Here is a 57,671-nt window from a genome sequence, read left to right as displayed (position 1 = left end):
ATCGTGACTCAGATGTTTTTTGATAACAGTAAATACTTCAAATTTGTAGAAGACGCCAAAAAAGCAGGTATTAATGTACCAATAATTCCGGGAATAAAACCAATTGCTACAATGCGACACCTGCAATTATTGCCCCAGGTATTCAGAATAGATCTTCCGGAAGAATTAATTTCAGAAGTTGAAAAGTGCAAAAATAACGCAGAAGTACGGCAGGTAGGAGTGGAATGGTGTATTAAACAATCTAAAGAGTTAATGGATGGGGGAGCGCCGGTTTTGCATTATTATTCTATGGGAAAAAGTTCTAACATTCAGAAAATTGCAGAAGCGGTTTTCTAGCTAAAAATAAGAGAGGTGCCAAAAATGGCAATTATCGCAAATGTATTAGATTTGCGGTGCCATGAATAAATTTGTCCTCTACCTGCTTTTATTTTGCTGCGGAATATCACATGCACAGGAAAAAACTCCGAAGTTTTATTCGGAAGATGCCAATTATTTCTATGGAACGATTTTGGAGCATAGTCCTGATATCTCCCATCTTATTACGGGTCATCCTACAGGGGTCATCCTAAGTTTTCAGCGTAAAACCTATGGATTTGAAAACTGGGAGCGGCGCTACAATTATCCTGATGTTGGATATTCTTTTACTTACCAGGATTTAAAGAATCAGCATCTTGGAGAGAATGTAGGGTTGTATGCGCATTTAAGCTTCTATTTTTTACAGCGGAATTTAATGTTTAGGGTAGGGCAGGGACTGGCTTATGCGTCCAATCCCTATCATCCGGACGATAATTACCGGAACAACGCTTACGGTTCCCAAATTTTGAGCTCCACTTACCTGATGGGAAATTTCCACAGGGAAAATATCTACAAAGGCTTTGGTCTGCAGGCGGGAATTTCGCTGCTTCACTATTCCAATGCCGATTTTAAATCGCCAAATAGCAGTACAAATACGTTGACTTTTAACCTTGGAGTGAATTATATGCTGGATCATGAAGATACTCCGGAATATATTCCAAAGAACCCGGAAGAAAACAGATACTCCGAGCCTGTTCATCTTAATTTTGCACTTCGCGGCGGAGTAAATACCATGGGTGTTATAGGATCTGCACGATATCCTTTTCTAACCGCTGCGGTCTTTGCAGATAAAGTGATAAACAGAAAAAGTACATTACAGGCAGGTGTAGAATTTTTCTATTCCAAAGCTTTGGAAGAATATATTTATTATCAGTCGGTCGCTTTTCCCAATGGGCATACCTCGGGCGACGAAGATGCAAATCGCGTTGGCTTGTTTGCGGGACATCAGCTAACATTCAATAAACTTTCTGTTGTTACGCAGTTGGGTTATTATATATACTATCCTTACACCGAATATGTGGACCAGCTCTATATACGAGCAGGATTGCGCGGGAAGGTTAGTGAACATTTTTGGGTTTCGGCTACTGTTAGGGCACATGGTGCAAATGCCGAAGCTGTCGAATTTTCTTTAGGTTACCGATTATAGATGAAGATGAGAAAGGTTTTCTACATATTGTTTATCGGAATTCTGTTTTCCGGATGCTCCCCAGACGAGGCTGCCACCTGCTTTAAAGGGGCGGGGGAAATTGTGCAAGACGAAGTTGAAGTAGAAACTTTTGATGAAATTATAGTTTATGAAAGGGTGAAATTATTCATTCAACAGGGACCAGAGCAGATAGTAATTGTCGAAACCGGAGAAAATTTAAAAGATGAGATTACGGTTGAAGTTGAAAATTCCAGGTTGAGTATAAAAAATGGCAATTCTTGTAACCTGTTCCGGGAGTATGAAGTCACTAAAGTTTATGTTACTGTTCCCGATCTTACGTGGCTGCAGAATAGTAGCGGCAGCACGATAGAAAGTATAGGTGTGCTGAAATTTGCCAATTTATGGCTGCGATCTTTTAATCAGGAGGATGATTCTACCATTCGTACTGTCGGGGATTTTAAACTGAATCTGGATGTGGAAAACCTTCGGATTACGAATGACCAGTATTCCAATTATTTTCTCTCCGGAAAAGTGGAAAATTTAAATATATTCTTTGCTGCCGGGGATGGGAGGCTGGAAGCCGGCGATCTGGTTGTTCAGCATAGTGAGATCTTCCATCGCGGAACAAATAAGATGATCCTGAATCCGCAGCAGTCCGTTACCGGGGAAATAAGAAGTAGTGGGGATGTAATTTGCATTATTAAACCGCCTGTTGTTGATGTAGAAGAATTCTATACAGGGAAACTTGTTTTTCCCCCAACCCCCGAAGGGGGCTTTTAAATATGAGGAGCGGAGTCGAGAGGTTCTTTTAAAGAGAGGAATTGTATGAATTCTCGACTACGCTCGAACTGACTAAAACCTGACGTGTCTCTACGATTCGAAAATTTAAATTTCTGATCCTTCTGATTTCTAAAGACCGATAATTGCCAAATTTGAAGCCTCACTTTTTTCACTATTAAAAGTTTCTTTGGTCACCTCGAGCGGAACCGGGGGGCAAGTTAGAAGTAGCATAAACAAATGAAAGACGTCAGTTCGAGTGTTTTTTGCTGTAGCGGTAGCGGAAGGAAAAAATGTATCGAGAACAGGTTGAAAGTTCCAAGTTCCCTCGGGTCCCGATTCAATTTCTTATCACCTATCTGATCAAGAAAACACTGGTAAATTCAGGGTCTCCACTTCGCTCGAACTGACAAAGTATTTAATAGCGTTTTCTACGAAGCTCCCCCTTCGGGGGTTGAGGGGCTTTTTGTAAGTTCGGCAAAAAGACTTTCAAGGTTTTTAGTTTTTCGGTTTAATTGAAGGGTTTTTAGTCCGTTATCATGTGCGAAATCAAAGACAGCAGGGCGCATATCTTTTTTAGCATCAAAACAAAGTTCGTAAGCAAAACCACCAATATTCCTTGCGCTGATTAAATGCGGAAGTTTTTTTAGGGCCACATCCTCGATACGATAATCAAATTCCACTACGATAATTTGCTCATTTTCGTCCCGAAGTTCTGCCATTTTCTTGTCGGCCACTACTTTTCCGTGATCGATGATAATCACCCTTTCACAAATAGCTTCCACTTCCTGCATGATATGGGTAGAAAGAAAAATGGTTTTATTTTTGCCAATATTCCGGATGAGATTCCTGATTTCCACAAGCTGGTTTGGATCCAGCCCGGTGGTAGGTTCATCCAGAATAAGAACTTCGGGATCATGAAGCAATGCTGAAGCCAGACCAACCCGCTGCCGGTAACCCTTGGAAAGTTGTTCAATTTTTTTATCTGCTTCAGGAGTAAGGCGGGTAAGTTCAATTACTTCTTCTATCCTTTCTTTACCTATGCCATAAACCTTTGCGTTAAAAGCAAGATATTCCCTTACATACATTTCCGTATACAAGGGATTATGTTCCGGCAGATATCCAATTCCCTTTTGGATTTGATGTATATCTTCTCCTAACAGGATTCCATTTACTTCAGCTTTCCCTTCAGAATGAGGTAAGTAGCCGGTAAGGATTTTCATTAAAGTAGATTTTCCAGCTCCGTTAGGGCCAAGAAAACCTACAATTTCACCCTTTTCAATAGAAAATGAAACGGCATCCAGGGCTTTTTGATTTCCGTAAAATTTAGAAATCCCTTCAACTGAAATGGACATAAATTTTCTTTTTTTCAAAAGTAAGGATTAATTATCATCCTTATGTGTTGAGGAAAAAAGTCTATTTATTTTTTCTTCCGTAGAAGAATAATTTTCCGTTTAAACTATTCGGAATAAAGACTTATTAAAAATGACAATTTTTAGTAATCCTTTTGTAAAAACAGAATTCCGAAATGAAATTAATAAAAAGTTAAAAAAAGAAGAAAAATTATTCTTGTTTTTGAAATTTAATGCTACTTTAGCCCTGTAACAGTGAAATAATGAACAACTTAATTACCTGGAACGCATTCTATTATTTTTATTTCTATACCAGAGATAGGATCGGGAATGCTTTGTAATTAACTGTACTAAATTATATAAGAGTCTCGATCTAAAAGTCGGGACTTTTTTTTTAGATCAAATTTTAAATGGATAAAAAAATAGCAATTCAGGGAATTCAGGGTTCCTTTCATCATTTGGTGGCACAACAGTATTACCATGAAGAGATTGAGGTGATGGAGTGTATGTCATTTCGTGAATTGGTTGCCGCACTGGTTTCCGGGGAAGCAGATGAGGCTGTGATGGCCATAGAGAATTCCATAGCAGGTTCTATTTTGCCCAATTATGCTATGATTGATGAAAATAACATAAAAGTTATTGGTGAACATTATATTCCGATAGATATGAACCTTATGGCTTTGCCGGGGCAGTCTATAGAGAAGATCAAGAAAGTATTTTCACATCCCATGGCATTGCTGCAGTGTAAGGATTTCTTCAAAAAGTACCCACATATCAAGCTAATTGAAGATGCAGATACGGCAGAGGTTGCAAAACGGATTAACGAAAAGGAATTAAAGCACGTTGGTGCGGTAGCAAGCAAAGCGGCAGCCCGGATTTTTAACCTAGAAATGCTTGCGCAAAGTATCCATACCAAAAAAAGTAATGCTACCCGATTCCTGATTTTGAGTATGAAAAAGAAGGAGCCAAACGGAGATATAATTAATAAGGCGTCCTTAAAATTTGAACTGGAAAGTAAAAGGGGTAGTCTTGTTTCCGTGTTGAATATTATTCGGGATTTTGACCTGGATATGACGAAGATCCAGAGTATGCCAATCATAGAAACACCGTGGAAATATTCATTTTTTGTGGATGTTACTTTTGAAGAATACGAAGGCTTTCAAAAGGCAATGGAAATACTTGAAGTAATGACAGAGCAACTAAAAGTTTTAGGTACATATAAAAATAGTTTGTAATGGTACAGGCAAAAAGATTAGATGAAGTAAAGGAATATTACTTCTCCGGTAAACTCAGGGAAGTGCGGGCATTGGAGGCTGCTGGGAAACCTATTATTAATTTAGGTATTGGTAGTCCAGATCTGCCACCACCGCCACAGGTAATTTCAAAATTAAATGAGGCGCTGATGAATCCCGGGGCACATCAATATCAGCCCTATAGGGGAACTGCCGATTTCCGGAATGCCATAAGGGATTTTTATAAAAACCATTATCATGTGAGCCTGGACCCGGAGACTGAAGTCATTCCGTTGATGGGAAGCAAGGAAGGAATTACACATATTTCCATGGCTTTTCTTAATAAAGGAGATCAGGTTTTGATTCCAAATCCAGGATATCCCACTTATTCTTCAGTCACGAAATTAGTAGAAGCAGAAGCTGTTTATTATGATCTTAATGCTAAAGGAAACTGGCTTCCAGATCTGGAGGAATTAGCTAAAAAAGATTTAAGCAAGGTGAAACTAATGTGGGTTAATTATCCTCATATGCCTACCGGTGCTGCGGCTAACGATGAGTTCTTTGCCGATTTAGTGGCGTTTGCCAAAAAACATCAAATATTGATCATAAATGATAATCCGTATAGCTTTATCCTTAATGACCATCCCGAAAGTATTCTCAAAACTGAAGACTCCAGGGATGTAGTACTTGAGCTGAATTCCCTGAGCAAAAGCTTTAACATGGCTGGCTGGCGTATTGGAATGCTCTGCGGAAGTGAAAAAAACATCAATACTGTCCTGAAGGTGAAAACCAATATGGATAGCGGGATGTTTTATCCTTTACAAGCCGGAGCGGCGGAAGCTTTGCGACTGGATAAAAAGTGGTTTACCACTCAGAATGAAATTTATAAGCAACGAAAGAAGAAAGTTCTGGAACTTGCTGAAGCTCTTAATTGCACTCCGGAAAAAGATCAGCAGGGAATGTTCGTCTGGGCCCGGGTGCCGGAAGGAGAAACTTCAGAAAGCTTTGTAGACGATCTTTTACACACTCATGATATTTTTACCGCTCCGGGATTTATTTTTGGCAGTCAGGGCGAAGGGTACATCAGGTTTTCCCTCTGTACCAACGAAGAAAATATTTCCGAAGCCATAAAACGAGTAAAGAAATGAAGGTTTATATCATAGGAATCGGACTTATTGGAGGTTCCTTTGCACTGGATGTAAAAGCAAATTTTCCGGATGCAAAGATTTTCGGAATAGATGCTAATGAAGCACATCTTGACAGGGCAAGGGAATTAAAGCTGATAGATGAGAAAGCTACAATGGGAGATTTTGAAGATGCCGATGTTGTATTTGTGGCCGTTCCCGTAGATGTTAGCCTGGGAGTTATTACGAAAACTCTGGATCAAATTGGCGGAAATACGCTGGTTATTGATGCAGGTTCCACAAAAGCGAAGCTTTGCCAGGCGGTTTCTGATCATGCAAACAGAAGAAATTTTCTTGCTGCCCATCCAATTTCGGGTACCGAATATTCCGGTCCCGAAGCTGCAATACCACAACTTTTCAAAGACAAAACCAATATTATTTGCGAGGTAGAAAAGACTGCTTTTAAGCTCCAGGAGCGTGCACTGGACATTTTTAATAAACTCGGAATGAGGATAAGGTACATGGATCCAGAATCACACGACCGGCACATCGCATACGTTTCCCATCTGTCACATATAAGTTCTTTTATGCTTGGCAAAACAGTATTGGAAAAGGAAAAGAACGAGCGGGATATTTTTGATCTTGCGGGTAGTGGATTTGCGTCTACCGTGCGTTTGGCAAAAAGTTCACCTGCTATGTGGACACCAATCTTTCAGCAGAACAAAGAAAACGTGCTGGAAACCTTAAATGGTTACATTAAAAATCTCACACAGTTTAAAAATCTTATCGAAAATGAGGATTTTGAAGAGGTCTTTAATGAAATGGAAAGAACAAATCATATAAAAACAATCTTAAACGGAATCAACTAATACTACTTAAATTATATTGAGAAATGGAAAACAAAAAAGAACTTAGAAACTGGCTGGATAATTTTGGACTGGATCATCCCCTAGTAATTGCCGGACCATGTAGCGCCGAAACCGAGGAGCAGGTTTTGAAAATTGCACACCAGCTAAAAGATACTGATGCAACAGTCTTGCGGGCAGGAATCTGGAAGCCAAGAACCAGACCTGGTAACTTTGAAGGTGTTGGTGCTCTTGGATTAAAATGGCTTAAAAAGGCGAAGGAAGAGACAGGAATGTTAACTACTACGGAAGTTGCAAATACTGCTCATGTTGACCTTGCCTTAGAAAATGATGTGGATATTCTCTGGATTGGTGCGCGTACTACAGTTTCTCCGTTTATTGTTCAGGAAATAGCAGATGCCTTAAAAGGAACTGATAAAACCGTTCTGGTAAAGAACCCTGTGAACCCAGATTTATCCCTGTGGTTAGGTGCTGTGGAGCGTTTTTATACTGCAGACATTAAAAATCTTGGAGTAATCCACAGAGGGTTTTCAGCTTACGAAAAAACGAAATACCGAAACAATCCGGAATGGCAGATCGCAATTGAACTTCAGAATAAATTTCCTGATCTTCCATTAATACTTGATCCTTCGCATATTGCCGGACGTCGTGATATAATTTTTGATCTTTGCCAGACGGCGCTGGATTTAAATTACGACGGAATTATGGTAGAAACTCATCACACTCCTGATGATGCATGGAGTGATGCAGCACAACAAATAACTCCAGCAACCCTTGTTCAGATTATGAAAGATTTGAAGATTAGAAAAGAAGTTTCTGAAAGTGAAGAATTTCAAAAAAAACTCAGCACTTTAAGAGCACAGATAGATGTAACCGATAATCAGTTAATCGAATTGCTCGCTAAAAGAATGAAAGTTTCTGATGAAATTGGAAAAGTGAAAAAGGCTCAGAACGTTTCGGTTCTTCAGACTAAAAGGTGGAATGAAATCCTTGGGAAGATGGTGTTGGAAGGAGAGCAACATGGACTTAGCGAGGAGTTTATTTTACGTCTGTTCAAAGCTGTTCACCAGGAATCTATTAACCACCAGGAGAAAGTAATGAAGGCGTAAAAACAGTTTTGTAGAAAGATTTTAAAACTGAAAATCTGTTTTTATAAAATAAGAAAGCCTCACTTTTGCAGTGAGGCTTTCTTATTTTACTCCACTTACTTTGTATATGCCAATCTTCTTGAAGCTTTACGCATAAGAGTATTGATCAAGCCATCTGTACTGCTGCCAAGGCTGCCAACCACTCTCTTGTTGTAATTCCAGAGAAGTTCTCCATCCACTGCGTTATTTACGCTCATATTAATTGTGGCAGAATTTGTTGCTCCCCAAAAACCAACAAGAACGCCAAGTGCAATAGAAGCACCATCAGACATTGGTTTGTCAGTTTCGAAGGTGCCGCCAATAACAGCGTCTACTTCTAAAAGTTGAGCCAGTTCTTCTGGTGTGTAAACAGAAAAATCGGTAATTTCATTTTTAGCCAGTATGGCATTGGTACGTTTTGGATCCTGAACGTCGATAAACAACTTTCCGCGGGTTTTTCTTTTTAAAAACCAGGAATACATCGCGGCTTGTACGGCTGTACCTTCGCTTTTTTCCATTTCTGCCAACTGTTCAACGGAAATTTCTTTCATTTGTTTAGGTCGTAGGCTTACCTTTGCAGTGAATGGCAAAATAGCGATTTCCTTATGCTCTTTTGCGATTTGATCGAAATTCGGATTCTCATAAAGGTGAGTTTGTGCAATTGATGATAGCCCGATGAAGAAGAACAAGACCGGGATTAATGATTGTTTGGTAATAATTTTCATGATGATTATGATTAAATTTACGCGATCAAATGTATGCGAAAAAATGATTGATTTTACAAGGTAATTAAGATAATATTAATATTTGATGAAAGGAACTGTTTACAAGTCTACAGGCAGCTGGTACCAGGTGAAAACCAAATCTGGAGAATTTTATAACTGCCGTATAAAAGGAAAGTTCCGTATTAAAGGAATAAAGAGCACAAACCCTGTTGCGGTAGGGGACGAAGTCATTTTTGATCTGGAGGAGCAACAGGGAGATGAGCAGCAGGGGGTAATAAAGAAAATTGAAGAACGGGAAAATTACATCATTCGTAAGTCTGTAAACCTTTCTAAGCAAACGCATATAATTGCTTCAAATATCGACAGGGTTTTCCTTATAGTTACGCTAAATAATCCGCCGACGTTTACAACATTTATGGATCGCTTTCTTGTCACGGCTGAAGCTTATGATATTGAAGCAGTCATCCTCTTTAATAAAACCGACACTTACACTGAAGAAGAAGTCCTGGAAGTAAAATTCCTCGCCCAGCTTTACCGGAATATTGGTTATGAATGCGTGGGAATTTCAGCAAAGACAGGAAAAAATGTAGAGAAGGTTAAGGAAATGATGATTGGCAAAACCAGCATGTTTTCCGGTCACAGCGGAACGGGAAAATCTACTCTGATTAATGCACTCGAGCCTTCTTTGAGCTTAAAAACCTCAGAAATTTCTGAACAGCACCGGCAGGGGCAGCATACTACCACCTTTGCTGAAATGTTCGATCTCAGTTTCGACGCAAGGATCATCGACACTCCGGGAATTAAAGGTTTTGGAGTGGTAGATATGGAAAAGGAGGAAATCGGGGATTACTTTCCTGAATTTTTTGCACTAAAGCAAGACTGTAAATTCCATAATTGTCTGCATTTGGAAGAGCCGCAGTGTGCTGTTAAGGAAGCATTGGAAGAGGGGGAAGTTGCCTGGTCCAGATATAAAAGTTATTTACAAATAATGGATGGTGAAGATGAGAATTACAGGATAGATAATTACCAAAAGAAATGAGAGTAGTACTACAAAGAGTTTCAGAAGCTTCTGTGACTATTAACCATCGTGTAAATGCGGTTATTAAACAAGGCTTGGTTATTTTATTGGGGATCGAAGAGAAAGATACAGAAGAAGATATAGAGTGGCTTTGCAGTAAGATTGTAAAAATGCGCATTTTTAATGATGATGATGAAGTGATGAATCTTTCGTTGCTGGATATTGAAGGGGACGCAGTTGTAGTAAGCCAGTTCACCCTACATGCGAGTACTAAAAAAGGAAATCGCCCAAGTTATATTAAAGCGGCCAAACCCGACGTGGCAGTACCTCTCTACGAAAAATTTATTGAAGTGCTTGAGGAAAAAATGGAAAAAAGAGTAGGTACGGGAGAGTTTGGTGCAGATATGAAGGTTGCCCTGGTAAATGACGGACCTGTTACAATTTTAATGGATTCTAAAAATAAAAGTTAAAATTTCTTAAAATTTTATATATTGCGGGTGGTTAGAATTTTCTTCCGAAAATTTTCTAACACTAATTCTTAAGTACGATATTCTTCTTTTTTTAGCTTCGGGAAAGCCATGTGAATTGCCCTGAAGATTTTTTAGAAGACTTTTTTAACTTAAAGATTCGAAAAATGAAGCTAAAAAGGAAATTTGCTTTTATTGTACTGCTTACTTTTTTATCTACCGGAGGTTGGGCACAGAAGTATAAACTAGATAAGTTATCTGAGAGGGATTTTGAGATAGAAAAAGATACATCAAAATTGTCTTCGCCTGCCGTATTTTTGATAAAGCACAGGGAAACATACTTCGATTATAGTGATTCTGATCATTGGACAATCATTAATGAAGTTACCGAACGTATCCATATTTTATCTAAAGAAGGGCTTGATTATGCTACCAAAAAAATCCCGCTTTATAAAAATGATACTGATAAAGAAATTCTTGAGGAAATAGAAGGTGCCACTTATAATCTGGAAGGTGGCAAGGTGGAGAAAACGAAGTTTGATGAAAAGGTTGTATTCGAGAAAAATATCAACAAACACTGGAACGAATCTGTTTTTACGATGCCCAATGCAAGGGTGGGATCTGTGGTGGAATGGAGCTATAAAACAATTTCTCCTTTTTGGAAAGTAGATGACCTTGTTCTTCAGCAGGATATACCTGTGAAGCACTACTATGCAAAAATAAGGACGCCGCAAATGTTCGGTTTTCGGGTTTTAAAGAGAGGATCCTTCGAAATATCACCCAATTCTTCCGTGGAAAGCCGAAGTTTGGGTTTTACTTATGCAGGCACCGGTGGTTACGGTACTTCTACTATTAGATCTAATTCAGCCAGGGTGAATTTTCAGGAAATTATCAGCGAATACCAAAAAGAAAATATTCCGGCTTTAAAGGAAGAGCCGTTCGTTAATAACATTAATAACTATCGGTATTCCATTATTTATGAACTCACTTCTACTGAATTCTCCGAAGGAAATGTAAAGAATTATGCTATTACCTGGGAAGAAGTAGCCCGTTCTATTTTTAAGTCTAAAAATTTTGGAAAGCAATTAGAGGATACACGATTCTTAAAAGAAGCAGCGAAAAACATTACTTCCCAATATGTAGAAAAGGAAATAATACTTGAAAAGGCGCTGGAATTAATAAAGCTAAGAATGACCTGGAACGGTGAATATGGCAAATATGTAGAGCAGGATATATCTAAAGCTTATAAAAATGGAGCAGGTAACGTAGCAGAAATTAATCTAAGTTTAATCGCTTTACTTCGGGAATGTGGTTTGGATGTTAACCCAGTGCTGGTGAGTACCCAAAGCAACGGCGTCCCGCTTTATCCAACCCTGGAAGGTTATAACTATGTGATTGCCGGTCTACGTGAAAATGGAAAGACTCTGCTACTTGATGCTACAGAAAAGTGGAGTGCGGTGAATATTCTTCCGGCAAGGGTTTATAACTGGACAGGACGTATGATTAGTGATAAGGGGATAGCTCAGGAAATAGATTTGAATGAAACCAGCAGGGCAGAAGAATATCACTTCGTGATGGCTGCTATAGATAATAATGGCGTGGTTACAGGAGAAGTCAAAGAACGTTTTGTTGGGAATAAGGCTTTAAATTATCGTCAAAAGAAGGCGGGAGTTGCAGAAAAAGATATAAAATCTTCATTAGCAGAAGGGTTTGGACTGCAGGAAATTATTGGTATTAAGGTGAAAAATTCTGTTCTGGTAAAAGAGCCAATTGAAGAAATTTTTCAGTTTACATCCTCAAATGAAGCAGATGTGGTAGGAAACAAAATTTATTTCTCACCGCTACTTTTTTTAAAATTGGCTGAAAATCCATTTAAAGAAGAATTTCGGCAATTTCCTGTTAATTACATCAACCCGTTTACTAATGCTAAAATGGTCACCTTATCAATACCTGAAGGGTATAAAGTAGCTTCTATACCACAGTCATTGAACATGGTTTTGCCGGATGACACAGGAGCTTTCCTGTTTCATGTCGCAGAGCAAAACGGGACATTGCAGATTACATCACGATTCTCAATAAAAAAGCCCTACATAGATGCAGGTTATTATGAATCCCTAAGAGAGTTCTATAAGCGCTGTGTCGAAAAAGAAAATGAAAAAATAGTATTAGAAAAAGTTTAAACTTGAGATATAACATAATGCTCGGTTAAGTAACCAAGATTTTTTCTAAAGTTTGGTTCCCTTATCATTTAAGGTTTATTATCTCTTTTATTTTAATAGAATGCACAAGTATTGGCTTTTAATTTTCGGTGGTTTATACTGCTTAAATCTTCAATGTCAGGATTATCCTGTTTCTCATATCGACATATCGCTTTTAAATAATGCAAATGCGGTAATAAGAAATTATGATGAAAAAATCGTAGTGGAGGACCTGGATAAGGTAGTTACAAAAATTGATAAGGTGATTACCATCTTAAATCAAAAGGGGGATCGTTTTCTTGGCGCTTATGAAGTCTATGATGCTTCTGAGAAAATTAAACATCAGCAGGCGATTGTTTATGACAGAAATGGGAAACAAATAAAAAAAATCAGAGGGCGGGATTTTATGGATGAAAGCAATTTCCCATCCTTCGTCTTGTTTGCAGATAACCGGGTGAGTTATCTTAACTACACACCCCGCTCTTATCCTTACACTATACACTACACTAGTGAGGTAGAAAGCAAGAATAGTATTTTTATACCTGAATGGAGGCCCGTTCCCGGTTATAATATAAGTGTAGAAAATTCTTCTTTTCAAATTTTAAACCACACAAGAAGCTCACTGCGTTTTTCAGAAAAAAACATGGAAGATCTTCAGGTTGAAAAGGACTCTGATAGTCTTAGCCTTCATTATAAAATTCAGGATATTCAGGCGATGGAATATGAAGTTTTATCTCCTTATTTTCACCAGAATGCTCCAAGGTTGGTTGTTGCCCTTAAAGGATTTCATCTGGAAGGAATAAATGGAAGTGCAGGAAATTGGGAAGAATTTGGAAAATGGCAGTACGAAAACTTAGTAAAAGGCCATGACGATTTACCGCAGGAAACCATAAATAAAATCACTCTCCTTACAAAGGACGCTAAAAGCCTTGAGGAGAAAGCGCGTATTATTTACGAGTATGTGCAAAATAGTACCAGGTATGTAGCAATTGCTTTGGGAATAGGAGGCTGGGAGCCTGCGTATGCCGGAGAGGTGGATAAGCTTGGATATGGGGATTGTAAAGGTCTTACAAATTATACAATGGCGCTTTTAAAATCTCAGGATATTGAAGCGTATTATACTATAGTACATTCAGGTGAAAAGTTAGATATAGATCCCGATTTTACTAAAATTCAGGGTAACCATGTAATATTAAATATTCCGAGGGAGGAGAAAGAGGACATCTGGCTGGAATGTACCAACCAATTTTTTCCGTTTGATTATTTAGGTGATTTTACAGACGACCGTTTTGTTTTACGCTTAACTCCGGAAGGAGGGGAAATTATTAAGACCCGAGAATATTCGGCAGAAGATAATCTTGAAGAAATTCACTGCACTGTGGAGTTACAAAGTGAAGGCGGTTTTTTGGCAAATTTCGAACGTTCAAGTACAGGCATACCTTATGGAGATATTTATCCTCTTGAACGACAACAGGAAAAAGATCAGAAAGAATATTACCGTAGCGAGTGGGCTCACATTCAGAACATCTCTTTTGACAGTATAAGCTTCAGCAATAACAAAGAGGCTATACGATTTACTGAAAAATTAAAATTCAGGGGAGACCGTTTTGCTATAAAAGCGGGAAACCGTTTTCTGCTTCCACTTAATTTTGTTAAAAATGAACGAATAAAGCTCAGGGAAATTGAAAATAGAAAATATCCTGTAAGAATCAGCAGGGGTAAAACTTATGCTGACACCTTCAGATATAAAATTCCTGCCGAATATGAAGTGGAGGCTCTACCTGAAGGGAGCGCAATAACTTCTGAATTTGGTAATTCCAAAATTGAAATAAAAATGGAAGAGGGAGAAGACGGTGTGATGCTGGTTGTAAAGAAGTTTCTCCAAATTAATAAAGGGGAGTGGTCGTCTGAAAAATACGAGGACTTCCGGGAATTTATAGGTGCTGTTGAAGAAATGAATAATCTTAAAGCAGTTATAGTTACAAAAAGTTAAATTAATATTTACAGCCATATGAAAAACTACTACTTATTATTATTCGTAATTTTTGCTCAAAACCTCATTTTTTCTCAGGATTACCGTTTCGGAAAAGTTTCAGAAGAAGAAGTTCTGGAAAAAGCCTATCCTTTAGATTCCACTGCCAATGCAGCCATTCTTTTTAAAAGTCAGAAGACCTATTACGAGCTACATCAAAATACTGGATTTACTTTAGTGACCGATGTTTACGAGCGGATCAAAATTTATAATAAAGATGGTTTGGACTGGGCTACTAAAGAAATTACAGCTTATCAAAATGGATCTGATCGGGAGAAAATTGTTAGTGTAAAAGGTAATACCTATAATATAATAGATGGAAAGCTTAAAGATGAAAAGCTGCGTAAAGATGGTATTTTTGATGAAGAAGTTAATAAATACCGAATTAAGACTAGTCTCACCATGCCAGCTGTTACAGAAGGAAGTGTAATAGAATATTCCTACACCGTCAGATCTCCTTTTCTAACCAGTATAGATGAGACCAGGTTGCAATACACCATTCCTGTAGAAAGGATAGAAGTGCAGGTGAAAATTCCTGAATTTTTTGGGTTTAAGATGCATTCTAACTTAAAATCTCCTTTAATTTTTGATGTAGATAAATCTGGCGATACTTTTAGATATGCTTTTCAGGAAAGCACCAGGAAAAGTAACGGCTGGACAACTTCTTCAGAATATTCCACTAATTCCGTAGATTATAAATTAAATGTTTATCAAATCCAAAAAGACAATGTTGCGGCTTTAAAAAAGGAGCCCTTTGTGGATTACCTTGAAAATTATGCTGCTTATATTAAATGGGAACTTATGTTTACACAGTTCCCTAATACGCCTGTTAAAAATTTCACCCAAACCTGGGAAGGAGTTACAAAGACCATTTATGATGGTAACCTGGGAAAAGAATTACATCAGGAAAGATACTTTAGGAAAGATGTAGATGAACTGCTTTCAGGGGTTTCCAATCCCCAAACTAAAGTGGCTTTAATCTATGATTTTGTAAAGAAGAAGGTGAGATGGAATGACTTTGTGGGATATTACACAGATAACGGATTAAAATCTGCTTATAAAGACGGAGTGGGAAACTGTGCAGATATTAACCTCATGCTTACTGCTATGCTTAAGTATGCAGGTTTAACAGCTAACCCAGTGCTCGTGAGCACACCAGATAATGGGATTCCTGTATTTCCTACAATTAACGGCTTTAACTACATCCTTGCTTCTGTAGAACTTCCAAATCAAACCCTACTGCTGGATGCAACAGATCCTTTAGCTTCTGTAGGAGAATTGCCAAAACGAGCGAGAAACTTTCAGGGCAGGCTCATAAGGGAAGAAGGTACTTCTAATTGGGTAGATCTTATTCCTACTACGCTTTCTGAAGTAAAGTCTTATTTGTACGTAAGTTTAGATGAAGAACTTAAAATCACAGGAAAAACCAGTAAAGCACATCAGGGACTATATGCAAAGAGATTCCGCGAAAATAATACGATGAGTGATGAGAAGTATTTGGAAAAGCTGGAAGGAAAAGTAGGTGAATTTTCTATTTCAGAACTTGTGGTGGAAAACAGGCAGGATATCAATGAAATTATTAAAGAAACTTATACATTCAGCGGGCGCAATCCGGTAGAAGAAATCAACGGAAAAATTTATTTACAGCCGTTTTTATTTGAGGCAATAAAAGAAAATCCTTTTAAGGCCGATGAGAGAAATTATCCAATTTTCTTTGATTTTCCATCAATACAAAATGAAGCTATTACTTTTGTTGTTCCTGAAGGTTATGTTCTGGAATCTTTTCCCGAAAGCGGAATCGTAGAGCTTAATGGCGGAGAGGTTAAGTACACGTTCCTTGTACAACAGAGCGGGTCTGTATTAAGTATTAGATCTACACTGGATTTGCCAAAAACATATTTTACGCCTGAAGATTATGATGGCTTAAAGAAATTTTATAGCCAGATAATAGAAAAACAAACCGAAGCAATAGTTCTTTCTAAAGTATAAAAAATGAATATACAGGATGCTCAAAAAGCAGTAGACGAGTGGATTAACGAACACGGGGTGCGATATTTTAACGAACTTACCAATATGGCGCAACTCACTGAAGAGGTTGGGGAAGTAGCCAGGATTATTGCCCGTCGTTATGGTGAACAGAGCGAAAAAGAAAGTGATAAAAATAAAGACCTTGGAGAGGAATTGGCCGACGTTGTTTTTGTAGTTTTATGCCTCGCAAACCAAACTGGTGTCGACCTTCAAAAAGCGTTTGATAAAAAACTGGATTTAAAAACAAAAAGGGATCACGACAGGCACCATAATAATCAAAAGTTGAAATAGATGGGTTTTAAGAGCATTGTCTCACAAAGGAAGTACTGGAAATCTGTAATTATTCTGGGATTGATATTTGCCATTCTTTATAATTTAATTTCTATTCTTTTTGAATATGGCGGTTTTGCTTTTGAAGCTTATTACAACGATTATATTGCGGGCGACAGGTGGGGAAAATATGTTTTGGCCCAACTTGGGGCGGCCCTTTTTTATGGGCTTATTGTTTCTTACGGCCAGTTTAAATCCAGGGAAAAACGAGAAGAAAATTCCAATAACTGAATTAAATGGAAATCAAAATATCACATTCTGAAAAGAAACTTTTCGGGGAATTACAAATAACCGGTTCTAAAAGTGAATCTAACCGGCTCCTTATCCTTAAATCCCTTTTTCCTTCACTTCAGGTGAAAAACCTGTCTAATAGTGACGATACTCAGGTGATGAAGAAGGCGCTTCAATCCAAAGAAGAGATTGTAGATATTCATCATGCCGGTACTGCCATGCGATTTTTAACTGGATATTTTGCAGCTAAAGAGGGAAGGGAAGTAGTGTTAACTGGTAGTCCGCGAATGCAGGAGCGCCCGGTAAAACTGCTGGTTGAGGCACTTCAAAGTATAGGGGCAGACATTTCTTATGAAAAAGAGCAGGGCTACCCTCCGCTAAGGATCAAAGGGAAAAAACTTACCAAAGATGAGGTGGTGGTACAGGCAAATATCAGCAGCCAGTATATTTCTGCATTAATGTTAATTGCACCGTCGCTTCCTAACGGACTCCAAATTAAACTTGATGGACAGATTACCTCGGCACCTTATATTTCCATGACGCTGGAAATGTTGCAACATGCCGGAATAAAAGGAGAATTTAAAGAAAACAGGATTAGAATAGAACCTGAAAAAAGTCTTCCTGCAAAAACTATTAATATCGAGTCAGACTGGAGTTCGGCGTCTTATTTTTACAGTATTGCTGCCATTTGTGAAGAGGCAGAGCTTAAATTATCCAATTATCGTAAAACCAGCCTCCAGGGAGATTCCTGCCTGGCGAAAATTTACCGTCAGCTGGGCGTGGAAACAGAATATCAGGGTGATTCAATAATTCTGAAGAAAAAGCCCTGTAAAAAACCAAAGAGAATTACTGAAGATCTTCAGAATTCGCCAGATATCGCACAGACGATTGCCGTGACCTGTCTTGCTTTGGGGATTGAGTGTCAGTTGGGAGGTCTACACACTTTAAAAATTAAAGAAACCGATAGGTTAGTGGCTTTAAAGAATGAAATGGAGAAATTTGGAGCAAAAGTGGATATCACAAACGACAGTTTAAGGCTATATCCGGTGAAAACGCTGAATGAGAATGTTTCTGTCGCTACTTATAACGATCACAGGATGGCGATGGCATTTGCACCACTGGCGTTAAAGGTCGCTTTTAAAGTTGAAGATGCCATGGTGGTTTCAAAATCCTATCCGGATTTTTGGGAAGATTTGGAAAGCCTCGGATTTGATGTACAAAGAGAGGGCTGAAAATTGGCAATTATCGACCTGTAGTTACACCACGATTCTACGAATAATGTCAAATATTTTCGCAGAAGGTTTTTCTACACCTCCTGGTTCTTTTCTCCTGTTTCCTGACTCAATTTAAGTGAGGCTTCAAAATGGTAAGTATCGGTCTTGCGTGGGTGCTGATTCTTCAGGAGAATTCTGAAATTTTGTTCTTCAGAAAAAGAATAAAGAGAAGCATTTAAAATGGCAATTTTCGGCATTAGATACTTTAGAATAAATCATTTTCCAAATAAACTGCTATTTACTTGACAACCCCTATGTTGAGGTTGTATATTTGCAGCCTTTAAAAATTCAACTATGGGAATGAAACTTTCACACTTCAATTTTGAACTTCCAAATGAACTTTTGGCTGAATACCCTGCAGAAAACAGGGATGAGGCAAAGCTGATGGTTCTAAACAGGAAAGAGCAAACAATTGAACATAAACAATTTAAGGACCTGATAGACTATTTTGATCCGCAGGACGTAATGGTACTTAACAATACCAAAGTGTTTCCTGCACGGCTTTTTGGTAACAAAGAAAAAACCGGGGCAAGGATCGAAGTTTTTCTTTTAAGGGAATTAAATCCTGAAACTAAACTTTGGGATGTGTTAGTTGACCCGGCGAGAAAAATAAGAATTGGAAACAAATTATATTTTGGTGACGACGAAAGCCTTGTTGCAGAAGTTATCGATAATACGACCTCCAGGGGACGTACATTAAGGTTTTTGTATGATGGTTCCTATATAGACTTCAGAAAAAAACTGAATGAATTGGGGGAAACTCCGCTTCCTAAATATATAAAAAGGGAAGTAGAACCTTCAGATGAGGATCGTTACCAGACAATTTATGCAAAAAAAGAAGGTGCTGTTGCAGCTCCTACTGCTGGTCTGCATTTTTCCAAGCACCTGCTTAAGCGTCTTGAAATAAAAGGAATCGATTTTGCTGAAGTTACTCTTCATGTTGGATTGGGAACTTTTAGTCCTGTAGAAGTGGAAGATCTTTCAAAACATAAAATGGATAGCGAAGAGGCTTTTATTGAAGGCCCGGCAGTAAAAACGATCAATAAAGCAAAAACGGAAAGGCGCAAAGTTTGTGCGGTTGGAACCACGGTGATGAGAGCATTGGAAAGTTCGGTTTCTTCAGATCTTACTCTTAACGAATTTGCGGGATGGACGAATAAGTTCATTTTCCCTCCATACGATTTTAGTATAGCTAATTGTATGATTACTAACTTTCATACTCCAAAATCTACGCTTCTAATGATGGTTTCTGCATTTGCAGGACATGATTTTATGAAAAAAGCTTATGACGAGGCGGTAAAAGAAAAGTATAATTTTTATACTTACGGTGACGCCATGCTCATCTTGTAGTATAAAAAAGATAATCTTATAAAATAGACCTCACAGATTTCAAATACCTGTGAGGTCTTTTGTATTTTTGCAGCGTGAAAAATGACAGGAAAGATATACGGGCTTTAACAAAGAAACAACTTCAGGAATTCTTTGTCTCCCAGGGGGATAAATCCTTTAGGGGAAGCCAGGTTTACGAATGGTTGTGGAGCAAAAGCGCTCATACTTTTGAAGAAATGACCAACATTTCCAAGGAAACCAGGGAGATGCTGAAGAATAACTTTGTCATTAACCACATTCGGGTAGACCAGATGCAGCGCAGCAGCGACGGCACTATTAAAAATGCTGTAAAGCTGCATGACAGTCTTACTGTGGAATCTGTCCTTATTCCTACTCCAAAACGCACTACGGCCTGTGTTTCGTCGCAGGTAGGCTGCAGCCTCGACTGTCAGTTTTGTGCAACGGCCAAATTGAAGCGGATGCGCAACCTTAATCCTGATGAAATTTATGATCAGGTGGTTGCTATCGACAACGAGAGTCGGCTTTACTTTGATAAACCGCTGTCCAATATCGTTTTTATGGGAATGGGGGAGCCTTTGATGAATTACAACAATGTAATGAAGGCTATTGAAAAGATTACTTCTAAGGAGGGATTGGGAATGTCTCCTAAAAGGATCACCATTTCAACTTCCGGAGTTCCAAAGATGATCAAGAAACTGGCCGATGATGAAGCGAAAATAAAGCTTGCGGTTTCGTTACATTCTGCTATTGATGAGGTGAGGACGAAGATCATGCCTTTTAATGAAACTTTTCCGTTAAAAGATTTAAAAGAAGCGCTGGAATACTGGTATGCTAAAACAAAAAGCAGGATAACTTACGAATATATTGTCTGGAAAGATATAAATGATAATCGCCCGGCGGCCCAGGCTCTGGTAGATTTTTGTAAAGCTGTTCCCTGTAAAGTAAACCTGATTGAATACAATCCTATAGATGACGGGCATTTTCAGCAGGCTTCGGCTGAAGCTACTGCTATGTACCAGAACATGCTGGAGAGAAACGGAATTACGGTTACTGTAAGAAGATCCAGAGGAAAAGATATAGATGCAGCCTGTGGACAGCTTGCAAATAAATCAGCTTGATCTATGGGGATTAAAAGCAGTAAGATTTCGCATTAAAAAGTTATCTTTGCTCACTGCTTTATGAAGGTAATTTCCCAAATAAAACTTCCGGTGGAAAAGGAGATGGAACTTTTTGAAAAAAAGTTCTTCCAATCCATGTCTTCAAACGTTGCCCTTCTTAACAGGATTACCCATTATATTGTAAATCGTAAGGGCAAGCAAATGCGGCCTATGTTCGTGTTTCTGGTTGCCAAAATGGTTTCGGGAGGTACAGTAAATGAGCGCACCTATCGCGGTGCGTCGGTTATAGAACTTATACATACCGCCACACTTGTTCATGACGATGTTGTGGACGATTCCAACCGCAGGCGTGGTTTCTTCAGTATAAATGCTTTATGGAAAAATAAAATTGCTGTTTTAGTTGGTGATTACCTGCTCTCCAAAGGGCTACTTCTATCTATCGATAACAACGATTTTGACCTTTTGAAGATCATTTCTGTTGCGGTAAGGGAAATGAGTGAAGGCGAATTGTTACAGATTGAAAAGGCGCGACGATTAGATATTACTGAGGAAGTTTATTACGAAATTATAAGGCAAAAAACGGCCACTTTAATTGCAGCCTGTTGCAGCCTTGGTGCAGCTTCTGTAAAACCTGATTCTGACGATATGATCAAGATGCGCAGGTTTGGAGAGCTTATAGGCATGGCTTTTCAAATTAAAGATGACCTGTTTGATTACGGCGAAGCACAAATTGGTAAACCTACCGGGATAGATATTAAGGAGCAAAAGATGACACTGCCGCTTATTTACACTCTTAATAATTGCTCCAGTAAGGAAAAATCCTGGGTAATTAATTCAGTTAAAAGATACAATAAAGATAAAAAGCGGGTGAAAGAAGTTATTGAGTTTGTAAAAGCTAATGGAGGACTTTCATATGCCGAAGAAAAAATGGCAGAATTTCAGCAGGAAGCTTTAGTAATTCTAAACGATTATCCGCAGTCTGATTACCGGGATTCCCTGGAACTCATGGTAAATTATGTGATAGAGCGAAAAAAATGAGGTCTGTGATCTATAGCCAATAGGACTTTTAGTCAATATTCACTTCGTTGTGCCTGCTTTCCAGCTCCTGTAGCTCCTCATCCACTTCATTGTCTATTTTCTCGGCTCCTTCTTGAATCTTTCTTCCGGCTTCACGCGTATTTGCTTCAATGTCTTCTCCTATGGCTTCTACGGCTTCTTCAGTCTTTTCCTGTGTACTTTCACGGCAGGAATGCAGTAAAAAAAAAGAAACGACAGTAATTATTGAAAGTAATCTTTTCATTAGTATTGGATATTATGGGTAAGTAAAAAGCCATTCCGGAAATCCAGAATGGCTTTAAATTATCAGTTCAGGTGATGATTACATATCATCTGTTCCTTCTACTTCTGCTTCAATTTCGTTACCAGCTTCTTCAGTAGTTCTTTCGATATCCTCTCCAGCTTCTTCAGCAGAGTTCTCGATGTCGTTACCAATTTCTTCCATGTCGTTTTCTGCATTTTCTTCTGTAGTTTCTCTACAAGAATAGATAGAAAGAGACATTGTTGCTACGGCGAATAATAAAAATAATTTCTTCATTGTAATAATTGTTTAATTAGTTGAAGCAACAAATTTAAACTATTTTTTAATTATGCAATAGGCTCTTTTCACTTAAATATTTCCAATACCGTCTTGGCACATGTTGCAGGTGAAGCTTCATGTTTTTTCGGGATTTGATGTTAGTACTATTAAAATACTCCTTCCATAAGTGCTGAAAATTTATCTCTTCCTCGTCGAATACTGCATTATTATTAGTGCTAGCGTTAAAATGATGATTAAAATTTATAGTGATTTCGTTAACCTCCTGAAGGTCAAAATATAGGCCGTATTTTCTTTTTAAATCATAAATAATCCAAGCTTGGTCGGCATATCTTTTTTTAAAATGTTCCTGAATGAGGGGCAAAACATTAAAATCAGGCTCAATGACGGAGAAATAAATCTGATCTTTTGTCAATTTAAAGCGAACAAAAGCTTCCATCCGGTGTTTTTCCCTACCTACTTTTTTTGCCATCTTTGAAATTTTCAATACAGCGGGATGGCTAAAATCCGAATCAACTTGCTGATTAATTTTAAAAACATATTGCAGATATTTTAGCATAGTTAATTCTATTCCTGGTTCTTCACTAAGAAATGCGCGGTAAAGATTCCTTCTTCCGGCAGCTGAACATTTGTTCTTAATAGCCAGAGCAACCCTGGTAGCTTTAGTTTTATCTGTAATTATGTTTTCCAGATCACTAAAGAGTAAGTCTGATGCTCTTTGTTCTGTTTGAATGTCAACTACTTCTAGCTTTTCTTCATATGTGGTAAACACACAGGTAAGAAAACCATTGAAACTGCCGTCATAGCTTAAAATTGTTTTCATGAGTCGAAAATTGACAATTGCGGACTATAACTTTTTTGGAATTTGCTGCTGGAATTTTTCAGTATTAAGTTTTTTACTTTTTCTGAAGTAAGGTCCTTTTTCTCCCATCCTTCAGAATTACATATAATAAAGTATCGGGCACGGTTCATAGCAATTCCAATATTTTTGAGATGATCCCAATTTAGCTTGCGGTGCTTGCGGGCAGCAATAATTTTATGAACTGATTTTAATCCTATTCCCGGAACTCTGGCCAGTAATTGTTTTTCAGCTTTATTAATATCTATTGGAAAAAGGTGCATGTTGCGAAGAGCCCAACTTAGCTTTGGGTCAACATCTACATCCAGGTTTTTATGCTCATCATTTAATAACTCCCTTATATCGAAGCCGTAAAAACGGAGCAGCCAGTCCGTTTGATAAAGACGGTTTTCGCGCAGCATTGGAACAGCAGAGGTAATGGCAGGAAGACGCGGATCTGATGTTACCGGCACATAGCCGGAATAATAGACCCTCTTCATATTATATTTTTTGTAAAAGTAAGTGGCGGTATACATAATATCCCGATCTGTCTCTCCTGTAGCTCCAACAATCATCTGTGTGCTTTGTCCTGCAGGAGCATATTTTGGCGTCGATCTTATAATTTTACTTTCTTCACGATTTTTAGTTATTTCATTTTTCACCTTGAGCATAGGTTTCATAAAATCTTCATGTTTCTTGTCTGGAGCCAAAAGTTTAAGTCCGGAAACTGTAGGAATTTCAATATTCACACTTAATCGGTCGGCATATAAACCTGCTTCCTGCATAAGTTCGTCACTTGCACCCGGAATGGATTTAAGATGAATATATCCATTAAAGTTTTCTTCCAGGCGCAGTTTTTTCGCCACCATTATAAGCCGTTCCATGGTATAATCGGGATCTTTAAAAATGCCGGAGCTAAGAAATAATCCTTCAATATAATTACGCCTATAGAAATTAATAGTAAGGTCCACCACTTCCTGCACTTTAAAGGCTGCACGCTTGATATCATTGCTCTTGCGGGTTACGCAATAGGCACAATCGAAAATGCAATGGTTAGTAAGCAAAATTTTTAGAAGGGAAACACATCGTCCATCTTCAGTATAACTATGGCAAATACCCATTCCTGAAGAATCTCCCAGCCCTTTATCTTTATTCTTTCGGTTACTGCCGCTGCTGGAGCAGGAAACATCGTATTTGGCGGCATCTGCGAGAATAGATAATTTTTCCTTAATTCTGTCAAAATTCATTTTTTACTAATTTATCTCAAAAATAGGAAATAATCCTATGTAATGGAAAATATCCTACTATTTAATTTATGTGGAAGATATGGAGATGGAAACAGCATTAGAGGATTTGTTTGTAGCATCTTTTAAATGATCGAAAATGGGAAAAGAAGTTGTTGAGATAAAAATATTGACTGCTAAAAGCACCTATATTTTGGAGTAAAATTTACGTGGTGTTTTTAAATATAAATTTTATCTTCGCACTCAGAAAAGAGAGACAATGAGTTTACAGGATAAGGTAATGGTTGAAATGAAGGCAGCGATGCGGGCGAAAGACAGCACAAAGCTGGAGGCTTTAAGAGCTGTAAAAAGTGCTATTCTTCTGGCAAATACTGATAGTGCTTCCAAGGATGGCCTTACCGAAGATGAAGAACTTAAACTCTTGCAAAAGCTTGTAAAACAGCGTAAAGAAAGTGCCGCTATATACCGTGAGCAGGGAAGGGAAGATCTTGCTGAACCTGAAGAACAACAGGCAGAAGTGATTGAGAAATTTTTGCCTGAGCAAATGAGTGAGGCGGAAATAGAAGCAAAAATTGAAGAAATTATCCAGAAAACCGGTGCCAGCGGAATGCAGGATATGGGGAAGGTGATGGGAGCAGCTTCTAAAGAACTTGCCGGTAGGGCAGATGGAAAAACCATCTCAACAATTGTAAAACAGAAATTAAGCAAATAAAAATACTGGCCCCGTGGCGCAACTGAATAGCGCATCAGATTTCGGCTCTGAGGGTTGGGGGTTTGAATCCCTCCGGGGTCACTATTCAAGAATTCAAATTGAATCAGATCCCTGTAAATACTATGATTTACAGGGATTTATTTTTTTTAAGGGTTTTGTTTGAGATACTTTTATTATATTTATTTTCTAACAAATCGTCAACATAATTTTTATCCTGTCAACATGTTGACAATTTGATTATCAGTGAATTAATTTTTTTGTGGTTTGACTTCGTCTTTACTGAGTATTAATTTAAAGGCGACACAAATGCGTACTTCAAAAACATTTTCCATTTTATTCTGGGTGTATTCTTCCAGGGTAAAGAATAATCAAACAAACCTGTATGTTCGAATTTCTCTTGACAGTCAAAGAGTAAATATCAGTTTAAAATCCAAAATTCCTTTTGATCTTTGGGATGTTTCCGCCCAACGTGTCAATGGTAATACGAGGGAAGCAAGAGAGTCAAATAATCTAATTGCAGAAACACGAACAAAAATTTTTCAAAATTACCAGGATCTAAGGTTCCAGAACAAGAAAATCACCACAGAACTTTTAAAAGCGAATTTTTTAGGGGAAGGGCCTAAAGATAAAACCCTGTTGGATATTTTAGATTATCATAGGCAAAAGATTGAGAAAACGCTCGCCAAAGGCTCTGTTCGTAATTTCAAGGTTACCGAGAAATATGTACTTCGGTTTTTGAGAGAAGAACTAAAGATAAATTCTGTTTATTTGAGTGAGCTCAATTATAAGTTCATCAACGATTTTTCAAATTTTCTTTTTACCTGTTGGCCAAAAGGACATGTAAATGCTATGAGCCATAATACGGTCATGAAGCATTTACAACGGCTTCGGAAAATAACCACCCTTGCTTTTCATTTGGAATGGGTCGATAAGGATCCCTTTATACGGTGGAAACCTACCTTTGAAAAAAAGGAACGGGATTTTCTAAACCCCAATGAGTTAAAACTGATCGAGGATTTTAATTTTTATAATGACCGGTTGGACAGGGTTAGGGATTTATTTGTTTTTAGCTGTTATACAGGAATCAGCTTTTCAGATATCAATGATCTTACCTTAAATAATATTAGGATTGGCCTGGACGGTCAGAAATGGATTTTTACTTCAAGAAACAAAACAAAAACTAATGTTAAGATCCCTTTACTGGATAAGGCGCTAGAGATTATCGGTAAATACCAGGGACATCCAATGACTGAAATAACCCAAAGTCTTTTGCCTATTATCACCAATGTTAAGGTCAATCTTTTTTTAAAGGAAGTAGCAGACCTTTGTGATATCAGGAAGAATTTGACCTTTCATATGGCTAGGCATACTTTTGCCACTACTGTTACCCTTTCCAATGGAGTACCGATAGAAACTGTATCCAAACTTTTGGGACACACAAAAATTTCAACGACCCAAATATATGCCAGAGTTCTCGAAGATAAATTAAGTAAGGATATGTCTGATCTTAGTAGGAAGCTTAGGAATGGAAAGGGCTAATTTTAGTAAAGTTTGAATAAACCAGTAAGTGCTTTTCTTTTTCAGATAATCGGCCGCAATCGTTCGCAATCGTCCATAATCGTTCGCAATCGGTTGAACTTCCGCTTTTGTGGTTTGCAAATGATCCTGTGAACGAATGATTTCAGTACCCAATATTAAAATCCCCGCATCTCAGGTCGCAAACCACCGGTGGAGTTTCAAAACCTTTTAAAAAAGCAGCTGCTACAGCTATATATGAATTTACCGTTTCAGGATGATGGGAGCCTAAACCGGAATAAAATTCAGATTTGTTACCACCCCACAAGTTGTTTTCATAAATCTGCGCCATGACGTCTTTAGCTGGCCAGAGCTTTTTTATTCCTTTCTTCTTGGTCATAAGAGTGGATTAATTTAATAGAGAAGATCCAAGTATAAATAATGGTAAACGAGAATAAGGCTATAGTTATTTAAAATTTATTTTACGTTTTTAATAAGTGATCATCCCCCAAAAATTAGGACAGTAAGTTAAGTTCAAAAATAACCTTAATTTACTGTATTATGACACGAAGAAAATTCACCTCAAAGATTAAAACGAAAGTAGTTCTTGAAGCCTTGAAAGAGCGACAAACCGTCAAGGAACTAGCACAAAAATTTGAGATCACTCCACAACAGATTAATACCTGGAAGCGAGATTTCCTAAAGGAGGCTGATACTGTTTTTTCAAAAGGCGAAAAATCAAAAAAATCAGAAGAAGATGAAAAGAAAGACCAGCTTCTTAAAGTAATTGGGGAGCTTAAAGTGGAGAATGATTTTTTAAAAAACGCCTTGCGATAAAACCTTTAGAGGAGCGTAAAACAATGATAAGCAAGGGTCATTCAAAACTTAGCCTCCAGCGACAATGTAAGCTATTACAGATCCACCGCAGTGGTCTTTATTACAAACCCCGAGGAGAAAGTAAGCTCAATTTAGAACTTATGCGATTGATGGATGAACATTATACCGATCATCCCTTTAAAGGTGCCCGACGGATGCATACCTGGCTTACTCTGGACAAAGGATATCAGATCAACAGAAAACGAATTGAGCGCCTTTATTCCAGGGTGATGGGACTCCAGGCTATTATGCCTGGTAAGCATACCTCACGGCGTCACAAAGAACACAAGGTTTATCCTTATCTATTGAGGAACCTCACTGTAGATCGTCCCAATCAGGTCTGGGCAATCGACATTACATACATTCCTATGCGGAAAGGTTTTATGTATCTGGTAGCGATAATTGACCTCCATAGCCGCTATGTGTTGAACTGGTCAGTATCAAATTCTATGGATGCCCATTGGTGTAAAGAAACTGTTGAAGAAGCCATTCGCCTTCATGGTAAACCGGAGATCATTAATACCGATCAGGGCAGTCAGTTTACCTCAGAGATTTTTACTCATAGTGTACTCTCACAGGATATTAAATTAAGTATGGACGGTAAAGGAAGAGCTATAGATAATGTTTTATAGAACGGCTATGGAGAAGTGTGAAGTATGAAAACATTTACCTTAATCCACCAGAATCCGGAGTAGGTTTATACCGGCAACTGAGTGAATATTTTGATTTTTACAACCATAGAAGAAGACACCAAGGGATAAAAAATGAAATACCCTTTAACCGGTATTTAAAACAAGAAAAGCTGCATAACAAATGAAAAATAGAACTCAATTTAGCAGCTAAGCTGTCCTAACAAAGGGGGGTACTTCAATACGGCTAAGGAAATAGTAGGTGCAATTTTAGAAGAATACGATACTTTTTAATAGCTTTAAAGAAAAAATGCTGAAGATTCAGGAAGGTGCTGAATAGAAACTTTTACTATGGAATACGGTTTAAAAGATAATGTACTTCTAAAAATAAGGAAGGTTCTAAGTTCTTTTTCAGGCATAGAAGAGGCTGTCATTTATGGGTCCAGAGGTTTGGGAACTTATAGAGAAGGATCTGACATCGATATTGCCTTAAAAGATAAGCTGAGTTTTGAGGAATTATTAAAGATCGAAAAAAAACTTGATGACCTCATGCTGCCTTGTACTTTGGATTTATCTATATATCATAAACTTTCTAATAAAGATTTACAGGAACATTAGATTGGGTCGGCAAACAATTGTATGTAAAGCAAACCGTAAAAAATAATTGAGCAGCTTTTCCTTTTGAAACTCTGAACAGTTCAGTATGTGTCTGATTTGTATGAGCTATAAAATTGATTTTTATAGCTCACTTATTAGGCGTAGATTGAGCTATATATTTTAATTAATAGCTCATGGCATGGAACTGGCAACTTAGAAGCTGGTCTCACTTCGAATTCACACCGGAAGTTTTGCTTCCTTATGAAAAGACATTTTTGCAAAAAGCGGGTATGTTGTATGGTAGTATGAAACATATTAGTAATGAGAATCAGGATGAGTTAAAAATAATGCTGCTTAGTGATGAAGCGTTTCAAACATCTAAAATTGAAGGTGAGCTGCTGGATAGGGATTCACTACAATCCTCAATTCGTAAACATTTTGACCTTCAGGCCGATAAAAGTAAAGTGTCTCTTGCAGAAGATGGAGTTTCAAAAATGATGATTGATCTATATAGGAATTATTCATCTCCTTTAACTCATGAGCAATTATTTTTATGGCACGAAATGTTGATGAACGAACGTCGGGACCTTCAGGATATAGGTAGTTATAGAACGCATAAAGATCCAATGCAGATAGTTTCAGGATCGATGGGCCGTCCCATAGTTCATTTTGAAGCTCCCCCATCTAGTGCAGTAAAAAAAGAAATGGATAAGTATATTTCATGGTTTAATGATACAGGTGATAAATACTCCGACTCACTAGTGAAGTCTGGTATCGCGCATCTGTACTTTGAAAGTATTCATCCTTTTGAAGATGGAAATGGAAGAATTGGTCGTGCGCTATCGGAGAAAGTATTATCACAATATTTGGAGCGTCCTACTTTAATCGCTCTTTCACACGTTATTGAAAATAACAAGAAGCTTTATTACAGTTCTTTGCATCTCAATAGTAAGGAAATTGAAATTACTGGATGGTTAGAGTATTTTTGTGAAACGATTCTTCAGGCTCAGGATTATACGCAACGAATGATTGACTTTACAATAAGTAAAACAAAGTATTTTCAGGAATTTGATGAAAAGTTCAATGAGCGGCAAAGGAAAGTGGTGAATCGAATTTTTCGAGAAGGTATAGAAGGGTTCAAGGGAGGCTTAAGTGCAGATAATTATATTAAGATCACCGGGACAACGGCTTCTACCGCTACTCGGGATTTAAAAAAAATGGTTGATCTAGGAGCATTCATAAAAACTGGCGAGAGGAAAAGTACTCGTTATCAATTGAACCTGATTTTAGATAATTAGAGGAAACCTTTAAGTAAAAACCTTAAATTTCTGTTAAAGGTGCCGAATTCGGTGAGTACAAAGAAGGGTGCTCTGTAAATGCCTGTAAAATGAGACGTTCAGGAAATAGTAGAGTCTTGTCCATGGCGGACTCCTCCCTGAAAGTTATGAGGAGAGGAATAACAGGAAGGGAGGTGCCCAAGACTTTTTCGACGAAGCGCTTTTCCTGTATTGGAGTATAGCGGAATGAAAGGGAATGTGCTGAGGGATTTGAAATAGAAATTTTCATACCAATAGAATGCTTTTGTTGAATAAAGGCAGAAGTTAATTCCGCTACTATACAGTAGTCTTCGAAAATTGTAATGACATCCTGTTGGTGGATTATCCTTATCCACAAAACACCAATAAAAATTTCTGGAAATTATAGAATTGCAAGAGGCACTGCAGGATCCAGTATAAAATTAATGTTAATTCAAAATATTTTATCGTTATTTTTAAATCAAATTTTTATATTCCTTAACTTTAGTTTAAGTTTATAATCCCTTCACCTGAAAAGTGAAGATTAAAAACATCTTGGATTATGAAGAATCAAGACACATATTTTTTGGTTAAATCTTTAAAAAAGGGGGATTTAAAATCCTTCGAAAAATTGTACAGGATGTATTATTCCAAGTTACATGGATTTTCCAATAAGTTTTATTCCCCAACACTCCAGGCAGATGACTTCGTTCAACAAACATTTTTAAAGGTATGGGATGAAAGAGAGCATTTGAAAGAAGATGTTTTATTTGATAAACAGCTTTATGTTATATGTAGGAATCTAATTCTTAACAATCTTAAAAGAGAAAAAAAGATGGTTTCAAACCAGGATTTTCATCTCAATTCATATGAAGTAATTGAGGAAAATGAAGAGATATTTCTTAAAGAAGAACTAGATAAACTAAATACAGGAATTGAAAAATTGCCCAAAAAAAGAAGGGAAATATTTTTACTTCATAAAAGAGAGAATCTAACTTACGAGGAAATTGCTCAATATCTTTTCATTTCAACGAAAACGATTGCGAACCACATCTATCTCGCCAGTAATTTTTTAAAAGAAGAATTTAAAAAATTTTAAAAAAATTTCTTCAAGATTAGGAACTTCTGATTTCTCAATTGTTATAAATATATAAGAGGAAAAATTATTTAATTGAAAAATCACGAATTTAACGAAGAAGAATTTGAAGAGGCATGGAATTCGCCCTACTCAACTATTTCAGAAAATGAAATAGAAGATTCGTGGAGCAGCTTCAAGACAAATATTATAATTGATAAAAAAAGTGGAAGGAACTATGCTAAAGCAAGTGCCGCTGCTGCTTTATTAATATTATTATTTACTTCTTATTTCTTTTTAGAAATTTATAATCCAGTAGTAACAATTGAAAATTTCGCAAAAGTCGACAAGGAGGTTGTGTTGCCAGATGGTAGTTTAGTGTTATTAAAAAAAGGCTCCGAAATAAGTTACAAAAGCAGTTTTAATAATACCAGGGAAGTAGAGTTAAAAGGCGAAGCTTTTTTTGATGTAATAACTGACAGTATAAGGGAGTTTAAGGTGAGCACTAAATTTACTACTACCATTGCACTTGGGACGGCATTTTTAGTAACTGAGAAACCTGGATTAAAAGATACTGAAGTCACTCTGTTTTCCGGGCGAATTTTGGTTTCTGTTAATGGATTAGCAAAATCCTGGGCGCTTATAAAAGGGGAAAAATTTATCTATAAAAACGAAAATGCTATAGTAAAAGAATTCAATACTACTCTTTCCTTTGACGCGGGAGATTCTTATAAAGATTTAAATAATATTGAGCTAGAAAAATTATTCACTTTTTTAGAGAAAAGGTTTGGATATAAATTTATCACAAGTGCCTACACCTTGGAGAAGAGAGTAACCTTAAGAATTAATAAAGCTGACTCACTTGAAGAAATTTTAAATTTATTATCCATAATTAATAATTTAAACTATGAAATAAATCAAGAGACTAAAGAAATTGGAATATTCAGTAAATAAACAAAAAAGGGCTTCCACCGTCAAATAGAAAACCCTTTTTTCTAAAGATTACAAAAAAAGTATGATCCGACAATTGTCCAATTGTCGAATACCCTTTTGCATTTTCAAATTTAAATAAATAGAATATGAACAAACTACTATTAACAATGTTTTTTTATTTACCTTTTATTATTAACCCTCAGGAAATTTCCTTTAATGTATATAATCCGACCCTGAGGGCAATAATATTAGAAGTAGAGTCTCAGGCTGATCTAAAATTCGCTTATGGAGAAGAGGTGGATCTTTCAACTAAACTCCTAGGAAGATTTAGTTTTGAAAAGGAAGGTTTAGATAAAGTATTGGAGGAAATAACAAGAAGAACTCCCTATACTTTGAGTGTTGTTGGTAATAACATTGCTATTGCCTTAGACCCACCCGTAGAAAAACCTGGAATTAAAACAACGGAAGTTCAGCAAATAATAAATGGAACGGTTACCGATTCAGACGGCATGCCTCTTCCCAGTGTAACAATCCAGGAAGAAGGAACAAATAACGGAGTCTTGACCGATTTTGATGGAAATTTCACTATCGAAGTAACTTCTGATGATGCAGTTTTGGTTTTTACCTACATTGGTATGCAACCTGCCAGGATTCCTGTTGGAGGACAAACCACAATGAATGTTCAAATGGAAGCCGATGAACAGGCGCTGGAGGAAGTGATTGTTGTTGGTTACGGAACACAAACGGTAAGAGAACTAACTGGGGCGGTTTCTCAAGTTAAAGCCGAGGCAATTGAAAAAATAGCAACATCAGACTTTACTTCTGCATTACAAGGTCAAATGGCAGGAGTGAATATTACCCAAAGCTCTGGTGCACCTGGTGCTGTTGCTAATGTTCAAATTAGGGGTTTAGGATCACTTTCAGCAGATGGAACCGGACCTCTTTATGTTGTTGATGGTGTTCCATATCAGCAACCTCCTAATATAAGTCCAGATGCAATTGCATCTATTGAAGTTCTGAAAGATGCAGCATCAGCTTCAATTTATGGTACCAGAGCGTCAAATGGGGTTATTTTAATTACTACTAAGACAGGTACCCCCGGTCAGATGAGGGTAAATCTCGACTCTTATTATGGAATTACCCGTATAGCACGAAACATTCCTTTAATTAATAACACAGCCGATTGGTTGTACGTTAATCGAATTAGATATCTTTCTGTAAATGCTCCCGGGGATTTCGGTTGGACTAGTCTTCAGCCGGGATGGCATGAAAGAGGATTATACTATAATACTAACTGGACAGAAATGTTCCAGGTCGATAATGCACCAATACAAAATCATAGCTTAAGATTATCGGGAGGAACAGAAACCCTTACATATAGTATTGTGTCAACTTATTTTAATCAGGAGGGAACTTGGCTAAATTCGGGATATGAGCGGCTTTCCACTCGTGCTAACACTCATTTTGAAAAAGGTAAATTTAGTGCCAATGTGGGTCTGGGTTTATCTTTTGACAAGAGAAATATGAGTAATCCCGATCTGCCAATTGATGCTATTAGATTGCGACCATTTGAAACACCTCTTGAAGATTACAGGGATGAGTCATTTCCGGAACCTGAATCAAACCCGAGTGCCATAGCAAACATAGCCAGAAGAATAAAACAGGTAAATCAAGAAGAAGGAAACAACCATTCCATAAATATGGATTTAAATTATGAATTGTTTGAAGGTTTTACTCTTAGAACAAATCTTGGAGGTTTTCAATATAATACTTATTCAAAATTATTCGAACCCCGATTTACTTTTTATGATGAATTCACAGGGGAAATGGCTCCTGGAGGATTTCCAATAGCCAGTCTTGAAGTAGGACAAAATTTCCGGCAACACTGGATTTCTGAATTTATGGCTATATATGAAAAGTCATTTGGCAATCACGAAATTTCTGCATTAGCTGCTTATTCCCGGGAACAAACTACCAGGAGATCATTTAGCGCAGGGAGACGGGATTTCTTAAGTAATGATATTCAGGTCTTAAGTGGAGGAGCAATAGATCCTACAGCGAGTGGAAAAGAATATGTCTCTAGCTTAACAGGAGCCATTGGTAGAATCCAATATAATTTTGCAGAACGCTATCTATTAAGTGCAAGTGTTCGCCGTGACGGATCATCAAGGTTCGGAGAGGATTATAGATATGGAGTGTTTCCTTCTTTTTCTGCAGGATGGAATATTGATGAAGAATCTTTTTATGAAAATTTAGGAATAAATTCTGTTTTAACATCTGCAAAAATTAGAGCTAGTTATGGTACCACAGGAAACCAATTTATACCAGACTATTTATATGCTCCTGTGGTTTCAGGTGGTGTAGATTATGTTTTAGGAGAACCCGATCAACATTTGGCACTTGGTGTTACTCAGGTAGATTTTACTAATGTAGATGTAAAATGGGAAACAAGTATCGCTAAAAACTTAGGCCTTGATCTTGGATTTCTCGATGGTGCTATAACCTTTACCGGGGATGCTTATGTAACTAATAAATCAGATATGTTGTTTCCTGTAGCCGTTCCTCTTTCGGCAGGTTCTGGTGGAGACGGAAGTGTCATTATGAATGTTGGGAATATGACAAACAAAGGATATGAACTGGCTAGTAGTTATAGAAAGTATGGCGATGATTTTGGTTTTACTTTAACTGCTACTTTTTCACAAAATTCAAACGAAGTAACTCAAACTAACCTTGCTTCAAGTACAATCTGGGGCGGCCAGGGAGGAGGTGCTACTGATCCTGTTTCTGTAATAAGAGAAGGTTATCCTGCCGGTGCTTTCTTTCTTATTCCCACGGATGGGTTAGTAACCACTGAAGAAGAAGTTCAAGAATATCAAAATTTAGTTCCAGGAGCACATCTCGGTGATTTACAATACGTAGACACCAATGGTGATGGTACCATAAACGATGATGACAGGATTTTTATGGGAAGCGGTAATCCAGATTGGGTTGCAGGCTTTGCGATTAACGCAAATTATTTAAATTTTGATTTCTATGCACAATTGTATGGGACTTATGGCAACAAAATTTATAATGCCATTAAAAGTTATGCCTATGCTCATAAACGGCATCAGGATGTTCTTAATGCCTGGACACCTTCAAATCCTACTTCGACAATTCCTACTCCCAGAGGTTCAACATCCCATGCGAATATACGATCAAGGTCAGATTATTTTCTTGAAGACGGTAGTTATTTAAGGTTAAGGAGCGTACAAGTTGGCTATAATTTCTCTGAATCAATTATGAACAATTTAGCAGTCAATAATTTGAGAATATATATCGGTGTAGATAATGCATTAACTTTTACAAAATATACAGGAAACGATCCCGAGATAGGTAATGATGGATTATTAAATAGAGGTGTAGATAGTGGAAATATTCCGGTAACATCTCAGTTTAGAGCGGGATTGCAGTTGGAGTTTTAATCATACAATAAATCAAATATTAGAATTATGAAACAAGAAAAGATAGTAGCAATTACCCTAATCATGTTTTTATCGTTAGGTTCTTGCACGACGTCTGATGAATTTCTTAGTGAGACGAACCCAAATACAATTACTATAAATGAATTTTGGGAAACAGAAGAAGATTTTGAAAAGGGATTAATGGCAGCTTATAATTCGCTGCAATCCGATTTCGTAATGGGTGGAGGTGCAGTTAGTTCATTGCATACTTTGTCTGATATTGCTAAACCTAATCCTTGGGGACAGGATAATATTGATTTACATGAATATAATGCTACAAATGTAAACGATTTTACCACTAATATGTGGACGGAGCTTTATACAGGAATCTTCCGAGCTAACCAGGTATTAGAAAATTTGGAAAATGCAGATCTTCCAGAATCTTTTAAAACCGAAATTGAGACAGAAGCACGCTTCTTGAGGGGTTTATATTATTTCTGGCTGGCTACAACTTATAATGATGGAGAAATTATTATTCATACCTCAGTTCCTGAGAATATGGATGAGTTCTCTCAACCTCTTTCCCCAAGGAATGAAGTGTATGCTCTTATTTTTTCAGACTTGCAATTTGCCCAGGAAAATCTACCGGAAACACGTAGTGCGATAAATTTAGGACGTGCAACCTGGGGAGCTGCCACTTCCATTTTAGGGAAGGTTTACTTGTATGAAGAAATGTTTGAGGAAGCAAGAATTGAGTTTAAGAAGGTAATTGATAGTGGTTTGTATCACCTTGCGCCAGACATCAGTTGGAATTTTGATATTGCACATGAACATAATCCTGAATCTATTTTTGAAGTAAATTTTTCAGATGTAGTAAAGCCAGGAGAAACCCCTAATAATGCAACTACAAGGGCTGCAGATTATGCTCCTCAAGAAGCTGGAGGGGACAGAAACGTTGAACCGGCTTACAATTTAATCCAAAAGTATAAGGAGGACGTACTGGATCCGGAGGATCCAAGAAATTCTGGCCAACAGTATTCTCAAAGAGCTTTAGCTAGTATTGTTTTTAAAGGTGATGGACAAATGTTTTACCAAAGATCAACTCAAGAATTTGATTTTGGTGTAGAACAAGAGGCACACGTTAAAAAATTTCAAAATTGGTGGTTGACAGAAGAACCCGTAGATAATCGTTCTGGTATCAACGAAAGAGTGGTCCGTTTGGCAGATGTTTATTTAATGTATGCTGAGGCTGTTTTAAAAACTTCTGGCAATGTTTCTGAAGCAATCCAATATGTCAATTTGGTGAGAGATAGATCAGGTTTATTGGAACTTAGTCCTGAAGAATATAACTCCGAGGAGTTAATGCATCATCTGATGTATATTGAACGTCCGCTCGAATTATCTTTTGAAGGTCACGGGATTCGCTGGCAGGATATACGGCGATGGGGTATTGTAGAAGAAATTCTTGCTGAACTTTCTCAGATATCATACAGGTCTTTTCCAAATGATTTGAGAGAAGCAACTGCTGAAGATTTAGCAGATCCTAATGCTGTTATAGTGAGGCAGTTTGTTCAGTCTTACGGAAATTATGATTCTGCAGAGGATGATTTTCTTCCTATTCCTTACCAAGAAACAATTACTAATGATGAAATTCAAGAATAACGAATGTCATTAATATGTCTAAAAACTAATGTAATATTAAAATACTGTAATATGAAAAAACATAAAATATTAGCTTATACATTAATAGTAGCCTTGGTTGGTCTTTTTTCTTGTCAACCAGAAGATCCACCATTAAACGATTTTTCCCATATTTTCATTGATTGGTCTCCTAGGACTATTAATGTAAATGATTCCGTTTCAATCTTAGACGGTTCCCGTGGTGTTCAAGAGAGGCTATGGACATTACCTGGAGGTGGTGTTGTGGATATTATAGGTTCAGATAATGATGCGACATCTACAGAAAGAATCTTACATGCTAAATTTTTGCAACCTGGAGAATATGATATCCGTCTTCAAGATCAATTTAATGATCCTAGCGTTACCTTAGACTCGTTGATAACCATAACTGTCTTAGAACAGGTTTCTGCTGGCTTTACTTCAGATGCGGAAATCGAGGATGGTAATGTTATTGTACAAGCTGGGGAAGTAATTAATTTCACTTCAGATTCTACTGGTTCTCCAGAATTTTTTGAATGGAGTTTTGAAGGCGGAGATCCTTCAACATCAACAGGGGACACTACTTCGGTTCAATATAATCAACCTGGTTCCTGGGACGTTACCCTTATTGCTTATAGAAACTTCCCCAGAGGAGCAGATACTATAGTTGTAAGAGATTACTTAACGGTTTTAGAATAATGCATTCTTAGTTCCGTAAAGAGGATTGTTACGAAAATTCTCTACGAATGTTTGCTTTATGAAATAAAATATCGTACACAACCTATGTCTAAATTTAAGTTGTGGTGGGAGGAGAATAAAAGCTAAGATAGCAAAAACAAAATATTATCTTCTTCCATAATTAACCCATTTAAAGTTTTTAAATCGGATAGATTAAATAATTCTGCCTATCCATCAATAAGATATTAATAAATTTTTCTCATGATAGTTAATAAAAAACTTTCAAAAAAACGTTGGTATCGGATTACACCTATTGTTTTTATAACTTTTAGTCTAGCTTATGTAGATCGGGCTAATTTCGGATTCGCAGCTGCCGGCGGAATGGCTGAGGATCTCAATATTTCCCCTTCAGCATTATCCTTAATGGGTGCGCTTTTTTTCCTGGGATATTTCTTCTTTCAGATACCAGGTGCAATTTACGCTGCAGATAAGAGTATTAAAAAGCTTATTTTCTGGTCCTGTATTTTATGGGGGACATTAGCTTCTGCCACTGGAATGGTAAGTGATCTTAATGTTTTATACGTAATACGCTTTTTACTAGGGGTTGTCGAGGCTGCTGTATGGCCTGCTCTTATTATTTTGTTGAGTAGGTGGTTTACAAGCCCTGAGCGATCGAAGGCTAACACATTTTTAATCTTGGGCAACCCTATAACTCTCATTTGGATGTCTGTATTGTCTGGTTATTTAATAGACTCTGTTGGCTGGCGTGGGATGTTTATTATTGAAGGAGCTCCTGCTGTAACTTGGGCATTTTGTTGGTGGTTTTTGGTTGATGATAAGCCAGATAATGCAAAATGGATGTCTGAAATTGAAAAGGAAGAGTTTGAAACCCAGCTTAATCAAGAGCAAAAGAATATAAAACCGGTAAAGAATTACGCAGCAGCATTTAAATCCAGGGCATGTATTTTATTGTGTCTCCAATATGGGCTATGGAGTCTAGGGGCTTATGGTTTTATAATGTGGTTACCTACGATTATCAATTCAGCTCCTGATGGTAGTATTGTAAGAACTGGTTGGCTTTCAACAGTACCATATATTATTGCCATTATTTCTATGTTCATAGCCTCATATTTTTCTGATAGAACTTTAAATAGGAAGGCATTCATTTGGCCATTTCTTCTTGTAGCAGCCATTGCTTTTGGCGCTTCTTATCTAATAGGGACAAGTAATTTTTGGTTATCATTTGGGCTACTGGTAATCGCTGGTGCAGCAATTTATACTCCCTATGCACCATTTTTTACATCATTAACAGAAATATTTCCCAAAAACGTAAGTGCAGGAGCGGTAGCACTTATCAATAGTTTTGGGGCATTAGGATCATTTGCAGGAGCATACCTGGTGGGTCATTTAAATGCTGTGACCCAGAGTTTTGACGCCTCCTATTTGTTGATGTCGGGTTCTCTTCTCTTAGCTGCGATCTTTACATTACTAGGCTTGGAGAATACTAAAAAATATAAAGTTAAAGAGATGTTGCCTCACTCTAGTAAAGGTAAAAAAGCTGCATCAAAAGTACCGCTTTAACGAATTAAGTTTTTTAAATGGATATGATCAAAGAAAAAATCGGTGTTATAGGATTAGGTAGGATTGGTTTTCCTGTGGCAAGGGCTTTCATTAAAAAAGGTTATTCCGTGTATGGAGACGATAAGCGATCAGAAATAATTGAAAAGTTTCAAGAGTTGGGTGGAATCCATTATCAAAGTCCGGCAGAAATTGGCAGCTATTGCAAAACTGTATTGGTAATAGTGTTGAATGATAAGCAGGTTCTAGAGGTTTTTTCAGGCGATTCCGGTCTTCTGGAAGGTATAAAACCTGGTTCTGTGATAATCTGCATGAGCACTATCAATCGATCTGTCTTGGAATCTATTGCTGCACAATGTACAGAAAGAAATGTTAATTTTGTTGACTGTCCATTCACTGGTGGGCCTGCAAGAGTTCCAGAGGGAAATTTAACTCTAATTGCTGCTGCCCCACTAGAACTAATTAATACTGTCGCTCCGGTCCTGGAAGTCATTGGAAATGTTGTCCACGTAGGAAATATTCCAGGAATAGGACAATCCGTGAAATATTGTAATCAGTTGTTGGTGGGGACTACTCATGTTGCCACAATGGAAGTTATTACTCTTGCAAGGAAACTGAATTTAGATGCTGCTCTTGTTTGTAAGATAGTAGGTAGTGGTATTGCAGGTAGTGAATATTTTCAACTTCTTTCGGAAAGCCTCTTAGAGGCCCGACCTTCACCAGGTGGATTGGGACAGATGTGCAAAGATATGTCAATAGTATCAAACACACTGGATGAAGTAAAATTTCCTGCATATGTAGCAAAGGCAGCTACAAAATATTTCAAATTAGCCGAAGATTTAAGTATGCAAAATTTGGAAGGCTCTGAACTGATCAAAGTTGTAGAAAATGTTTCAGATCAAATAAAGTAGTGAGTAAAATGTAAATTATGGTTGAACGAGTTTTAATTAAAGGTTCCTATTTATGGGACGGTTCTAGTGATGAATTAATTAATAATGGAGCTTTAATATGCGAAGGTGAAAAAATCCAAATTGTAGCATCTCTTGCCGAAATGCCTCCTTCTGCATACGATACTGTTCTTGACTTTTCAGGCTGCACTTTGATGCCCGGTATGATCGATAGCCACACACATCATTCAATGGATCCCACTATGGAAAACTATCTTGATAGAATGTCTGATAGTATTCCTGACTTGACTATTCGTGCAACAGTAATGATGAAAAAGGATCTTCTTTCTGGAATTACAACATGCCGTACATTAGGAGATAAGGAGTATTTGGACATTGCTTGTCGGGAAGCAGTAAAAAATAATTTAATTTCAGGTCCTCGTTCCATTGTAGCAGGAAAAGGAATACGTGCTGCCACCGGTCATGGGTTTGTTGGATATCCCTATAACGGGAAAGAAGAAATAAAAAAAGCCATAAAAGATAATCTCGAAGCAGGAGCTGATTTTACTAAAATTTACATTACAGGAACATTAAGGGGGAACGGAGATTTACCAAGCTATCTTACACGTGAGGAAATAGCGACAGCAATTGAAACTTCTCATGAAGCAGGAGTGAAAGTTGCTTCTCATTGCGTGGGTGGCGTCGGTTTAGATTGGGCTTTGGATCTAGGGCTGGATACATTAGAACATGCGTATCATATCAGCGATCATCAAATAGAAAAGTTAGGGAAGTCACGTACTCAACCCGTCTTAACTCCTAGTCCCATTTTGAATGACGAAATTGTGAATCATTATCCACAGCATTTAATTCGTGGACATTATGATGAGCGGGATGAAATAAGCAGTCGAATGAGATCATTAATTGAGGCAAAAATTCCTTTTGCCTTAGGAACTGACGGTATGCACGGTGAACTTTATAATGAGGCTAAATATGTTGTTGAACTAGGAGCATCTAATTTGCAGGCACTGCAAGCATTGACTCTAAATGGGGCAGGCGTATGTAATATTGAAAAAGAAACGGGGAGTTTAATTCCTGGTAAATATGCTGATATTATTGCGGTTGAAGGAAATCCTATGGAGAATATTCTGAGTTTAAAAAAGGTAAAACTCGTGGTGAAAAAAGGCCGGGTTGTTTCAAATTAATTAAGTTTTTCTGGCCAGAAAGAAACAGGTATTATGTCTTAAAAATTTTATTTTATATTAAAAATGAAGCAGGAAAAAAATTATTTAACACGTCATCATTATTTAAATTCCTCTCGATGGGCACTAGATGGAAAGCTGCTACCAAAGAATTTTAATTTAAAAATGCTGCTGGAGCTTCCTTTAGATGTTATCGCAGAATTTTTGAAAGTAATGCCCACTGGGCAGGAGGCTAACCACCAACTTTTAGCACCCATAGAACCGCATCAGGAAGTATGGGCAAGTGGAGTTACTTATGCCCACAGCCGTGACGCTCGGGAAATAGAAACAGAAATTAAAAATATTTACCAAAGGGTTTATGAAGCAAAACGTCCAGAACTTTTTTTTAAAGCTGCGGGATGGCGAACCGTTGGTCACAAAAGCCCAGTAAGGATACGGAAAGATACTAGCTGGAATGTTCCTGAACCGGAGCTTGTTCTTGTTCTCAATAGCTTTGGTGAAATAGTGGGTTATACTGTTGGTAATGATGTTTCCTCCAGGGATATTGAAGGAGAGAATCCGCTCTATCTTCCTCAGGCTAAAAGTTACAATGGTTCTTGTGCTATAGGTCCGGGTATTGTTATTTTAAATGCAGATGAACTTCGCGAACTTTCAATTGAAATGAAAATTACAAGGAATAATGAAAAGGTTTTTCAGGGCAGTACTAGTACTAAACGAATGAAGCGATCTTTTGAGGATCTGGTAAGGTATCTTTTTAGGGAATTAACATTTCCACATGGTTCACTTTTAATGACTGGAACCGGAATTGTGCCTCCAGATGAATTCACCTTACATCCAGGTGATCTTGTGCAGATAAAAATTGGCTCTCTTTCACTTGAGAATGTTATAGATAACGATTAAAAAATTTAATTTTTAACAGAACAAAATGTCAAATCAAAAAATTTTAATTGCGGGCGGATGGAGAGATGCAAGAAACCCAGAAGGTTTTTTTCATTCAAGTAACCCTGCAGAGAAATCAGAATTATCAGATAGCTTTCCAATTTCATCCAGGGAAGAAGTTCTTGAAATGATCCAGTCCGGGAAAGAAGCTGCGGAGGCAATGTACTCAATTCCTCCTGAAAAGATAGCAGATTTTTTAGAGAAGTTTGCTTCTAATATCGAGGCTTGTACAGACGAATTAGTTGAGATCGCTCATTTGGAAACAGCACTGCCAAAGGAAACGAGATTGCGTGCTGTTGAATTGCCCCGTACAACAGATCAATTACGTCAAGCGGCAGTTGCAGTTAGGGAACGATCTTGGGCAAAAGCAACAATAGATACTAAAAGCAATATTCGTGCAAAATTTGGTGCCTTAGGAGGTCCTGTTGTAGTTTTTGGACCTAATAATTTTCCTTATGCATTTAACAGCGTATCAGGAGGTGATTTTGCATCTGCCATTGCTGCAGGTAATCCTGTTATAGCTAAAGCCAATCCGGCACAGGTAGGTACAACAAAGGTTTTGGCTGAGGCTGCGTTTGAAGCTGTCAAAGCTTCTGGTCTTCCTAAAGCAGCTGTTCAACTAATTTATCATATAAAAACCGAGGTGGGATTGATGCTGGTTTCACATCCCGATGTAGGTGCAACAGGATTTACGGGAGGTAGACCTAGCGGTCTAAAATTGAAAGAAGCTGCAGACAAGGCTGGAAAACCTATTTATCTTGAAATGTCCAGTGTTAATCCGGTCTTTTTTCTTTCAGAAGCTTTAAACGAACGTCATAAGGAAATTGCTACGGAATTGTATGCCTCATGTTCTTTGGGCTCAGGGCAATTCTGTACAAATCCTGGTCTTGTGGTTGTTGAAAACAATGAAGCAGGAATGGATTTCCTGAACTCAGTGACAAAAAGTTTTGCAGAAAATGAACCTGGAACTTTATTTTCTTCTAACGGACCAAAAAATATAGCAGATGCTGTTGCTACCCTTGTAAATGCGGGAGCAGAAGTGCTTTTAGGTGGGAAAGAAAACGATGGTCCGGGATATAGTTTCCAGAATACACTTCTGAAGGTTTCCGGAGATACATTTCTTCAGAATTCCAAACATTTACAAACGGAAGCTTTTGGTACCGTTACTTTGTTTGTTTTCGTAAATAATTCAGATCAAATGAAAGCCGTAGCAGCAAAATTAGAAGGAAATTTAACAGGATCTATTTATTCCGATAGAGGAGGTGAGGACGACCAGGTTTATAAGCAAATTGAACCGGTGTTAAGAACTAAAGTTGGCAGATTATTAAATGATAAGATGCCCACCAGCGTTGCTGTTGTAGCTTCGATGAACCACGGTGGCCCTTATCCGGCAACGGGTCATCCTGGTTTTTCTGCCGTGGGTATACCAGGATCAATGATACGATTTGCCGCACTGCATAGCTATGATAATGTGCGGGAACACCGTCTTCCGGTGGAACTTAAAAATGAAAATCCCACAGGAAAAATGTGGAGGTTAATAGACGGTCAATGGTCACAGGGGAATGTAGTAGTAAACTAATAGGGGAAAACACCTTTTGCCAGTCAGTTGAAGAATCTCAAAAAACTCGCTTAACAATTATATTAACTTTTTAAAATTATTATTATGATTATTAACCATCAGAAATGCATCGCCTGTGGGAATTGTGTAGCAGTTTGCCCGATGAAAGCTATCTATATTGATACCGAAATAAACAGAGCCAAGATTGATGACGACGCCTGTGTAGAATGTGGAACCTGCTTTAGGGGAATGAGTACTGAAAATCTTAATCCCAAGCTTGCCAGGACAATTCGTAAAGCTGCAAAGGCTTTACGCTTCAGGATGGAACCAGAACCGGATGTATGTCCCACCTCAGCAATAGAGATGAATGAATTGGAAATGCCTCGGCTTATTAGGCAGATTTTCTCTGATCCTGTGGTGGAGCATACTTCAACTGGAATAAAAGGACGTGGAACGGAAGAAGTTAAAACTAACGATGTTAGGTTGAGAGTTGATACCGATGAAGTAGGGTATACTATAGAATTTGGCAGGCCCGGTGTAGGTGTAAGGTTCTCAGATATTCAAATAATGACTCGGGAACTAGCCTTACTAGGAGTAAAATTTGAAAAAAATAATCCAATTACTCATTTATTAGCTAATGAATCAACGGGGGATTTACGGGAAGATTTGCTAAATGAGAAAATTTTATCTGCTATTGTTGAAATCAAAACTGATATTAACATGGTAGAAAAAATTTTATCTACCGTTAGAGTAGTTAATATGGAAATTGATACTGTAACGGCTGTAGGAATTTCTACCCGTTGCGGTGAAGATGGTGAAGATAACGTCCTTCGTCCATTATTGGAAAAGTTGGGATATCCAAATCACCGGGCGAAAACCAATATGGGACTTGGGCGCATAACCAACAAGATTTTATTAACGCAAACTGAAAAAAACTAAAAATGACAAATACTTTGCACAGATACGGTACTGCCGAAAGTTTTCGGGATGATTACATCATTTTTGCAATTCCCTCTAAAGGAATTAATGATGAGGATTGTATTCCTAAGCTAAAAGAGTTTTTGAAAATTTGCGCGAGACATAATCCTGTAAATATAGGTAATGGACATCGTGGCGGTTTGGCCCCTCAAAAAGATCTTAGCCCAATGGTTCACTGGAATCGTGTTGCGATTAAAGATTGGGAAAAGGTAATTGAGGGAGTGAGCAAGCCTGGAACTGTTTCAGCTGTTTTTTCCACGAAGGAAGATGCTGAAAACTGCATGAAAGAAGTAGTGGCAGCAGATTTTGGATTTTCTGTAAACATGAGTACTTCTGTTGAAAATGCGAAACGAGCAGGCGAAGTCAGTGGAATAAAACGTCATAGCGTAGAATATTCCCTTGGGTTCTATGATCCGCATGACAATTTGCCGGATTCTCAGGTACTCGGTCTTTCAACGATGTGCGGTCACGGTATGGTCTCGTTTAATTTTGCCAAGAAAATGATTGAAATGGTCCGTGAAGGAAGAAGGTCACCGGAAGAGGCCGCAAGTACTTTGGTTCGCTTTTGTCCATGTGGAATTTACAATTCAGACCGGGCAAAACGCATTTTAGAAGAAAATATAGGCAAAGAAACAGAAGAAGACAGACAAAGAAAAAAGAAAAAACCAACAAAGGGACAAGATGAACAAAATATAGGCAAAGAAACAGAAGAGGACAGGCAAAGGAACAAGAATAGGTAAATATTTTAATTTATTCGTCCGTAAAAATCTGATTTAGGAATTACTTCAGGAATTATAAAATAAAAAAAATATACCAGTAACCTTAGGAACTTTTTATTTTTCAATTGTTATAGTTATATAAAACAGGATTTAATTCATAAGCACTAGGACAGGAATATAAAAGGTATAATATAAGTGACTGTATAAAAAAAATTTACCATATGAATAGTTTTCAATAGTAAATTTTAGAGTCTGATGATGTAGATCCTATGGACTAAGGAAATCATCTATTAACATAAACAAAACTTTAGTCAATAATAATTAAATTAAATAAAATGAAGAAAATGAAAAGTATTGTATTATCGCTAGTTGCAGTAATAGGGTTTAATTGTTCAAATGCCATTGCTCAAAATAGTTCCGATGGTTCAGATGTTTCAGATGAGGTTCTGCTTGAATTGTATCGTGGAGCAAGAGTTAATGACGTTGTAGATGGTTTGGTAACTGTAGGGTATATGGATGTAGGAGTGATGGACCCACAAATTGCACCTTTATGGAGAGATGTCCAAACAATGGATCATAGAATCTCTGGAATTGCTGTAACAGCTAGATATGTTCCGACAAATAGACCTAGGAATGCAGGATCTGATCTAACCAAACCTGAGAATTATCAGGATTACAGAAAATGGAGAGGGATGTGGTATTCAACTCTAGCAGGTGAATCTTTTAATGAACATATAAAAGAGGGAAGTATTGTTGTTATAGATAATCAGGATGATAATGATGCTGGTTCAACAGGATCAAAAAATATTCTAGATTGGCAGGAGCGTGGAATGGTCGGATTAGTTGCTGTAGGAGGAGTAAGAGACCTTGATGAAATTATTTTACAGAGAAATCCTGTTTACATGAACTATGAAGAAAGGGGAAGGGGTGAACGAATAGGGAGAAACGAATTGCTGGATGTTCAAACACCTGTAGTTGTGGGTGGAGTTCTGGTTTATCCTGGGGATGTTGTTGTAGCTGATACAGATGGTGTGGTTGTTGTACCAAGAAGAGTAGCGGTAAGAGTAGGACAAATTGCTTATATGGAATTAATTGCGGATATAGAAGGACGAAGAGAGCTTTATGAAAAATTAGGTAGGGAAATTGATGAAACTGTTGCTAACCGTCCCTCTCCTGAGGAGTTTTTCAGAAGTCTTGGGATTCCCGAAGACCCTAATAAATAGTCAATAAAGGAAGTAGAGAATTAGTTATATCAGTTATCGGAATTCGTAAAAATTTAGGAGAAATAATTTCGTTTATTGATAATTGATTGAGTTAGGTAAGCTTAATTAGATTTGTGTGTTAATGAAAAAGGCTGATTCAAAAAAGGATCAGCCTCTTTTCTTTGTTATTGTCGAATAAAAATTGAAAAAAGATGAGAAATAATTTGATTCAATCAGGATTACGGAATAGGTGAATTGAGGCAACCGGAAATAATTTAATGTGATCCCATTAAAAAAATGCACGTTGAGGTACAGATGATTTCCCCATTTCGGATTTGAAATTGACTATTTTTTATTGCTTTCTTTGATTCTAACATACAGATTTCACTACAGTCTCGTGCTTTGGGAAGGATAATTTGTTCTTGGTTACTCTTCCTATTTTACAATTGAAGACTTTCCGAATAATGATTTTTCTGATCTTAATGGGGAACCCGTAGATAACTGGAAGGTATTTCCAATTCTCCCTCCCGCTTTTGATCCCATAGAAATATTCTAGTGCCTAAATGGTGCAGGTTCTGATCTCGCAGAAAATAATTTTTAAAGTAAGAATACTAATGAGACTTGAATTAATATTGTGCCTTTTTGTAACATTGCCTTTCCTGCAGGGATGTAATACAATTACTGGTAACAAGAGGAATGAGGGAGACCAATTCCTCCAGAGTAAAACTATTGACAAGTATGATAATTATACAGATTGGGCCATTTATCGAGGAGATAAGAAAGCCAATCAATATTCTGAACTAGCACAGATAAATGCAACGAATGTCAATAAGCTAGAGCCTGCTTGGGAATACCATACCGGGGACTTTATCGGTCCTTCTATGTATAGTAATCCTATTGTGGTTGAAGGCTTGATGTATTTCACTACCCCAAAACTAAATGTAGTGGCCCTGGATGCAATTACAGGAGAGGAAGTTTGGGTATTTGATCCTTCAAAGTATAGTGACGATAACGAAGTTTTCCGTGGCCGTAGCCGGGGAGTTACTTATTGGGAAGATGCGAATGGACAAAACCAAAGAATTTTCAATTTCGTCAGGGACCGGGTTTATGCACTGGATGCTAAAACGGGAGAACGGATAGAGCCGTTTGGTGAGGATGGGTTTATTGATTTAAGACAGAACCTGCCAATAGATCCTGAAATGGCTGCTATTGAGGTTACTTCTCCAGGAATTGTATACCAGAATTTCCTCATTGTGGGTTCACGTGTTCCTGAAGGAGAGCGACTATCTACTCCTGGAGATATACGTGCGTATGATACCAAAACAGGTGAGTTTAAATGGATTTTCCATACCATCCCCCAAGAAGGCGAATTTGGATACGAAACCTGGGAATTTAATGATGATGTATCAATTGGCGGAGCCAACCCATGGGGAGGATTCTCTTTGGATGAAGAAAGAGGATGGGTTTTCTTTGCAACAGGCTCCCCTTCACCTGATTTCATTTACGGAGGAGACCGAAAAGGAAAAGGTTTATTCGGAAATTGTATAGTAGCATTAGATGCCACCACCGGGGAGCGGCAGTGGCATTATCAAACGATTCATCATGATATCTTTGATTACGACAATCCTCCAGCCCCTATCCTTACAACAATCAAATCTAAAGGGCAATCCAGGGATGCAGTTGTTCAGCTCACGAAAATGGGGCTCACCTTCGTCCTGGATAGGGACACAGGGGAACCAATATTTCCAGTAGTGGAAATTCCTGTGCCGGCATCAGGTGTGCCCGGTGAGGAAGCATGGCCTACGCAGCCTTTCCCTATAAAACCACCTCCACTGGCTCGTTTGTCTTTAGACGAGGCGGATTTGAATAATATCACCCCCGAATCCCATGCCTCTGTCCTGGAAGAATTTAAGAAATATAAGACTGGGTTTTTATATACGCCAGCTACGGAACAAGGCACCATCACATTACCAGGTCACCAAGGAGGTGTGGAATGGGGTGGTGGATCTTTCGATCCATATTCGAATGTCCTGTACGTGAACGTAAATGAAGCTCCCACAATAAATAAACTTGTGAAGTATTATGATTATGGAGATGATGGTGATGCTACACCAGTTCAACGAGGGGCTCAAATCTATAATCAAACCTGCACTGCCTGTCATGGTGCCAGCAGACAAGGAAATCCTCCGGCATTCCCTGCGCTTACAGACATAAAGTTAAACGTTGAGGAGCTTCGGGAGGTTATTCATAATGGTCGGGGTATGATGCCAGCCTTTCCTCAGTTTTCTAAAAAACAGGTGAATGACTTAATCGCTTTTTTACAAAATGACTTTTCGGAAAGCGATGAGAATTTAGAGGAACAAATTATCCCAATGGATCCTCGGATAAGATACTCCAATGAAGCTCCTTTCTTTGTTGATCCAGATGGATATCCGGCCATTTCACCACCTTGGGGTACACTTCAGGCAATAGATATTGCAGAAGGTACAATCCTCTGGAAAGTTCCTCTGGGAGAATATCCTGAATTAGTTGCTAAAGGAATCCGAAATACGGGTTCAAAAAGCTTTGGAGGACCGGTCTCAACGGCTGGAGATGTCGTGTTTCAGGCTGGTACCCCAGATGAAAAGATAAGGGCATTTAGTACTCATTCAGGTGAGGTTTTATGGGAATACCAGTTACCTGCTGGTGGCTACGCCACACCTAGTGTTTATATGATAGAGGGAAAACAATACGTGGTAATAGCCGCAGGAGGTGGGGGCAAAAATGGAACCAAGTATGGTGATTCTATTATTGCATTTGCTTTGCCAGATTACCTAAATGATGGTCCGCCAGAGGAAGAAAAAACAAGTTCTAAGTGGATTGATCTTTTTGATGGTTCTACCTTGAAGGGTTGGGTTCATCTTAACGGCTCCCACACATATTATGTTGAAGATAGTGCTATTATAGGAAGAACAGTTGAGGGAAGTCCTAATTCTTTTCTTGGTACGACAAAAACGTTTGATGATTTTGAACTAGAACTCGAAGCAATGGTTGATAGCGTTACCAACTCGGGAATCCAAATCCGAACTAAAGTTAAACAACTTACCTTAGGTGATGGTCCTGATTCGAGAGCTGGAAGAGTCTACGGACCTCAGGTGGAATTGGTGAGGAACCAAGGCTCAGGAAAACCAACTACAGGTTTAATATATGGAGAGGCTCTTGGCACTGGTTGGTTGTCGGCGGATGATGAAATGCAAAATGGACATAATCATCTCATCAACGATGGCTGGAATAAAATTCGGATAGTAGCAAAAGGACCTCGCATTCAAACATGGGTGAATGGTGAGCAAGTGGAAGACCTGGTTAATGAAAATGTCTACAAGAGCAATCCTAGAGGATTTATTGGGTTGCAGATGCACGGCATAGAAGGAAGAGGACCATATGTTATGAAGTGGCGGAATATAAGAATTCGGCCCCTTGACAATAACAATTAAAAAAATTGCTGTAGAGAATTTTAATAATTATAATGCGAATTCAGAAGAGCTCCAAATTATAAGTTAAATTATTGTTGGCTCGGGTGCTGGCGGCGGTACGGTTACTTCAAATTATTCAAAGCTAGTTTAGATGCTCCCAGGTGGATGCTGATTCTTATTTTGATTAAGATAACCTGAAAGATAAAAGACAAATACATCCACCTTGGGTGAGCCCGAGATTTTATGAATTATAATTCAAAAAATGAATCAGAAAAAAATAAATATAGCCATTGTTGGATTGGGTTTTGGTGCTGAATTTATACCAATTTATCAGAAACATCCAAATGCAAATATGTACGCGATTTCGACGTACCCAAAGCAAAGTGGATGAAAGTGGGGATGCTTTCGGAATAGAAAAAAGATATACAGACTACAATGAACTGCTGAAGGATCCTGAAGTTTATGCAATTCACATAAATACTCCTATTAATAACCATGCGGAGCAGTCTCTTGCCGCATTACGTGCAGGGAAACACGTGGCCTGTACAGTTCCTATGGCAACAACTGTAGAAGAATGCCGGCAAAACTGTGGTGTATAGCCGGGAGTTTCTTTTTGTGAAAGAAATGTATGAAAAAGGAGAGTTGGGGAAAATTCAGTTTTTAAGGGTCGCCCATCTTCGGATGGGCCGCAGTGAAGAGGTCCAGGCGACTGTTTATCAAAAACACAGGACTCTGCTAAATCGAAAGATGATGTATAGGGCCTGACACCTGCCCGGTGCTGGAAGGTTAAGAGGAGATGTTAGCCCTTGTGGCGAAGCATTGAATTGAAGCCCCAGTAAACGGCGGCCGTAACTATAACGGTCCTAAGGTAGCGAAATTCCTTGTCGGGTAAGTTCCGACCTGCACGAATGGTGCAACGATCTGAACACTGTCTCAGCCATGAGCTCGGTGAAATTGTAGTATCGGTGAAGATGCCGATTACCCGCTGTGGGACGAAAAGACCCCGTGCACCTTTACTATAGCTTAGTATTGACTTTGGACAAGTGATGTGTAGGATAGGTGGGAGACTTTGAAGTTGCGTCGCCAGGCGTGGTGGAGTCATTGTTGAAATACCACCCTTTACTTGTTTGAAGCCTAACCCCTGAAAATGGGGGACAATGCTTGGTGGGTAGTTTGACTGGGGTGGTCGCCTCCAAAAGAGTAACGGAAGCTTCTAAAGGTTCCCTCAGCACGCTTGGTAACCGTGCGTAGAGTGCAATGGCAAAAGGGAGCTTGACTGAGAGACATACAGGTCGATCAGGTACGAAAGTAGAGCATAGTGATCCGGTGGTTCCGCATGGAAGGGCCATCGCTCAAAGGATAAAAGGTACGCCGGGGATAACAGGCTGATCTCCCCCAAGAGCTCACATCGACGGGGGGGTTTGGCACCTCGATGTCGGCTCGTCACATCCTGGGGCTGGAGAAGGTCCCAAGGGTTGGGCTGTTCGCCCATTAAAGTGGCACGCGAGCTGGGTTCAGAACGTCGTGAGACAGTTCGGTCTCTATCTGCAGTGGGCGTTAGAAATTTGAGTGGATCTGACTCTAGTACGAGAGGACCGAGTTGGACCAACCTCTGGTGCACCAGTTGTTCCGCCAGGAGCATTGCTGGGTAGCTACGTTGGGAAGGGATAAGCGCTGAAAGCATATAAGCGCGAAACCCACCACAAGATCAGATTTCTTTAAAGGATCGTGGAAGACTACCACGTTGATAGGCCATAGGTGTAAAGGCAGCAATGTCATAGCCGAGTGGTACTAATAATCCGTTGAGCTTGGTGCAAGGTTCCCCCTCCAGAAAGGGGGAGAGTAACTGGAGGGGAAAAGCCTCTAAAACGCAGATGATTGCTTTTATAACTAGTCTTCTTATGTTCTTTGTTTCTTATAATATGTCAACTTATTAGTCCCTTTGGGACAGTTAAAAGTTGAAAGTTAAAAAGAGAGAAAGTAGCATTACTTTTAAACTTTAAGAACTTTACAACATTTTAACTCAAAGCTTAAGGTGGTTATGGCAACGGGGCTCACCTCTTCCCTTTCCGAACAGAGAAGTTAAGCCCGTTAGCGCAGATGGTACTGCTGTATTGTGGGAGAGTATGTCGCCGCCTTCTTTTTGAAAACCCTTCATCATTGCGATGAAGGGTTTTTTTATGAAATAAAACCAGGTACGGTGCCTTTCATTCATCTTAAAGTTTGATCGCTATTGGATGGCTTATTAATGTATGAAAATGGATGTCAAACCGGGTGCTGAAAAATTTGAATATGTAGAGAATACAGTATCTTTTATTTTTTACTACTTCAGAAGCTCTTTCCATTCCATTTTCAGTAGAATATCTCTTTTCGTTCCTCCTGGCTGTATATCAAAAGCAGAACTGGTCAAAAATAGTTTTATTCAAGAAATGTATCTACAAAGATATATAATCGAATTTTCAACTATCTCCAATTGCCTAAGCTATAATTTCAGATAATTCTTGTATAATTGGCGGGTTGGAAATTGGGTGTTAAGAAAAATTTTTTTACTAGATCTCAGGATAAAAGAAAAGCAGTTGCCGTATTACCGGCAACTGCTTTAGATTTTTCTACTGCTGTTATTAGAGATAAATTATTTTTTCGAATGAAAATATATCCAATCCAGTTCTAAGAATTGTCTTCCCTGACCCTGCCCATCAGAGTTTTTGAAAACAAGATAAAGATCAGATCTTCCTGTAGTAGGACGAATTTCTGTTTTGATCGTTTTATATGAAGACTCTCCATCCGAATGTGGGATAACGGCTTCTGCTATTAATGGGCCATCAGGACTATTAAGATGAACTTCTATTGTACCGGCTGCCAGGTTCTCTACCCGGAAACTCAAAGCCTCAATAGCAGTTAAATCTATATCTTTATATCCGAGCTCTGAATTATGACCGATACTTCCCACAAAAGCAAAATTTCCCCCCTGTGGCCTTACTCTTCCCGCGGCACGAGCGGTCGTATATTCTTCTGCCTGAAGGCGAGGGTGGCGTAACCTAATCATTTCACGATCAGAAAGAGCAGGAAGCCCATTTGCTCCTTTATCGGTATATTGAGCAGTGAAGAAATATGTTCCTTCTTCACCTTGGCCAATATGTTGATCCAGAGGAAGAGTTCCTGTTAGGGACAGTTTTGCTCCTGAACCTGATGGTTCATCTTTTAGAGAAAGGATATACTCTACCATCTTCACTATTTCCTCGGCACTGTGCTGCGGGTGGGCAGGCATCATACTATGACCCCAGTTACCGCTTCCTCCGGCACTAATTTTTTCAGTCAAAAAGTTAACTGCTTCCTGCTGTTTTGCATAGCGTTCTGCTATAGCCAGGTAAGTAGGTCCTATGGATGCTTTTTCTGTGGCATGGCAGGACATGCAGTCACTGCTTTCCATAAGGTTTCTGCCCTGATAATGTGGAGAAATGATAGCGTCCTCTCCAAGGTTAGCAAGATCCTGTCCTTGTGGGAGATATTCATAATTAATGAAAACCTGTTCTGCAGGAATTCCTCCATTTTCGGTGCTTCCATCTTCAGGATCTGTCACCACAATTTTATACGGTAATTTTTTATCAAAATAGAAACTACTATTTCCTTCCATTTCAACTTCCACCTTAGGCGGAGCATTTCCTACCTGTATTCTGACTGTGCTTGTTGCCTCCTGACCTTCTTTGTCCCGAACAATAAGCTTGGGGTTATAAGTTCCCGTCTCTGTAAACGTGTGGCTAACCTCTATTCCCTCAGTAGTTCCTTGACCTTTTTGGAACTCCCAGTGATAGGTAAGTTGATCTTCCGTGTCATAATCAAAAGATTCTTTGGCAGAGAATTGTACGGTTAGCGGTGCTGCTCCTGCTACCTTATCTGCAGTAGCCTGTGCTATAGGTATGCGGTTATCCTCAGCATATTCAATACGTATAAGACGTGCTTCATCATTCTTAGCAAAATAATTGGCTCCGTACTCGAGATAATATAAAGCTCCATCAGGTCCAAATTCCATATCTATAGGTTTTGATATTGGGATTTCCGGTAAGAAGGGTTCTATTCTGGCAGGTTTTCCTTCTTTATCAAAACTTATTACTTTTATCCAGCTTCGGGCCCATTCATAAATAAATAATTTTCCGTCGTAATAAGATGGAAATTTAGCGTTTGAGTCCTGATAAAGGTCTGAATAATAAATAGGGCCAGCCATAGCACTTCTTGAACCTGTACCTAGGTTTGGCCAGATTTCTGACTCTCCATAAGGATACCAGATCATAGCTCCCCTAGCAGGAGGAAGTTTAAGGCTTCCTGTATTATTTGGAGAATCATTTACAGGATTTTCGGGATCAAAAGGTTCACCCGGAGTAAGAGTTGTAAAGTCATAGTCAGGATAAGCAATGTTATTGGCTTCAAAATAGGGCCAGCCGTAATTACCTGCTGAACGTGCCTGATTCCACTCATCGAAACTTTCTGGTCCTTGTGGACTTGATACTCCTGCATCAGGCCCCACGTCACCCCAGTATAACCATCCGGTTTTGTGATCAATTGAGATACGGAAAGGATTACGTGCCCCCATTACATAAATTTCCGGAAGGCCTTCTATGGGATTGTCCGCGAAAAGGTTGCCTTCTGGAATTGTATAGGAACCATCCTGGTTTAACTTTATCCGAAGAATTTTTCCGCGGAGGTCCATTGTGTTACCGGAGGATTTTTGGGCATCATATGGAGCTCTTCCCGGGCGCTCATCAATAGGAGTATATCCATCAGATTCTTTTGAGCTTGTATTATCACCCGTTGAGAGGTAGAGAAGACCATCAGGTCCAAATTGAATAGAACCTCCGGAATGACAGCAGGTTTCACGTTGTACAGGAACCTCCAGGATCATTTTTTCGCTATTCATTACAAGGCTGTCTTTGGTTAATCGAAAACGAGAAAGTCGCTGTACGGAATCGGAGCAAACAGCTGAATAGTAAAAGTATGCGTACTGGTTCTGGCTGTATTGTGGATCAAGAGCTACTCCTAGCAATCCGTCCTCATAGTTCCCTTCTGTACAAACTTCGAACTTGCCCATATTTTTTGTTGTCCGTGTTTTGGCATTGTAAAGTTTTACGGCACCACGGCGTTCGATGTAGACAACAGATCCATCGGGTAAAATGTCCAATTCCATGGGTTCATTAAGATCATTATCCAGAACAATACGGGTAAAGCGATTTTCCTCCGGAACCCTGGGAGAACGTGCTTTATCGTAGGAAAGGCTATTGGATCCCATAGCATAAGCCATCTCTTTTTGTAAATCTTCTTGTGCTAAATTGTCTACAGAGGTTAAATACGAAACCCTACCACCATCGAAGGTTTTTTGAAAGGGAGTGAGTTCCCCGCTTTGTGATACAGAAGCCATTAAATCATTATACCATGGCCATTGGTGGCGTGGCTTTAATTCCGTTCCTACTATGAGCAATCCACCACCAGCCTGTACATGTCGCTCTAAATCTGTCTGATGCCTGATGTTCAGGGAATCTCCAGGAACTCCTGCCAGAATAACAGTCCGGTATTGTTGGAAGGATTCTTCTTCCAGTAACTGAAGGTTGCTTGATGTATCTATTTCTTTTTCCTGGGCTTGAGCTGCCTTCATCAATTGACTAACTTCAGCTGTATACTCCGGGTTATACACTAATAAATACTTTTCCTCATCTGAATTTCCGGAACAGGAAACAATAAGGAATGCGGTCAAAATAAACCAAACTATTTTGCTCATTTTATTCTGTATATTTCAATTTCATTTAAAAGCAACAAGATAGCTTTTTTATATTAACGTGAGTTCGACTTAAGCAGATAATCTTTGATCTATAATTTCCAGGTTTAAGGAGGTTTTTTAGGAAAGAAGCTGTAGGCGATTAGCCCAGAGAGCAGGTTTGACAGGAAGTTATCAAAACTTCTGTGCCTGGTATGTTCGATTTGGCACATATTCTTCAGTTCATCATTTACTGTTTCAATGATGGACCTCTTTTTCAACATCACTTTATCGTAGGTATGCATTAAGCTGTTCTTCATGTTCTTTCTGATCTTGGTAACCAGATGGACTCCGTCCACGAAGAGTTTTTCAAAGAGGTCTTTGCCTATATACCCTTTGTCGCCATAGAGTTTACCTATTATCTTCTTATGGAAATTATCGTTTTTTAAAGGTTCCCTGTCATCAACATTGCCTTGGGTAAGCATAAAATCCAGGATTTCTCCTTTATCATTAATGATCAAATGAAGTTTGAACCCAAAGAACCATCCTATGGAACATTGCCCTTTGGCAGCCATTCCTTTAAAAGTCTTATGCTGCTTCTCCCTCTTGATATGACAAGATCTTAGGGGTGTTGAATCTATAAAGGAAATACCTGTGCATTTTCCCAAACAGCATATTTTCAAGAATAAGGCCATTGGCACCACCGCCTTTTGTTGAAGTTCCACAAAACGATTATAAGATACTGTTTCAGGAAACTCACTTTTCAAATGTGGTTTTACATAGAAAAGGTAAAAGTGTTTTAGATTTCTAAAATTGCCTGAATGGAAAAGTACCATTAGGGTCGTAATGTAAGCTTCCCCTAATTAGAACTGCTTGATTGTATAAAATTATTGTTTTTAGTCTGATCTGTGGTTTCTAATAGAGCATTAAATTTTGCATATTCTATAGGTGCCATTTTTCCTAATGCATCGTGTGGTCTTTGGTTATTGTAATCATCCATCCATACCTGAGTTTGTTCTCTTACCTGATCCAAATCCTCAAATATGTATTTATTTAAAACTCCTCTTCTATAAGTTCCATTGAATCGTTCAATAAAGGCATTTTGTGTAGGTTTTCCTGGCTGGATATACTGGAAATCGATTCCATGCATCTGGCTCCATTCTGAAGCTATCTTGGCAATAAACTCAGGACCATTATCCATTCTTATCTTTTGAGGTTTTGTTCTTCGGTTGATTAGGTGGTTCAGTACCCAAATGACTCGGTTGCTGGGCAAGGAAAAATCAACTTCTATGTGAAGTGCTTCCCGGTTGTAATCATCAATAATAGTAAAAGCTCTAAACCTTCTTTTGTTATCCAGGACATCTGTTACAAAATCCATACTCCAGGTATGATTGAGAGCTTCAGGTACTTCTAAAGGTTCTTTTACTCTTGCTGGTAATCTTTTCTTCACTTTACGCCTTAAGCTTAAGCCAAGGCTTTTATATACACGATAAACTCTTTTATGGTTCCACGGCTTTCCTTCCTTACGCAGTCGCTCATAAGCCATCCAAAAGCCTTCCTCACTAAACTTCTCTGCCT

Annotated in this window: 50 protein-coding genes, 1 tRNA gene, 1 rRNA gene, 1 pseudogene and 2 other annotated features (1 of these 55 running past the window's edge); of the genes and pseudogenes, 42 read left to right on the top strand and 11 right to left on the bottom strand. The window is 38.3% G+C overall.

Annotated features, from left to right (window positions below; genetic code table 11):
• The 3 genes from metF to RM549_RS04950 all read left to right on the top strand — a co-directional run.
• Window positions 1-336, top strand: the 3' end of a protein-coding gene (gene metF / locus RM549_RS04960; protein ID WP_311682389.1) for a methylenetetrahydrofolate reductase [NAD(P)H]. 618 nt of this gene lie to the left of the window's left edge; 336 of the gene's 954 nt are visible here — the last part of the coding sequence; its start codon lies off the left edge, out of view; the stop codon is at window positions 334-336.
• A gap of 61 nt (window positions 337-397) precedes the next feature.
• On the top strand, window positions 398-1,501 hold the full coding sequence (locus RM549_RS04955; protein ID WP_311682383.1) for an acyloxyacyl hydrolase: 1,104 nt from the start codon (window positions 398-400) through the stop codon (window positions 1,499-1,501).
• On the top strand, window positions 1,502-2,281 hold the full coding sequence (locus tag RM549_RS04950; protein ID WP_311682379.1) for a head GIN domain-containing protein: 780 nt from the start codon (window positions 1,502-1,504) through the stop codon (window positions 2,279-2,281).
• 428 nt (window positions 2,282-2,709) lie between these two features.
• On the opposite strand, the gene gldA is transcribed toward RM549_RS04950, so the two are convergent.
• The gene (gene gldA, locus RM549_RS04945) at window positions 2,710-3,633 is read right to left on the bottom strand and encodes a gliding motility-associated ABC transporter ATP-binding subunit GldA (RefSeq protein WP_311682377.1); all 924 of its coding nucleotides are present in this window, start codon (window positions 3,631-3,633) and stop codon (window positions 2,710-2,712) included.
• Window positions 3,634-4,040: 407 nt separating this feature from the next.
• Between gldA and RM549_RS04940 the strand changes: the two genes are divergently transcribed.
• Genes RM549_RS04940 through RM549_RS04925 form a run of 4 tightly spaced genes read left to right on the top strand, consistent with a single transcriptional unit; the run spans window position 4,041 to window position 7,961 of the window.
• Window positions 4,041-4,865: a prephenate dehydratase gene (locus RM549_RS04940; RefSeq protein WP_311682373.1), complete on the top strand. Its 825-nt coding sequence runs from the start codon at window positions 4,041-4,043 to the stop codon at window positions 4,863-4,865.
• Window positions 4,865-6,010, top strand: coding sequence for a pyridoxal phosphate-dependent aminotransferase (locus tag RM549_RS04935; protein WP_311682368.1), 1,146 nt, complete (start codon window positions 4,865-4,867; stop codon window positions 6,008-6,010). Before RM549_RS04940 ends, RM549_RS04935 begins: the two co-directional genes overlap by 1 nt.
• Window positions 6,007-6,855, top strand: a complete 849-nt coding sequence (locus tag RM549_RS04930) for a prephenate dehydrogenase (RefSeq protein ID WP_311682366.1) — start codon at window positions 6,007-6,009, stop codon at window positions 6,853-6,855. Before RM549_RS04935 ends, RM549_RS04930 begins: the two co-directional genes overlap by 4 nt.
• 23 nt (window positions 6,856-6,878) lie before the next feature.
• Window positions 6,879-7,961 (top strand): bifunctional 3-deoxy-7-phosphoheptulonate synthase/chorismate mutase type II, encoded by a 1,083-nt coding sequence (locus tag RM549_RS04925; protein WP_311682362.1) that lies wholly within the window; start codon window positions 6,879-6,881, stop codon window positions 7,959-7,961.
• Window positions 7,962-8,056: 95 nt separating this feature from the next.
• Here RM549_RS04925 and RM549_RS04920 read toward each other — a convergent pair whose 3' ends face one another.
• Entirely contained in the window at window positions 8,057-8,704 is a 648-nt protein-coding gene (locus RM549_RS04920) for a hypothetical protein (protein WP_311682359.1), read from the bottom strand.
• An 85-nt stretch (window positions 8,705-8,789) separates the two neighbouring features.
• On the opposite strand from RM549_RS04920, the gene rsgA reads away from it, so the two are divergent.
• The 8 genes from rsgA to aroA all read left to right on the top strand — a co-directional run bounded on the left by rsgA (window position 8,790) and on the right by aroA (window position 18,240).
• On the top strand, window positions 8,790-9,743 hold the full coding sequence (gene rsgA, locus RM549_RS04915) for a ribosome small subunit-dependent GTPase A (protein WP_311682356.1): 954 nt from the start codon (window positions 8,790-8,792) through the stop codon (window positions 9,741-9,743).
• On the top strand, window positions 9,740-10,192 hold the full coding sequence (gene dtd, locus RM549_RS04910) for a D-aminoacyl-tRNA deacylase (protein ID WP_311682354.1): 453 nt from the start codon (window positions 9,740-9,742) through the stop codon (window positions 10,190-10,192). Before rsgA ends, dtd begins: the two co-directional genes overlap by 4 nt.
• A gap of 164 nt (window positions 10,193-10,356) precedes the next feature.
• A complete protein-coding gene (locus RM549_RS04905; RefSeq protein WP_311682352.1) occupies window positions 10,357-12,369 on the top strand; it encodes a DUF3858 domain-containing protein in 2,013 nt (670 codons plus the stop codon).
• 100 nt (window positions 12,370-12,469) lie between these two features.
• On the top strand, window positions 12,470-14,380 hold the full coding sequence (locus tag RM549_RS04900) for a DUF3858 domain-containing protein (RefSeq protein ID WP_311682347.1): 1,911 nt from the start codon (window positions 12,470-12,472) through the stop codon (window positions 14,378-14,380).
• A gap of 18 nt (window positions 14,381-14,398) precedes the next feature.
• Window positions 14,399-16,408: a transglutaminase family protein gene (locus tag RM549_RS04895; protein ID WP_311682346.1), complete on the top strand. Its 2,010-nt coding sequence runs from the start codon at window positions 14,399-14,401 to the stop codon at window positions 16,406-16,408.
• Window positions 16,409-16,411: 3 nt separating this feature from the next.
• Window positions 16,412-16,738 carry a nucleotide pyrophosphohydrolase gene (locus tag RM549_RS04890; RefSeq protein WP_311682344.1) on the top strand — a complete coding sequence of 109 codons (327 nt, stop codon included), beginning with the start codon at window positions 16,412-16,414 and terminating at the stop codon, window positions 16,736-16,738.
• Window positions 16,739-17,008 carry a hypothetical protein gene (locus RM549_RS04885; RefSeq protein WP_311682342.1) on the top strand — a complete coding sequence of 90 codons (270 nt, stop codon included), beginning with the start codon at window positions 16,739-16,741 and terminating at the stop codon, window positions 17,006-17,008.
• A 5-nt stretch (window positions 17,009-17,013) separates the two neighbouring features.
• Window positions 17,014-18,240, top strand: coding sequence for a 3-phosphoshikimate 1-carboxyvinyltransferase (gene aroA, locus RM549_RS04880; RefSeq protein ID WP_311682340.1), 1,227 nt, complete (start codon window positions 17,014-17,016; stop codon window positions 18,238-18,240).
• 74 nt (window positions 18,241-18,314) lie between these two features.
• Here the strand turns inward: aroA and RM549_RS04875 are convergent, their stop codons facing one another.
• Window positions 18,315-18,479, bottom strand: a complete 165-nt coding sequence (locus RM549_RS04875) for a hypothetical protein (protein WP_311682338.1) — start codon at window positions 18,477-18,479, stop codon at window positions 18,315-18,317.
• Between the two features lie 103 nt (window positions 18,480-18,582).
• On the opposite strand from RM549_RS04875, the gene queA reads away from it, so the two are divergent.
• The 3 genes from queA to RM549_RS04860 all read left to right on the top strand — a co-directional run bounded on the left by queA (window position 18,583) and on the right by RM549_RS04860 (window position 21,788).
• Complete coding sequence (gene queA / locus RM549_RS04870) at window positions 18,583-19,632, top strand: tRNA preQ1(34) S-adenosylmethionine ribosyltransferase-isomerase QueA (protein WP_311682642.1); 1,050 nt, start codon at window positions 18,583-18,585, stop codon at window positions 19,630-19,632.
• A 74-nt stretch (window positions 19,633-19,706) separates the two neighbouring features.
• On the top strand, window positions 19,707-20,750 hold the full coding sequence (rlmN, locus tag RM549_RS04865) for a dual-specificity RNA methyltransferase RlmN (protein ID WP_311682336.1): 1,044 nt from the start codon (window positions 19,707-19,709) through the stop codon (window positions 20,748-20,750).
• Window positions 20,751-20,810: 60 nt separating this feature from the next.
• Window positions 20,811-21,788, top strand: a complete 978-nt coding sequence (locus RM549_RS04860; RefSeq protein WP_311682335.1) for a polyprenyl synthetase family protein — start codon at window positions 20,811-20,813, stop codon at window positions 21,786-21,788.
• Window positions 21,789-21,816: 28 nt separating this feature from the next.
• On the opposite strand, the gene RM549_RS04855 is transcribed toward RM549_RS04860, so the two are convergent.
• The 4 genes from RM549_RS04855 to RM549_RS04840 all read right to left on the bottom strand — a co-directional run bounded on the left by RM549_RS04855 (window position 21,817) and on the right by RM549_RS04840 (window position 24,429).
• Complete coding sequence (locus RM549_RS04855; RefSeq protein ID WP_311682334.1) at window positions 21,817-22,050, bottom strand: hypothetical protein; 234 nt, start codon at window positions 22,048-22,050, stop codon at window positions 21,817-21,819.
• Window positions 22,051-22,128: 78 nt separating this feature from the next.
• Window positions 22,129-22,344 carry a hypothetical protein gene (locus tag RM549_RS04850; protein ID WP_311682333.1) on the bottom strand — a complete coding sequence of 72 codons (216 nt, stop codon included), beginning with the start codon at window positions 22,342-22,344 and terminating at the stop codon, window positions 22,129-22,131.
• A gap of 46 nt (window positions 22,345-22,390) precedes the next feature.
• On the bottom strand, window positions 22,391-23,167 hold the full coding sequence (locus RM549_RS04845; RefSeq protein WP_311682331.1) for a TIGR03915 family putative DNA repair protein: 777 nt from the start codon (window positions 23,165-23,167) through the stop codon (window positions 22,391-22,393).
• Window positions 23,164-24,429 carry a putative DNA modification/repair radical SAM protein gene (locus RM549_RS04840; RefSeq protein WP_311682328.1) on the bottom strand — a complete coding sequence of 422 codons (1,266 nt, stop codon included), beginning with the start codon at window positions 24,427-24,429 and terminating at the stop codon, window positions 23,164-23,166. The genes RM549_RS04845 and RM549_RS04840 overlap by 4 nt, the downstream gene beginning before the upstream one ends.
• A 256-nt stretch (window positions 24,430-24,685) precedes the next feature.
• On the opposite strand from RM549_RS04840, the gene RM549_RS04835 reads away from it, so the two are divergent.
• The 3 genes from RM549_RS04835 to RM549_RS04825 all read left to right on the top strand — a co-directional run bounded on the left by RM549_RS04835 (window position 24,686) and on the right by RM549_RS04825 (window position 26,677).
• A complete protein-coding gene (locus RM549_RS04835; protein WP_311682322.1) occupies window positions 24,686-25,138 on the top strand; it encodes a GatB/YqeY domain-containing protein in 453 nt (150 codons plus the stop codon).
• 7 nt (window positions 25,139-25,145) lie between these two features.
• Window positions 25,146-25,219: transfer RNA gene (locus tag RM549_RS04830), tRNA-Arg, on the top strand.
• A gap of 225 nt (window positions 25,220-25,444) precedes the next feature.
• On the top strand, window positions 25,445-26,677 hold the full coding sequence (locus RM549_RS04825; RefSeq protein ID WP_311682319.1) for a site-specific integrase: 1,233 nt from the start codon (window positions 25,445-25,447) through the stop codon (window positions 26,675-26,677).
• A 142-nt stretch (window positions 26,678-26,819) separates the two neighbouring features.
• On the opposite strand, the gene RM549_RS04820 is transcribed toward RM549_RS04825, so the two are convergent.
• Window positions 26,820-27,053, bottom strand: coding sequence for a hypothetical protein (locus RM549_RS04820; RefSeq protein WP_311682317.1), 234 nt, complete (start codon window positions 27,051-27,053; stop codon window positions 26,820-26,822).
• Between the two features lie 161 nt (window positions 27,054-27,214).
• Here RM549_RS04820 and RM549_RS04815 point away from each other — a divergent pair, with 161 nt between their 5' ends.
• From RM549_RS04815 to rrf, 21 genes are all read left to right on the top strand, one after another.
• Window positions 27,215-27,490 (top strand): transposase, encoded by a 276-nt coding sequence (locus RM549_RS04815; RefSeq protein ID WP_311682314.1) that lies wholly within the window; start codon window positions 27,215-27,217, stop codon window positions 27,488-27,490.
• The gene (locus RM549_RS04810) at window positions 27,487-28,161 is read left to right on the top strand and encodes an IS3 family transposase (protein ID WP_311682640.1); all 675 of its coding nucleotides are present in this window, start codon (window positions 27,487-27,489) and stop codon (window positions 28,159-28,161) included. The genes RM549_RS04815 and RM549_RS04810 overlap by 4 nt, the downstream gene beginning before the upstream one ends.
• Before the next feature lie 17 nt (window positions 28,162-28,178).
• Window positions 28,179-28,346 carry a hypothetical protein gene (locus tag RM549_RS19515; RefSeq protein WP_432264698.1) on the top strand — a complete coding sequence of 56 codons (168 nt, stop codon included), beginning with the start codon at window positions 28,179-28,181 and terminating at the stop codon, window positions 28,344-28,346.
• 163 nt (window positions 28,347-28,509) lie between these two features.
• Entirely contained in the window at window positions 28,510-28,776 is a 267-nt protein-coding gene (locus RM549_RS04805) for a nucleotidyltransferase domain-containing protein (RefSeq protein ID WP_311682311.1), read from the top strand.
• Window positions 28,777-28,949: 173 nt separating this feature from the next.
• The gene (locus tag RM549_RS04800; RefSeq protein ID WP_311682309.1) at window positions 28,950-30,053 is read left to right on the top strand and encodes a Fic family protein; all 1,104 of its coding nucleotides are present in this window, start codon (window positions 28,950-28,952) and stop codon (window positions 30,051-30,053) included.
• Window positions 30,054-30,612: 559 nt separating this feature from the next.
• The gene (locus tag RM549_RS04795) at window positions 30,613-31,149 is read left to right on the top strand and encodes an RNA polymerase sigma factor (RefSeq protein ID WP_311682307.1); all 537 of its coding nucleotides are present in this window, start codon (window positions 30,613-30,615) and stop codon (window positions 31,147-31,149) included.
• Between the two features lie 72 nt (window positions 31,150-31,221).
• Window positions 31,222-32,079, top strand: coding sequence for a FecR family protein (locus tag RM549_RS04790; RefSeq protein WP_311682305.1), 858 nt, complete (start codon window positions 31,222-31,224; stop codon window positions 32,077-32,079).
• 125 nt (window positions 32,080-32,204) lie between these two features.
• A complete protein-coding gene (locus RM549_RS04785) occupies window positions 32,205-35,522 on the top strand; it encodes a SusC/RagA family TonB-linked outer membrane protein (RefSeq protein ID WP_311682301.1) in 3,318 nt (1,105 codons plus the stop codon).
• Window positions 35,523-35,549: 27 nt separating this feature from the next.
• The gene (locus RM549_RS04780) at window positions 35,550-37,163 is read left to right on the top strand and encodes a RagB/SusD family nutrient uptake outer membrane protein (RefSeq protein ID WP_311682299.1); all 1,614 of its coding nucleotides are present in this window, start codon (window positions 35,550-35,552) and stop codon (window positions 37,161-37,163) included.
• Window positions 37,164-37,214: 51 nt separating this feature from the next.
• Window positions 37,215-37,859: a PKD domain-containing protein gene (locus tag RM549_RS04775; RefSeq protein WP_311682297.1), complete on the top strand. Its 645-nt coding sequence runs from the start codon at window positions 37,215-37,217 to the stop codon at window positions 37,857-37,859.
• A gap of 240 nt (window positions 37,860-38,099) precedes the next feature.
• Window positions 38,100-39,419: an MFS transporter gene (locus RM549_RS04770; protein WP_311682295.1), complete on the top strand. Its 1,320-nt coding sequence runs from the start codon at window positions 38,100-38,102 to the stop codon at window positions 39,417-39,419.
• A 17-nt stretch (window positions 39,420-39,436) separates the two neighbouring features.
• Window positions 39,437-40,327 carry an NAD(P)-dependent oxidoreductase gene (locus RM549_RS04765; protein ID WP_311682292.1) on the top strand — a complete coding sequence of 297 codons (891 nt, stop codon included), beginning with the start codon at window positions 39,437-39,439 and terminating at the stop codon, window positions 40,325-40,327.
• A 17-nt stretch (window positions 40,328-40,344) separates the two neighbouring features.
• Window positions 40,345-41,505, top strand: coding sequence for an amidohydrolase family protein (locus RM549_RS04760; protein ID WP_311682289.1), 1,161 nt, complete (start codon window positions 40,345-40,347; stop codon window positions 41,503-41,505).
• Between the two features lie 63 nt (window positions 41,506-41,568).
• Window positions 41,569-42,402, top strand: coding sequence for a fumarylacetoacetate hydrolase family protein (locus RM549_RS04755; RefSeq protein ID WP_311682288.1), 834 nt, complete (start codon window positions 41,569-41,571; stop codon window positions 42,400-42,402).
• A gap of 25 nt (window positions 42,403-42,427) precedes the next feature.
• Entirely contained in the window at window positions 42,428-44,020 is a 1,593-nt protein-coding gene (locus tag RM549_RS04750; RefSeq protein ID WP_311682287.1) for an aldehyde dehydrogenase (NADP(+)), read from the top strand.
• An 84-nt stretch (window positions 44,021-44,104) separates the two neighbouring features.
• Complete coding sequence (locus RM549_RS04745) at window positions 44,105-44,938, top strand: DUF362 domain-containing protein (RefSeq protein WP_311682285.1); 834 nt, start codon at window positions 44,105-44,107, stop codon at window positions 44,936-44,938.
• Between the two features lie 2 nt (window positions 44,939-44,940).
• Window positions 44,941-45,717, top strand: coding sequence for a hypothetical protein (locus RM549_RS04740; protein ID WP_311682282.1), 777 nt, complete (start codon window positions 44,941-44,943; stop codon window positions 45,715-45,717).
• Window positions 45,718-46,040: 323 nt separating this feature from the next.
• Complete coding sequence (locus tag RM549_RS04735; protein WP_311682279.1) at window positions 46,041-46,919, top strand: RraA family protein; 879 nt, start codon at window positions 46,041-46,043, stop codon at window positions 46,917-46,919.
• A gap of 593 nt (window positions 46,920-47,512) precedes the next feature.
• Window positions 47,513-50,371 carry a 3-keto-alpha-glucoside-1,2-lyase-like domain-containing protein gene (locus RM549_RS04730; protein WP_311682273.1) on the top strand — a complete coding sequence of 953 codons (2,859 nt, stop codon included), beginning with the start codon at window positions 47,513-47,515 and terminating at the stop codon, window positions 50,369-50,371.
• Between the two features lie 323 nt (window positions 50,372-50,694).
• The gene (locus tag RM549_RS04725; protein WP_311682271.1) at window positions 50,695-50,949 is read left to right on the top strand and encodes a Gfo/Idh/MocA family protein; all 255 of its coding nucleotides are present in this window, start codon (window positions 50,695-50,697) and stop codon (window positions 50,947-50,949) included.
• 21 nt (window positions 50,950-50,970) lie between these two features.
• Window positions 50,971-51,296 (top strand) — a sequence feature (23S ribosomal RNA rRNA prediction is too short).
• An 11-nt stretch (window positions 51,297-51,307) separates the two neighbouring features.
• Window positions 51,308-52,153, top strand: a sequence feature (23S ribosomal RNA rRNA prediction is too short).
• 228 nt (window positions 52,154-52,381) lie between these two features.
• A 5S ribosomal RNA gene (gene rrf / locus RM549_RS04720) occupies window positions 52,382-52,491 on the top strand.
• A gap of 491 nt (window positions 52,492-52,982) precedes the next feature.
• Here rrf and RM549_RS04715 read toward each other — a convergent pair.
• From RM549_RS04715 to RM549_RS04705, 3 genes and pseudogenes are all read right to left on the bottom strand, one after another.
• Window positions 52,983-56,117 carry a PQQ-dependent sugar dehydrogenase gene (locus RM549_RS04715; RefSeq protein ID WP_311682265.1) on the bottom strand — a complete coding sequence of 1,045 codons (3,135 nt, stop codon included), beginning with the start codon at window positions 56,115-56,117 and terminating at the stop codon, window positions 52,983-52,985.
• Window positions 56,118-56,186: 69 nt separating this feature from the next.
• Window positions 56,187-56,935, bottom strand: a pseudogene (locus tag RM549_RS04710) (IS982 family transposase); the annotation flags it as partial.
• A 17-nt stretch (window positions 56,936-56,952) separates the two neighbouring features.
• A partial coding sequence (locus RM549_RS04705; protein WP_311682255.1) for an IS3 family transposase occupies window positions 56,953-57,671 on the bottom strand: 719 nt, incomplete at its 5' end.

The sequence above is a fragment of the Autumnicola patrickiae genome (assembly GCF_031846525.1).
GTDB lineage: Bacteria > Bacteroidota > Bacteroidia > Flavobacteriales > Flavobacteriaceae > Autumnicola > Autumnicola patrickiae.
The sequence above is the reverse complement of the archived record's forward strand: the minus strand, read 5'-3'. Positions and strand labels throughout refer to the sequence as shown.

Coding starts and splice junctions, on each gene's coding strand:
- RM549_RS04750 (WP_311682287.1), top strand. CDS start 42,428: ATGTCAAATCAAAAAATTTTAATTGCGGGCGGATGGAGAGATGCAAGA.
- RM549_RS04860 (WP_311682335.1), top strand. CDS start 20,811: ATGAAGGTAATTTCCCAAATAAAACTTCCGGTGGAAAAGGAGATGGAA.
- RM549_RS04730 (WP_311682273.1), top strand. CDS start 47,513: ATGAGACTTGAATTAATATTGTGCCTTTTTGTAACATTGCCTTTCCTG.
- RM549_RS04760 (WP_311682289.1), top strand. CDS start 40,345: ATGGTTGAACGAGTTTTAATTAAAGGTTCCTATTTATGGGACGGTTCT.
- RM549_RS04820 (WP_311682317.1), bottom strand. CDS start 27,053: ATGACCAAGAAGAAAGGAATAAAAAAGCTCTGGCCAGCTAAAGACGTC.
- queA (WP_311682642.1), top strand. CDS start 18,583: ATGAAACTTTCACACTTCAATTTTGAACTTCCAAATGAACTTTTGGCT.
- RM549_RS04770 (WP_311682295.1), top strand. CDS start 38,100: ATGATAGTTAATAAAAAACTTTCAAAAAAACGTTGGTATCGGATTACA.
- RM549_RS04925 (WP_311682362.1), top strand. CDS start 6,879: ATGGAAAACAAAAAAGAACTTAGAAACTGGCTGGATAATTTTGGACTG.
- RM549_RS04740 (WP_311682282.1), top strand. CDS start 44,941: ATGACAAATACTTTGCACAGATACGGTACTGCCGAAAGTTTTCGGGAT.
- RM549_RS04805 (WP_311682311.1), top strand. CDS start 28,510: ATGGAATACGGTTTAAAAGATAATGTACTTCTAAAAATAAGGAAGGTT.
- RM549_RS04890 (WP_311682344.1), top strand. CDS start 16,412: ATGAATATACAGGATGCTCAAAAAGCAGTAGACGAGTGGATTAACGAA.
- RM549_RS04715 (WP_311682265.1), bottom strand. CDS start 56,117: ATGAGCAAAATAGTTTGGTTTATTTTGACCGCATTCCTTATTGTTTCC.
- RM549_RS04935 (WP_311682368.1), top strand. CDS start 4,865: ATGGTACAGGCAAAAAGATTAGATGAAGTAAAGGAATATTACTTCTCC.
- RM549_RS04845 (WP_311682331.1), bottom strand. CDS start 23,167: ATGAAAACAATTTTAAGCTATGACGGCAGTTTCAATGGTTTTCTTACC.
- RM549_RS04930 (WP_311682366.1), top strand. CDS start 6,007: ATGAAGGTTTATATCATAGGAATCGGACTTATTGGAGGTTCCTTTGCA.
- RM549_RS04900 (WP_311682347.1), top strand. CDS start 12,470: ATGCACAAGTATTGGCTTTTAATTTTCGGTGGTTTATACTGCTTAAAT.
- RM549_RS04855 (WP_311682334.1), bottom strand. CDS start 22,050: ATGAAAAGATTACTTTCAATAATTACTGTCGTTTCTTTTTTTTTACTG.
- RM549_RS04785 (WP_311682301.1), top strand. CDS start 32,205: ATGAACAAACTACTATTAACAATGTTTTTTTATTTACCTTTTATTATT.
- RM549_RS04815 (WP_311682314.1), top strand. CDS start 27,215: ATGACACGAAGAAAATTCACCTCAAAGATTAAAACGAAAGTAGTTCTT.
- rsgA (WP_311682356.1), top strand. CDS start 8,790: ATGAAAGGAACTGTTTACAAGTCTACAGGCAGCTGGTACCAGGTGAAA.
- RM549_RS04955 (WP_311682383.1), top strand. CDS start 398: ATGAATAAATTTGTCCTCTACCTGCTTTTATTTTGCTGCGGAATATCA.
- RM549_RS04835 (WP_311682322.1), top strand. CDS start 24,686: ATGAGTTTACAGGATAAGGTAATGGTTGAAATGAAGGCAGCGATGCGG.
- RM549_RS04745 (WP_311682285.1), top strand. CDS start 44,105: ATGATTATTAACCATCAGAAATGCATCGCCTGTGGGAATTGTGTAGCA.
- RM549_RS04950 (WP_311682379.1), top strand. CDS start 1,502: ATGAAGATGAGAAAGGTTTTCTACATATTGTTTATCGGAATTCTGTTT.
- RM549_RS04840 (WP_311682328.1), bottom strand. CDS start 24,429: ATGAATTTTGACAGAATTAAGGAAAAATTATCTATTCTCGCAGATGCC.
- RM549_RS04775 (WP_311682297.1), top strand. CDS start 37,215: ATGAAAAAACATAAAATATTAGCTTATACATTAATAGTAGCCTTGGTT.
- RM549_RS04735 (WP_311682279.1), top strand. CDS start 46,041: ATGAAAAGTATTGTATTATCGCTAGTTGCAGTAATAGGGTTTAATTGT.
- RM549_RS04895 (WP_311682346.1), top strand. CDS start 14,399: ATGAAAAACTACTACTTATTATTATTCGTAATTTTTGCTCAAAACCTC.
- RM549_RS04875 (WP_311682338.1), bottom strand. CDS start 18,479: ATGCCGAAAATTGCCATTTTAAATGCTTCTCTTTATTCTTTTTCTGAA.
- RM549_RS04795 (WP_311682307.1), top strand. CDS start 30,613: ATGAAGAATCAAGACACATATTTTTTGGTTAAATCTTTAAAAAAGGGG.
- RM549_RS04850 (WP_311682333.1), bottom strand. CDS start 22,344: ATGAAGAAATTATTTTTATTATTCGCCGTAGCAACAATGTCTCTTTCT.
- RM549_RS04825 (WP_311682319.1), top strand. CDS start 25,445: ATGCGTACTTCAAAAACATTTTCCATTTTATTCTGGGTGTATTCTTCC.
- RM549_RS04765 (WP_311682292.1), top strand. CDS start 39,437: ATGGATATGATCAAAGAAAAAATCGGTGTTATAGGATTAGGTAGGATT.
- RM549_RS04920 (WP_311682359.1), bottom strand. CDS start 8,704: ATGAAAATTATTACCAAACAATCATTAATCCCGGTCTTGTTCTTCTTC.
- RM549_RS04800 (WP_311682309.1), top strand. CDS start 28,950: ATGGCATGGAACTGGCAACTTAGAAGCTGGTCTCACTTCGAATTCACA.
- RM549_RS04885 (WP_311682342.1), top strand. CDS start 16,739: ATGGGTTTTAAGAGCATTGTCTCACAAAGGAAGTACTGGAAATCTGTA.
- RM549_RS04780 (WP_311682299.1), top strand. CDS start 35,550: ATGAAACAAGAAAAGATAGTAGCAATTACCCTAATCATGTTTTTATCG.
- RM549_RS04725 (WP_311682271.1), top strand. CDS start 50,695: ATGCAAATATGTACGCGATTTCGACGTACCCAAAGCAAAGTGGATGAA.
- gldA (WP_311682377.1), bottom strand. CDS start 3,633: ATGTCCATTTCAGTTGAAGGGATTTCTAAATTTTACGGAAATCAAAAA.
- RM549_RS04905 (WP_311682352.1), top strand. CDS start 10,357: ATGAAGCTAAAAAGGAAATTTGCTTTTATTGTACTGCTTACTTTTTTA.
- aroA (WP_311682340.1), top strand. CDS start 17,014: ATGGAAATCAAAATATCACATTCTGAAAAGAAACTTTTCGGGGAATTA.
- RM549_RS04940 (WP_311682373.1), top strand. CDS start 4,041: ATGGATAAAAAAATAGCAATTCAGGGAATTCAGGGTTCCTTTCATCAT.
- RM549_RS04755 (WP_311682288.1), top strand. CDS start 41,569: ATGAAGCAGGAAAAAAATTATTTAACACGTCATCATTATTTAAATTCC.
- dtd (WP_311682354.1), top strand. CDS start 9,740: ATGAGAGTAGTACTACAAAGAGTTTCAGAAGCTTCTGTGACTATTAAC.